The sequence below is a fragment of the Pseudophaeobacter arcticus DSM 23566 genome (genome assembly GCF_000473205.1).
GTDB lineage: Bacteria > Pseudomonadota > Alphaproteobacteria > Rhodobacterales > Rhodobacteraceae > Pseudophaeobacter > Pseudophaeobacter arcticus.
On the sequence record NZ_KI421507.1, the window covers coordinates 3351428 to 3406578 of the forward strand.

Here is a 55151-nt window from a genome sequence, read left to right on the forward strand (position 1 = left end):
TCGACCAGTCCCAACAGGGTAAAGCCGTAGACCGCAACGCAGATCTCCCCGACCAGCAGGACGCCGCGAAAGATCTGCAATCCCAACTGACTGGTGCGCGCCACGCCCCTGATACCACCCGGTGTCCGCAGCGCCAGGAACACCACAAAAGCGGCAAAGAACCAGTAGCGCACCATCACCACCATATAGGTGTTGTAGGTGCCCGCCAGATGGCGCGAAATCCCGTCCTGCAGGGCAAAGACAATAGTCGCCCCAATCATCAGCAAAATGCCCATAGGCACATTGTTGCTTTGGGGTTTATCAGCTGCCACTGCCGTGCTCATTCCAAATTCGCCTCTGCCCTGACCGCCTTGGTCATATGTCGTTTGCGTCCAAATCCCGGCACCCGTGTCACGGTAAACCCCGCCGCCTCCAGCCCCCGCCGCACAAATCCAGCAGCCGTATAGGTGGCCGCAGTGCCACCCGGCCTGGTATGATCCGCAACCGCCTGCAACAGATCCTGCTGCCACAGCTCGGGGTTTTTCGCCGGAGAAAACCCGTCCAGAAACCAGGCATCTGCCTTCCCTGTCCACTCTGGCAGCGACAGTCGCGCGTCGCCTGTGACCACCTCCAGCTGCAATGTCCCCAAATCACAGCCCCCGCTGCCCTGCCACTGCGCAAGAAACCGATCCGCCCAGGGCTGGATATCCGGGAAGGCCGCCAAAGCTTTTCTCATATCGGCAGGCGCCATCGGGTAGGCCTCAAAACTGGTGAAGCGCAGCGCAGTCTGTTGCCCGCTTTCCTCCCAGGCGCGCCAGGTGGCCAACATATTCAGCCCGGTGCCAAACCCCAGCTCTGCCACATGAAACCCCGGCGCAAACCGGGCAGGCAGATCATTGCCGCTCAGAAAAACATGGCCGGTCTCGGCCAGGCCATCCTGGACCGAGAAATAGGGATCATCAAACTGATCCGAGACCGGAATGCGGTCTTCGCGCCAGCTGAGCTGTGCCTGCTGGTCTGCCATGGCAATATCCCCTACATGAAGCCTGAAAACTGGCGCGACACTGGCGAAAGGCATGGCAAATGACAATGGCAGATATCACCGTCCGGGGCGCAGGCATCTTTGGGCTGTCCATCGCCTGGGCCTGTGCCCAGCGCGGCGCCCGGGTGCAGGTGATCGACCCTCACGGCGCCGGGGCGGGCTCCAGTGGCGGTCTGGTCGGTGCATTGGCGCCCCATGTGCCAGAAAACTGGAATCCCAAAAAGCAGTTCCAACTCGAAAGCCTGCTGATGGCGCAAGCGTTCTGGGCAGAAGTCGAGGCCGCCGGGGGCCTCTCCCCCGGCTATGGCCGCAGCGGTCGCCTGCAGCCCCTGCAGGACGCCCGCGCCGTCGAACTGGCCTACCAGCGCGAAGACACCGCCCGCAGCCTCTGGCAAGGCCAGGCGCTGTGGCAGGTCCTCCCGGCCTCTGACCTCGGCGCCTGGTGCCCGCCCAGCGCCACCGGGCTGCTGGTGCACGATACCCTGAGCGGCCGCATGCACCCCCGCCGCGCCTGCGCCGCCCTGACGGCCGCCCTCGCCAGTAAAGGCGTGACCCTCACCAAGGATGGCCCTGATGCCGGCCGGGTACTGCACGCCAAGGGCTATGCCGGCCTGCTCGAGCTCAACAACAGCTTTGCCAAACCGGTGGGCAGCGGCGTCAAAGGCCAGGCCGCGCTGCTGCGCCATGACGCCGGCGAGGTGCCACAGCTCTATGCCGATGGTCTGCATATTATTCCGCATGCCGACGGCACCGTCGCCATCGGCTCCACCAGCGAACGCACCTTTGCGCACCCCAGCAGCACAGACGCCCAGCTCGACGATGTGATCGCCCGCGCCACAGCAGCGGTTCCGGTGCTGCAACAGGCCGAAGTCATCGAACGCTGGGCCGGGGTCCGCCCCCGTGCCAAAAGCCGTGCGCCGATGCTCGGCGCCTGGCCCCGGCGCCCCGAGCATTACATTGCCAATGGCGGTTTCAAAATTGGGTTTGGCATGGCCCCCAAGGTCTCCCAGGTCATGGCTGACCTCCTGCTGGAGGGCAAAGACCACATTCCTCCGGGGTTCCGGATTGAAGACAACCTTTGAGCTAAATCCAGCCCCCTCGCCCTCGGTTCTCTTGCCCTTTGGCGGGTCAAGGGCGGCGCCAGCCGCCGCGCGCCAGCGCGGTTTACCCTTGAGGCGGCACAGGGCCCTGTAAACTGGAGCACGCGTCTTGAGAGGCAGACCTGCCGCTCAAGCGCTTCCCCAGCAGCCCTGTTGCGCCGCGCAGCGGCGCCGGGCCCAAGGCTTCTTTTGATGACCAGCCCTGCTGGTCATCAAAAAGGCGCGGGAGCTCCCCCTTGTCTGAAACTCAATCAATCGCTGCAGTCAGCGCCCTGGAAATGGCCTGGGCACGGCTTGGGCCTGCATACATTGACGCCCATCCGGCGCCCGCACCCAGAGATCCCGCCCCCTACAACACAGGATCGCCGCTTCAAAATGCATCAAAGGCGCGGTGGCACGAAAGGAAAACTCGGCCAGCGGTCCCATCAGCTCTTGCGCCAGCAGCATCAACTGCTGCGCCAAAAGCGGGCCATGCACCACCAGGCCGGTATAGCCCTCCACCTCGCGGGCATAGTCCAGATCATAGTGAATGCGATGCCCATTGAAGGTGAGCGCAGAATAGCGAAACAGCAGGGTCGAGTCGAAACGGACCTGTCGCGCCTCCTCTTCATCCTCGCGGGCCTGCGGCGGCACAGGTTTTGGCGCCTCGGGGGAAGGATCCTCGCGATAGACAAGATCGTGCCACTCGCGCAGACATCGCTGTCCCTGCTGGTGGATGTCATGGCGCAGGGTGACAAACCCCAAAGGCCCGCTTCGGCCCATCTTGGTCTCGCACCGTTCCACAACTGAGCATTTCTCCGCCTCCTGCCCGGCCTTGAGCGGCTGTTCAAACAACAACCGACCGCCGGCCCACATGCGTCGCGGCAGGCCCAGGTCTGGGATCAACCCGGCTTTGCTCAGCCCCGGGTGACCATCCCGGCCCAGCTGATCCGGCGGCACCGGCGTCCAGAAATAGAGCTGATGAAAAAACGGCGGCAGCTCTGCGCCAGCGACGATGCTTGGCGGCACGCCAAGCGCGACTTGCAGCGCCACTGATCTGGCGGGATCCATCACATCAGTGTTGCGGAACAGTTTGGCGTCAGAAGGCGGGGCGGTGTCATTGCTATGTGTCATGGCGCAACCTTACGCCCGGTCCCCGCCATGGCAACCACCCAATTGCAGGCTCAGGCCGCACCGAAAAACCAAAAGAAAAGAGGCCACATCAACATGTGGCCCCTTATTGGTGCTATTCACGCTCTTGCAATCACGTGCATCGCCGCATCAGGCGGTGGGAACGATCACGATCTCAACCCGGCGGTTCTGCGCCTTGCCCTCTGCGGTCAGGTTGCTTGCCACAGGCTGGGATTCGCCGCGCCCATAGGTCTGCAGCCGGTTATACGGCACCCCGCCCGCCTGAACCTGATCGGCAACGGTATTCGCCCGCTGCTCTGACAGAGTCTGGTTGTAGCCCGCATCACCATCACTATCGGTATGGCCAATCACCTGAACGGTGCTGTTGGGATATCTCACAAGGCTCTGCGAAACTTGCCGCAGGTCGGCTTTGACCGCTGGAGAGATTGCCGCGCTATCGGTTGCAAAGGTCAAATCATTTGGCAGAGACAGAATCAACCGGTCGCCGGTATTGACGATTGTAATGCCATTGTTGGACAGGCTCTGGCGCAGTTCAGCCTCTTGCTTATCCAACTGGTTGCCAATGACACCGCCCAACAAGGCCCCGGCGGCGGCCCCGGCAACAACTGCCGCGCCCTTGTTGCTGGAATTTGAAAGACCAGCCAGCCCAGCCCCCACAATTGCCCCGGCAATCAGGCCGTTGCGCTCTTTTTCCCCTGGCTGACGCAGGGCATCGGTATCGGTACAGGCGGTCAGCCCAAGGATCGCGGCCAAAAGGCCCGCGCTGGAGATTTTCAAAACGGTCACTGGGTCACCTCTTCTCTGCTCGCCGGTGCAAGTCTTGCACCGCGTCCCCTCTATATCGACGCTGATGAGATCCGGCTCAACCTCTTGCCTGCCCATTTCGGCGGAATACTGCGCAAAAACAACCACCAATGTATAAAAACAGTGTACACTGAGCTGTCGACTATGCCTCTTCCGCTTCTGGCCGTGGATTGTCAGCGCGGGCAGCCTCATAAGCGAGCATGGCGCGTTTCACGGGTTGCCCCCAATGATACCCCCCCAGGTCACCCGATTTCTTGAGCGCACGATGGCAGGGGATCAACCAGCTGACCGGATTGCGGCCAACAGCGGTGCCAACAGCCCTGACCGCCTTTGGGGAGCCAATCGACTTGGCGATTTCCGAATAGCTGGTCACATGCCCTTCCGGAATTGACAGCAGCGCCTCCCAGACCTTGATCTGGAGCGGTGCGCCAATCAGATGCAGTGCAGTTTCCCCTTTTTGCGCAAAGGCCGCATCCACCAGCGGCTTCAGCGCCATGGGATCTTCAACAAAATCGGCCTGCGGCCAGCGGCTGCGCATATCCGCCAGGGTTGGCTCGGCCCCTGTTTCAGCGGCAAAGCCCAAACCACAAATCCCTTTTTGCGTGCCCATCACCAGCGCCAGCCCAAAGGGACTGTCAAACCAACCCCAGAGAATTTCCAGCCCGGCGCCTTTGCGGGCATATTCGCCGGGGCTCATCGCTTCCCAGCGCACAAAGAGATCATGCAGCCTGCCGGATCCGGACAAACCAACCGCATGCGCGGTTTCCAGCGTGGAAAACCGATCCCGCAGCAGGTTTTTTGCGTGTCCAAGCCGCAGATATTGCTGATATCGCTTGGGGGAGACCCCCACCCAGGCGGAAAACAGGCGTTGGAAATGTGCCGGGCTCATGTCCATGCATTTCGCCAGCTCTTCCAGCGACAGGTTATCGCCACCCGCATCAATCAGGTCGATGGCGCGGCGCATGACGCCATAGTGGTAACTTTGCTCGCTTGCCTGCATGTTCATGTCGGGCCCTTCTCGTGTCTGTCTGGCTCGTATCTGCCTGGCCGCCGTCTGCCTGGCCGCTGTCTGCCTGATCTGACCATAGTGCCTAGAGGCCCCGGCCAGCGACCCGAAACTTGCGAAAATCTCTGCCTTCCCCCCCGGCGCAGCCCAGGCCAAGCTTTTGATGCAGCGCTGTGGCCAAAGAACAAGCCGGAAAGCCCTTGTAAACCGCGTCGGCGCTTTGGCATTGCGGGGTGTTGGGCAAAACGGCAATAAGTCGGCTTATGGCAAAGCAACTCGATTATCATACCATCCGCGAGATCTTTTCGCGATTTCAGGCAGCAGAACCAGAGCCCAAGGGCGAATTGGAGCATGTCAATGTCTACACGCTGGTGGTGGCCGTGGCCCTGTCAGCGCAGGCAACCGATGCAGGTGTAAACAAAGCCACCCGCGCGCTGTTCAAAATCGCGGATACCCCGCAAAAGATGCTGGATCTCGGCCTTGAAGGCGTCACCGAACATATCAAAACCATTGGCCTGTTTCGCCAGAAGGCCAAGAATGTGATCAAGCTCAGCCAGATCCTGGTGGATGACTATGACGGCGAAGTTCCAAACTCCCGCGCGGCGCTACAGTCCCTGCCCGGCGTTGGCCGCAAGACCGCCAATGTGGTTTTGAACATGTGGTGGCACCAGCCCGCGCAGGCCGTCGATACCCATATCTTTCGCGTCGGCAACCGCTCTGGCATAGCCCCTGGCAAGGATGTCGATGCGGTGGAGCGCGCCGTTGAGGACAATATTCCCGCTGATTTTCAGCAACATGCACATCATTGGCTGATCCTGCATGGGCGCTATCACTGCAAGGCGCGCAAGCCGCTGTGTGGCACCTGCCTGATCCGCGATCTCTGTCAATATGAGGACAAGAACCTATGAAAACCTACCAAATCGTTGGCATCGGCAATGCGGTTGTCGACGTCATCTCGCAAAGTGATGACAGTTTTCTGGCCCATATGGGCATCGAAAAAGGCATCATGCAGCTGATCGAGCGGGAACGGGGCGAAGTGCTGTATGGCGCCATGGAAAACCGGGTGCAGACCCCCGGTGGATCGGTCGCCAATACCATCGCTGGCGCCGGGGCTCTGGGCCTGGACGCGGCCTTTATTGGTCGGGTACATGACGACGCGCTGGGTCACTTTTATGCCAATGCGATGAACGAAGACGGCGTTGATTTTGTGAACCCACCCGTTGCGGGCGGCGAGCTGCCGACCTCGCGATCAATGATCTTTGTGTCGCCGGATGGCGAACGCTCAATGAACACCTATCTTGGCATTTCCTCCGAGCTGGGCAGCGCCGATGTGCCAAACGAGGTGGCGGGCAGCGCCCAGATCATGTTCCTGGAAGGCTATCTGTTTGACAAGGACAAGGGCAAATCCGCCTTTATGGAAGCCGCACGGGATTGCCGCCAGGGCGGGGGCAAATCCGGTATCGCCATATCGGATCCCTTCTGTGTTGAACGGCACCGGGCGGATTTTCTGGCGTTGATCGAGCATGATCTGGATTTTGTCATCGGCAACGAAGACGAGATCAAATCGCTGTTTGAGACCGATGACCTGGAAGTGGGCCTGGCCAAAACCGCGGCGATTTGCCCGCTGGTGGTCTGCACCCGCTCTGGCGATGGCGTCACCGTGATCAGCGGTGAGACCCGACTGGACGTCCCGGTCACCAAGATAGTTCCCCTGGATGCAACAGGGGCCGGCGATCAGTTTGCTGCCGGGTTCCTGTTTGGTCTCGCCAAGGGCCGTGACCTGGAGACCTGCGCCAAGATTGGCAATATCTGCGCTGCAGAGGTCATCAGCCATATCGGACCACGCCCCGAGAGCAATATGCTGGATCTGCTCCGCGAGGCCGGCCTGCTGTAACCACGGCACTTGGATTTTTCACCAAGCGAGCTCTCCCGCCCGTCGCCCCTCTCGCCGGAGGCGGGAGGGCTCCCGTTGGGCCCAGCGCGGGGTGGCAAAGCCACCCCGCGCCCTGGCGCTCTTTTCTTCCAAGGTCTTGTCTTCCAGGATCTTGGCCCAAATCACACAGCCGGGCGCGCCCTAGCCTCCTGATTTGTCCACCGCCGCCTGCGCCCGAGACAGCAAGATTTTGAAGGCTGAACGCTCTTCCTTGGGCATTGCGGCCAGCAGGCGCTCCTGCGTTGCGACATGTTCCTCCACAACCTGGTCAATCAAAGCCAGGCCTTCGGCGCTGAGTTCGATCAGAAAACTGCGGCTGTCTTGGGGGTTGATTTGGCGCAGCACCAGACCTTCGGCTTCGAGCCGGGAAATCCGGTTGGTCATGGTGCCAGAGGCGACCATGGTTGCCTTGAGCAAATCCCCCGGTGAAAGCCGATAGGGCGCGCCCGAGCGGCGCAGGGTGGCCAGCACGTCAAATTTGGCCGCATTCAGGCCAAACCGCGCAAAGGTTGCCTGCATCCCCTCCTGATAAGCAAGATAAAGCCGGGCAACCCGGCCAATAATCCCCATGGCGCTCACATCCAGGTCGGGCCGTTCGCGTGCCCATTGGCCGGTAATGAAATCCACATGCTCCATGCACATAGCCTGTTCAAAAATTTATCTTGATGTCAAGACAAACCCAGATATCTTGACATCAAGATAAACTCAGGAGACTTAGGATATGGCCCGTTTGGATTTGTTTCTCACTGCGCTCGCCCCCGCCATTTGGGGCAGCAGCTATATCGTGACGACCAGCCTGCTGCCGGGGCAATCACCGCTCTTGGTGGCGCTGTTACGCGCCCTGCCCGCCGGGCTGATCCTGCTGCTCATTGTTCGCCAGTTGCCGCCCCTTGCCTGGATCCCAAAGCTGCTGGTGCTGGCGGCGCTCAACTTCTCGCTGTTTTGGACCCTGCTCTTTGTCTCCGCCTATCGGCTCCCGGGGGGCGTGGCGGCAACGCTGGGTGCGGCGCAGCCATTGTTGGTGGTGTTTTTCTCGGCCTATGCCCTGCAAACGCCAATTCGGCCCACCGCCCTGCTGGCTGCAGGGCTCAGCATCGTTGGCGTCGCCCTGCTGGTGCTGACCCCGGCGGCAGCTCTTGATTTCTGGGGCGTTTTGGCTGGTCTGGGTGGCGCGATATCCATGGCCGCAGGGGTAGTTTTGACCCGCAAATGGCAGCCACCGGTGCCCCCGCTCACCTTTACCGCCTGGCAATTGACGGCCGGCGGGCTGCTCCTGATCCCCTTTGCCGCCCCAAGCCTGGAAGGCCTGCCCCTGCTGACTGGCGGCAACCTCGTCGGCCTAGCCTATATGAGCCTGATCGGTGGCGCCCTGACCTATATCCTCTGGTTTCGCGGATTGGCCCGGATCGAGCCTGCCAAGGTGTCGCTCCTGGGGGTCCTGAGCCCGCTCTCGGCCGTGCTGTTGGGGTGGAGCGTTCTGGGCGAAAGCCTTTCCCCGATGCAGATCACAGGCGCGGCCCTGGCCTTGTTTAGTCTCTGGCTGGGGCAATCAAACCTGCGCTTTCGCCGCCCCAAGGCGAGAGCAGCCTCGTAACTGGCAGGACTGGGGTCAGCTGGATTACAGGGCGGCACAGGATCGCGCAGGATCGCACAGGATTGCGCTGGCAGGCAAAATTACCTCTCGCACACCGGTGCCATGACAGGAAAAGACCCCCCAACGCCCGCAGACCTAACCCCATCCTTTGGTGTTTGAACCTCTGATGCTCAAAAATGCGCCTCAAATTCCTGAACCACGCGGGCGTAGACCTCGCGCTTGAAGGGGACGATCTTTTCCACCAGCTGATCCACCGGCTGCCAGCACCAAGCCGAAAATTCCGGGTGCTCGGTCTCGATATTGATCTGTTCGTCACGACCAAGAAAGCGCATCAGATACCATTTCTGTTCCTGGCCGCGATATTTACCGCCCCAGAACTTTGGCACCACGTCATGCGGCAGTTCATAGGGCAGCCAGCCGTCGCTTTCGGCGATGATTTCAACCAGATCCTGGGTCACTCCGGTTTCTTCCTCCAGCTCGCGCAGGGCCGCAAGGCGGGCGTCTTCGCCCCGGTCGATCCCACCTTGCGGCATTTGCCAGGCCTCCTGAAACCGGTCTTTGCGCTGCGCCACAAAGACCTCGTTTTTGGCATTGATCAGCATGATACCGACATTGGGGCGATAGGGCAGCTTTGCGATCTCTTGCGGCGTCATCTGGGGGTCCTTGGCTAGGGGCGGCGTTCAAAGGTGCCGATGCGGGAAAGTGATTTCCCCCCTTTAGACCCGGTGTCGCCGGGGCAGGCAAGGGGGTGACGCCGCGTTGAGACGTGACAAGCCCGTGCGCGCAGGGCAGTTTTGTCCATAACGACAAGGGAGAGTGTCATGACTGCGTACCCAAATCTTCTGGCGCCGCTGGATCTTGGATTTACCACACTGAAAAACCGTGTGCTGATGGGCTCTATGCACACCGGTCTGGAAGAAACCAAGGACTGGAACCGGGTGGCGGAATTCTACGCGGAACGTGCCCGCGGCGATGTTGGGCTGATGGTCACCGGCGGCATTGGCCCCAACCTTGAAGGCTCGGTCCTGCCTGGGGCCTCGATGATGACCACGGACGAGGAGGTCGCCAGCCACGCCATTGTCACCAAACGCGTGCATGAGGCCGGTGGCAAGATCGCCATGCAGATCCTGCATGCGGGCCGGTATTCCTACGGTCCCAAATGTGTCGCCCCCAGCCCGGTGAAATCGCCGATCTCTCCCTTCCCGCCCAATGAGCTGGACGAAGAAGGTATTGAGAAGCAGATCGCAGATATCGTCAATGCGGCCGTGCTTGCCCAGCAAGCGGGCTATGACGGGGTGGAGATCATGGGGTCTGAGGGTTATTTTCTCAACCAGTTCCTGGTCACCCATACCAACAAGCGCACCGACCGCTGGGGCGGATCTTATGAAAACCGCATGCGGCTGCCCATTGAGGTGGTGCGTCGCACCCGCGAGGCGGTTGGGACCAACTTCATTATCATTTATCGTCTGTCGATGATCGACCTGGTGCCCAATGGCTCGACCCATGATGAGGTGGTGCAACTGGCCCAAGAGATAGAAAAGGCCGGTGCCACCATCATCAACACCGGCATTGGCTGGCACGAAGCGCGCATTCCAACAATCGCCACATCCGTTCCGCGCGCGGCCTTTGCCTGGGTCACCAAGAAACTGATGGGCAAGGTCTCGATCCCGGTGATCACCTCGAACCGGATCAACACGCCAGAAGTGGGCGAAGAGGTGCTGGCCACCGGCTGCGCCGATATGGTGTCAATGGCGCGACCGATGTTGGCGGATGCGCATTTTGTTGCCAAGGCCAAGGCCGGCAAGGGCAATCAGATTGCTCCCTGCATAGGCTGCAATCAGGCCTGTCTCGACCATACCTTTGGCGGCAAGCTGACCTCATGCCTGGTCAACCCCATGGCCTGCCACGAGACCGAGCTGGTGCTTGGCAAGGCAGATGTCGTCAAATCCGTGGCGATTGTGGGCGCCGGTCCTGCCGGGTTGTCAACTGCACTGGCCGCAGCCGAGCGCGGTCACCGGGTTACCCTCTTTGATAGGGCGGATGAGATCGGCGGCCAGCTCAACATGGCAAAACAGGTGCCCGGCAAGGAAGAATTCTGGGGCTTTGTCGATTGGTATCGCACCATGGTGTCCGAGGCCGGGATCACCCTGGAACTGGGGCGCGACGTCTCGGTTGCGGATCTCAGCGGCTATGACGAGGTGATCATCGCCACCGGCGTCATCCCGCGCGACCCGGCCATTCCCGGCCAGGACCGGCCCGAAGTACTGAGCTACATCGACGTGCTGCGCCACAAGAAACCCGTCGGCAAGAGGGTTGCGGTGATTGGCGCTGGCGGCATTGGCTTTGATATCAGCGAATACCTGCTGCACGAGGGCAAAAGCCCAACCAAAGACCTGCCGCTTTGGATGAAAGAATGGGGTGTTGCCGACCCGGCAGAGCATCGCTCTGGCCTTGCTCCCGAGGGCCCGCAACCCGAGGCCCCTGCCCGTGAAGTCACCCTGTTGCAACGCAAGGCCCAGGCCCATGGCAAAGGCCTGGGCAAAACCACCGGCTGGATCCACCGGGCCACGCTGAAAATGAAAGGTGTGAACTTTGTTGGCGGCGTGAACTACGAACGTATCGACGACGAGGGGCTGCATGTCAGCTTTGGCGAGGCGCGCGAAAACCCTAGCGTGATTGCAGCGGATACCTTTGTGCTCTGCGCCGGACAGGTATCTGACCGAAGCCTTGCAGACGCACTAGAGGCCAAAGGGGTGCCCTGCCATGTCATCGGTGGCGCCGATGTTGCCGCAGAGCTGGATGCAAAACGCGCCATCAATCAGGGAACCCGATTGGCCGCCACTCTCTAGGCCTTTGGACCCCCTTTAGGGCCAAACCCTCCCGCGCCCGCAGATGTCCTGGCAAAGCCAGGCCACCTTCCGTGCGACCTTGGGGGTAGCGCCGCGCGCATCGCGCGCGGCGCTACCCCCAACGGGAGGCGGCTTTGCCAAAAGCCAACGACGGGCGGGAGAAGCCCCTTTTCGGGGCGTCAAATCGCTTGGTTGGCGGCTTGGCTATCCTGTGGAGCCTCATGACGGTCCCGCATGCCATAGTCGCGCAAGACCTCTGCCACCTTGAGACGGTAGTCTGCAAAAATACCACCCCGGCCTTTGGTCTGTGCGGCGCGATGCTGTGTCAATTGCCGCCAATCCTGCACCGCCTGTTCATCGCGAAAGAAGGACAGGGACAGCAGCTTGTTCGGCTGGCTGAGGCTTTGGAACCGCTCCACCGAAATAAAGCCGTCAATCTCCTCCAGCAGCGGTTTCAGTTCCGCCGCCACCTCAAGATAGCTGGGCTTTTGCCCCTCGGCGATCTGGACTTCAAAAATCACGGCTATCACTTGCTCTCTCCTAGTGTGGGGACATCTGGCGTTGAGGCCAGTTTTAGAAAACTGCGCTCCTCCCGCAAGATAAACCGCTCCCGCTGCGCAAAGGCGTAGTTCTCTTGCCCCAGCGGATCAGCCGCCAGCCGGGCCCGGTAGCGCTCATAGCTGGCAAGGTCCGCAATGTTATATATCCCGTAGGCCTGGGTTGCAGATCCTTCATGAGGGGCAAAATAGCCAATCAGATCGGCGCCATTGCGGGGAATGGCCTCCCCCCAATTTCGCGCATATTGGCGAAAGGCCTCTGTTTTTGTTGGGTCAATTTGATAGCGAATAATACATGTAAGCACGGTAGGATTCCTGTTTTTGGTATCCCGACCCTAGCCAATCACACAGCACAAAGGCTTCGCTCTGGAGCGAAGCCTTCATAGTGTCAGGTCCTTTGCCCCCTGAATAAACGGGGGAGATCAGGCCACGTCTCGCTGCGCCTCACCAGCCCCGGCAAACCTTTGCAAAAGGTTTGACAACCGCGATGCTTCGTCTTTCATCTTCTGGCTGGCGCTGCTGGTTTCTTGCACCATGGCCGCATTTTCCTGCGTGACCTTGTCCAGCTGGGCAACACCAATGTTGATCTCGCGCAGACCAGAAGCCTGTTCGGTTGCCGAAGCGGCAATCGAAGAGACCCGTTCAGAAACGCTCGTTACGCTTTCGACAATCTGCGCCAGCGTCTCGCTGGTGGCTTGCACCAGGCGCTCACCATCTTCGACCTGCTTTGAGCTATTGGTCACCAGACCTTTGATGTCATTTGCCGATTTTGCCGCCAGATGGGCAAGACCGCGCACTTCCGAGGCCACAACCGCAAAACCGCGACCTGCTTCCCCTGCACGGGCCGCTTCAACCCCGGCGTTCAGGGCCAACAGACTGGTCTGGAAGGCGATGTCATCAATCACCGTGATGATTTTACTGATGTTTTCAGAAGACTCAGCAATGGAGCTCATCGCCTGCATGGCCTCCTGCATGACAGTGCCACCCTGCTCCGCCCGCCTGCGGCCTTCGGCAGCCAGTTCATCGGCTGCCTGTGCCTGCTCTGCTGCGGATTGCACGCTTGCCGACAATTGCTCCAAGGCCGCAGCGGATTCTTCCAGCGTCGCAGCCTGGGTTTCGGCCCGATGCGACATCTCATCAGACATCGTGGAAAGCCCCTGAGCATTCTGGCCCACCGCCCCTGAGCTCATGCTGAGTTCTTGCACCAGCTCTCCCAAAGCCCCGGCGAGGTCGTTAAAGTCGATGCAGAGCATTTCGTAGCTCTCGCCCAGGTCCACCCAGTCACCAGCCGTGATCCGCTGCTGCAAATCACCCGATTTCAGACCAGCCATGGACGCACTGAGAACATGGAACAGTTCAACCCGGCGCTCGTTTTCCTGCTGGTTTTTCGCCTCGATCGATTTTGCCTGATCCAGCCGTTCCCGCAGATCCGCAAGGTTGCGGGCAATGGCCCCGACCTCATCCCGGCGATGGGTATCTTCAATCTCACTTTGATAGTCGTCTTCCACCAATCTGTTCACAGAGCGCGCAGCTGCAACAATAGGCCTGCTCAGCAACTGCCCAAATACCAGCGCCATGACCAGCGCGCCCACCATTGCCGCTATGTTGGTGCTCAGCTGCACAAGCTCGCTGCGCGCGATCAAATTGGTGATTTGATCTTCAACCACCTGCTTTCGCCCCCCCATGATGTCCTGCATGGCATCCACAGAATCACGAAGATGGGCAATGGCCGGCACAACTTGGGCATAGGCAAATTCCCGACGTGCCGCGCCGGGCTCTGTCTTTTCAAGTGCAGTAAGCGAAGTTGTGAAGCCTTCGATGGTTGGCGTCAGAGCCATGACAGATTCATAAACATCGGCCTGTACGGCATTTGCAGAGGAAACCTTCACAAAGCGGTCCTCGGCACCGGCAATCTCTGTGGCAACCTCGTCGATATTGCCGCGCAGCCCCGCTAAGCCTTCGTTGTCGCCACCAGTATAGGCCAATAGATCCGCCAGTCCCTGTTCGATATCCTCTTTCATGTCATCCAGGCTCTTTAGCTGTGCGACAACCAGGCGGGATTGATAGATGCTTTCTGTCAAACGATGGCTGACAAGCCAGGAGATCCCTGCAACCACGGCGAGCATGGCGACAAAAGCGCCCCCCAAAATGAAAACCTGCGTACGCAGAGAAAACCGATGCATGAGCGACCAACCTTTACGAATCTGATATTTCCTAGCTCTGGGTTTATGCAGAAAGAGTGTACATCTCGTTATGTTGATCTGCGGAAATCTGGGGGTGGGGTGGACGCGGCTCACGCGGCTCTTTGAATGTTTGTAAAGAAACTTGCTGGCGCGGCGCATGTTTTGATCCAGGGCTCAGGTCACGCCCCCTACTCTGTCTGGAATTTCCCCTCAATCGTCGCCGCTGGTCGCCATATCACTGCTGCTGCAAATTTCGGCTACCGGTCTGACTTCATGAACTAAACGCCCAAAATCGCCCCATTGTGCGACAGTTTCCAACGCATGAACGGTTTTGGAAAAACCCTGCAATTATCCCATCACTGCCCCGTTCTTGCCCGAATTCAGCGCCAAACACAGGTCGAGAAGATACAACGAGAGGACCTGTGAATGGATCGGCTGACCGAAATGGAGGCCTTTGCCAATGTCGTGGACCAGGGCGGGTTCACCGACGCGGCAAAGAAGATGGGGATTTCAAAATCCGCCGTATCGAAACATGTTTCCAGTCTGGAGACCCGCCTTGGCGCCCGGCTGCTGAACCGCACCACGCGCCGCGTGTCGCCGACGGAAATCGGCCTTGCCTATTACGACCGCGCCAGACGCGTGCTGAACGATGCCGGTGAAGCTGACGCGCTTGTTTCCTCTATGCAATCGGCGCCTTCGGGGTTGCTCAGGATTTCGGTGGCAACTGATTTTGGCGTCAACCATCTATCGCCGGTGCTGTCGGATTTCCTGCGGGATTTCCCCGATATCACCGTCAATATGGTCCTGAACAACCGCTATGTAGAACTGATTTCAGAAGGCTTTGACATGGCTCTGCGCATTGGCGAGCTGGAAGACAGCTCACTCAAGGCCCGCAAGCTCACCGAGACCACCAAACGGATGATCGCCTCACCGGGTTACCTGGAGCAATTTGGCCGACCGCAAAAGATCGACGATCTGAACAGCCATAAGCTTTTGCACTATTCCAACCAGTCCAGCGGCAATGTATGGAAGATCACCGCGCCCTCTGGTGAAAAGCGTCAGGTGCGCACCACCGGCTGGCTGTCGGTGAACGATGGGCAATCTCTGCTCAATGCTGCGATCTCGGGCTTGGGCATCGCCTATCTGCCCAGCTACCTCTATTCCGAAGCGATGGCCGAGGGGCTGGTCGAAGACGTTATGCCCAACCTGCCAGTCGAGACCCAAGGCATCTATGCAGTCTATCCTCCGGGCAAGTTCACCCAGCCCAAGGTCCGTGCCTTTATCGACTTTCTGGCGCATTCCTTTGCAGGCAAAGATACCGAAGAGTGGCGACAGTCCGCCTGATTGGCAGCCCAGCTTCCAAGGCTGCTTTCTTCTCAAGACTGCTCTTGCTCAGGCGGGGGCAGTTTTCGGCTGACCTCCGCGCAGAAAGGATAGCGCTCTCATTGGCGCGGCCTCTCGGGGCAAGGCCTGGCTTACCTGGAGAGCAGAACCACCTCTACCCGGCGGTTTTGCTCCCTCCCGGCAGCGGTGAGATTGCTGGCAATCGGCGCCATAAAGCCGGCTCCGGCAACTGCAATACGCGCCTCCGCGACACCATAGGTCTGCACCAAAGTCTCTTTGACCACCTGTGCCCGCCGCAGCGACAGGGACTTGTTATCCTCAAGCCCGCCAACACTGTCGGTATGACCAACAATCAGCACCTGGGCCTTAGGTGCCTCATCCAAAAAGCCTGCAAGCCTCTCCAGGCTGGCAATGGCCTCTTGGCCAAGTGCTTCCCCGCCGGTGCCAAACGCCACGCCGTCCAGCACGACATGGCCCTGTTGTTCGAGCAGATTTTCCAACCCCGAAGCGGTTTGTGTTTGACCTTGTAGCGGAAGGGCGGGAGGAGATGTTTCCGATGTCACCAGCGCCAACGGCGCCTGTTTTTCCGGCGTGACCTCGATCAATTGCATATAGGTCACCGTCCCACTCCGCGACACCAGAAGGGAAACCACCTGCGTGGCCTCGGCAGCATCAGCCGCTTCGGCCCCTGTCACAGAGGATGCCGGTTTTTGCGCCGCCAGAAAATGGTAATCCGACAGGCTGACAACCATGTCAGGCGCTGGCACAACTTCGATGCCAAAGCGAAAATCAAAGCCCCCGCATTGGCGGGTTTCGCATTGAAACAGGATCTCATACCCCTGCTCTACCAGCTGGCGGCGCAGCACATCCAACACCTGCAAAACAGTTGCATCGCTTTGCAAATGCCAGGTCCGGCGCAGGATATGGCCTTCTTTCAGGCGCAGGGGGATGCCTGCCGCGCTAAAGGGTCCAACCGGAAGCGCATAGGTGCCCATAGCTGTTTCCCGCTTCGAGCGGGCTGTCGCGCCATCAGGCAGCTGCAATGACACCGCCGCCCCCGGTTGAGCCTGCGCCGAAACCGAAGAGACGGCCAGGCTCAGACAGCCGCCAAGGGCCAAAACGGCAAGGCCAAGCCTCATCTGGTCTGCCTCACCGGAACTGTGCGTGGTATTCGTCGTTTGGCACCATGCCGGTGGCCGAAGCAACGCGATTGGACATGTTGTAAAACCCGGTGACATTGGCAATGTCCCAGATATCGCGATCGCTAAAGCCAACCTGGCGCAGGATTTCCCGGTCGGCCTCTTCGATCTCGGTGCTGGCTTTGGTGACCTTGACCGCAAAATCCAGCATGGCGCGTTGACGCGCATCCAGTGGGGCAACCCGGTAATTCATCACCAGCATTTCGCCCAGTTTTGGATCGCCCGAAAGCTGCCGAACCGCAGCGCCATGGGCCGCAAGACAGTAAAAGCAGCCGTTGACCGCCGAGACCGCCACCGCGATCATCTCGCGCTCCAGCTTGCTCAGCCCGCTGTCGCCCAGCATGAGCTCATTGTAGAGCGCGCTAAAGGTGTTGAGCTTGTTCTCATCAAACGCATGGGCGCGCAGCACGTTGGGCACCATACCCAGCTTGTCCTGACAGATGCCAAAGTATTTTTGCATGCCCGCAGGCAGCGGCTCCAGAGGGGGCAGATCCAAGGCGGTTGGCGCTGTTTGATCAGTCATGATGAATTAAGCTCCTGAAGGTAAATGTCGGTAATGGTATTGCCCGCAGTTGGTCATGCCCAATGAGGCATAAAGTCCGTTTGCTCCGGCGTTTTCCTTGGTGCAGAGCACCGCCATCTCCTGCGCACCATTTTCAGCCGCCCAAAAGGCCGCCTGACGCATCATCCAGACCCCCATGCCACGGCGGCGCTGGTGCGCCAGGATCTCCAATGCATGCACCATGGCGACGCCATCATGCACCGCCACAAAACCTGCGCCGGCTGGTTTGTCATCATAGCGCGCCAGCAAGGCCGCCTTAGGACCGACGGCCCGTTCCATGATCGCCTGGCGTTCCGGGCCAATGCCTCCGGAAATCCAGATTTCACGCTGGATTTCCAGCGGTGACCACAGGGCAAAGGTGGTGACGCGGGGAATTTCCAGGTCCGTCAACTTTTCAATCGGGCAGACCCAGAGATTGACCGGATCTTTCACCACATAGCCGCGTGCGGCAAGCTGCGCATCCAGATCGTCCTGACCGTCGCGGATCATAAAGAGGCAGTCTTGCCCCATGGCGCGCATTGCCTGTTCGGCGGTCTCGATCTCAGACACCGAGGCCGCGCCGTCAACGCTGGCGGCCGAAACGCGGCTGCCACCGCCCTGTCCTTCGCGCAGAGTGACAGGGCAAATTGTGCGCTTGGCGGCGGTGGGCCAGGTGGCCTCGACCACCTCATAATACTTTGGATCTGTCAGTGTGACACTCATGCTCATAATTCCATTTCCTGCGCCAACTCGCGCATTGCCGCATCCACCCCGGCGCCATTGTGACCACGGATAACCACATTGGCACCATAGGCGCCATTGTGCTGAAACGGGTAACAGCCGATCGACAGATCACTGTGACGCGCTGCCAGATCCGACAGGAATGCCGCGATATCGCCTTCGCCGCGCATCACCCGCAGGCTTTGCGACAGCAAGGGCTCGCCGCCGGTCAACCCCGGCAGGACGCTGGCCACCATGGCCTGAAAGACCAATGGCACTCCGGCCATCACATGCACATTGCCCAGGGTAAACCCCGGCGCCGAAGAAACCGGATTGTCGATCAATGTCGCGCCCTCGGGGATCCGCGCCATGCGCAGGCGCGCTGCGTTCAGCTCTTGCCCGGAATTGGCATAATGCGCCGCCAAAATTGCACGGGCATCCGCGCGCACATCAAGTTCGGCCCCAAAGGCCTCTGCGATGCAATCTGCCGTGATATCATCATGGGTGGGGCCAATACCGCCACTGGTAAAGACATGGTCAAACCCTTTGCTCAGCGCTTGCACGGCAGCAATAATCACCGGCGCATCATCGCTGACCACCCGCACTTCCTTTAGGTCGATGCCCTGTTTGGTCAATTCACCAGCCAGAAAATGCGTATTGGTGTCGCGGGTACGTCCGGACAGGATTTCATCACCGATGACCAACATTGCGGCACTTGGGTTGGGCATCTTCTCTCTCCTATTGCGACAGTCTGCGCGATCCTTGCTGCAAGATAGCCACTCCTGCATCGAGGGCAAGCGGGCATCCCGTCTCAGGCCTGCTCTGACGCGCGGTTTCTGGCCAAAACGGGCGCAAACACCTTCCTTGCCTTGGTTTTTCCGTGCCGCTGACAAACTTCGCCGCCGCATGCGCCCCCAAAGCCGATGGATCCAGCCCCCTGATGGTAGCTTTTACGAGGCGACCAATGGCTTTGTATGAATGACCGGTTCAATCATGGTGCCATCACAAACATGCCCGGCTGCTGCAAGGGAATGTATCGCTTTCTCTGCCTCAGATGCGGGGATCAGCACATGCTCACCGTCGTAGGTGCAGACAACAAAAACACCAATTCCGTTGGACGACAGGGGCGAGATCACCGACTGGACAATCCCTGCCGCCTCAAACGGGAAAGGACCAATTGTCCGCAGACAAGCCCAGCCAGTTTCGGTTTCGATCCCCACGGGAACCCGGTCTTCAAGGCAGATGAGGGTTGTCTCGTCGTCAGAATGAATAACGGCCCTGAAACCAGGCCCGTTCAGCCAAGCAGGGACATCCGCCTGTGCTGCCAAACGTGAAACCGCATAGCGCCCTGGGACAAAGCATATATTTAGGGTGTGATTCAAAAAGAGATCCTCCACAGCTGAACTGAAGAAGGACATTCCCGCGATGCACTGTCTGCGTCACGTCGGAGCTTCATCTTCTGATGATGATTTACCACTGCACGTTAGATCGGGTGGCCGAAAATGCCAAGCAGACATGCGGGAAAATTATTCGGTCAGACCACCATGAGAGGTGCCGCGACAGTTATCTCATGTGGGTTAATCCGGGTGGCGTAGACAAGCCGCTCAACGCCACGTTTTTGCGCGTTATCAAAAGCTTGAGCATAGGCAGGGTCGATATCAACAGCGAGCTTGAAGCGATCGCAATCGGTGCGTTGCACAAGATAGAGCATCACCGCCCGGTGTCCCTGTTCTACCATCCGTGTCAGTTCTTCGAGGTGTTTTGTCCCCCGTTTGGTCACAGTATCGGGAAACTCAGCCACTCCCGGCTGGCGCATCAGCGTGACACTCTTGACCTCGACATAACACTTCGGAAAACCGGGTTGGGTCAAAAGGAAATCAATGCGGCTGTTTTCACCATATTTCACTTCAGGTTGTACGGTTTTGTAGTCAGCCAACTCGGTGATTTTCTGGTCCTCAAGGGCACAGCGTAAAACACGGTTGGGAATCGAGGTATCAATGCCTGAGAAATGACCATTTTCATGATCCACCAATCGCCAGCCGTATTTCAGCTTTTTTCGGGGGTCATCATTGGGTTCCAACCAGACCCGCATCCCTGCCTCTGCCAGCCCGGTCATCGAACCGGGGTTCGGGCAGTGTGCGGTGATTTCCCGGCCGTCCGGCAGCAGGCAATCGGCCAAAAATCGCTTGTAGCGTCGAATCAAGGTCGCGGGGATGAGCGGCGTAGAAAATTCCATTTGATCTACCTACCGCACCCACATGGCTTGTCAAAGCAACATTCTTGGCCAACCAAATGCATCCGCATCGACGCCTCATCTGGTCCCGTCTATCTGCCCGATTTCAGGACAGGATCTGGCATGGCTTTGGCTATTTTCCACCCATTGGTTGGGGTATCTTCAATTTCCTGCCGACAGATCATGGCGGGGGGGCATCTCCGCCAGGGGCGAACTCCAGGCGGTTGCGATTGAGAAACTCACCCCCATTTTGACGTCGGCCCTTGCCTCTGGTACCTGCCCCCAAGCCTGCAGAACTGCGGGACCGAAGGCCTGATCTACGCCACATGCATTTCTGCGCATAAAACCGCTTTCGGCCAAGGCTTGCCCACAGCCTGAGCTTTCTCCCCCAATCCAGCGCTGGTTTTCCGGCGGCGGCTCTGGTTCTTTTAACCAAATCCCCTTACATAGTCCCCAAGTGACACGCCTACGGAGCCCAGCTTGATGAGATCGAAAGACGGCCGCACCACCAAAGACGGCATTCGCATTTACCAGGAGGCCGATTTTTCCGGCATGCATGTGGCCGGAAAGCTGGCCGCACAGATTCTGGATGACATCGCACAGCATGTTTTCCCAGGACAGACCACCGGAGAGATCGACCGCATCATCACCAATATGGTCGAGGAGGCCGGAGCAAAATCTGCCACCATCGGCTACAAGGGTTATCAGCACGCCAGCTGCATTTCGGTAAACCATGTGGTCTGCCACGGTATCCCCAGCGACAAAAAGCTGAAAGATGGCGATATCCTCAATATCGACGTGACCGTCATCGTTGATGGCTGGTTTGGCGATACCTCACGGATGTTTGTTGCGGGCAAATTGTCCCGCAAGGCCGAGCGCCTGATCCAGGTGACCCATGACAGCCTGATGAAGGGGATCGAGGTTGTGAAGCCCGGCAATACCTTTGGCGACATTGGTCATGCCATCCAATCCTATGCTGAAAGCCAGCGCATGAGCGTGGTGCGTGATTTCTGCGGCCATGGCTTGGGGCTGGTGTTTCATGCGCCGCCCAATGTGCTGCACTACGGCCGCCCCGGAACTGGCCCAAGGCTAGAAGAGGGCATGTTCTTTACCATCGAGCCGATGATCAATCTGGGCCGTCCCGAGACCAAGATCCTCGCCGATGAATGGACCGCTGTCACCCGTGACAAATCCCTGTCGGCGCAGTTTGAACATTCCATCGGCGTCACCTCAGACGGGTTTGACATTTTTACTCTGTCGCCCGGCGGCAAGTTCCACCCAACCTACGGCTGAGACCTCAGCCCCGGCGCCACTCTGGCTTGGTGACACGATATCAAAAGCCCCGACCAGCTCGGTTGGGGCTTTGCTTTTTCTGGGGAGCGACATTGTCTCAAAGCCCGATCAAGGCAGGGATATCGGACATAAGATGAAAGACCTCAGCCCCTGCCGCCGTCAGCCCTGCACCACCTCCCACGGGCGCAAAGCCAAGACATCGCATACCAGCCCGTGCCGCCGCTATGGCCCCGGTGGCGCTGTCTTCGACCACCAGACAGTCACGTGCCTGTATGCCAAAATGGCTGGCAGCAGCCAAAAACAGACCGGGATCCGGTTTCGCCACGCCCAGGGAATGCGCTGAAAACATCGCAGTGGGGTGAAACCGCTGCCACAGCCCATTCTGCCCCAGCGTGATGCGCATCTTGTCTTCGCTGCCATTGGAGGCCACACAGCAGGGGATCTGATGGTGATCCAGGACCGCCAAAAGCGCGGTGACACCCGGCGTCAGATCCACCCCGGTCTTGAGTGCCACATAGGTTTCCGCATAGATTTCATCAATCCAGCCATCATGCAGATCCGCCCCAAGGCTGATGGCCTTTTGCATCACGCTGGTCATGGTGCCGCCGACAAACAGCTGCATCGAGCGTTCAAGGCTCAGCTCCAGCCCATGCCCCGCCAGATTGTCGACCAGCGCCTGATTTGACACCCGTTCACTGTCGACCAGCACCCCGTCGCAATCAAAGATAACCAGCTGTGGGGTTGGAAAGGTCGTGGGCATGTCATGAGATCCTGAAGCAAGGCACCAGTATTCTGCCCCGGTCAAAACCCTGATGCAAACCCTGTGCCGGCACAAAATCGCCCGATCTGCCCCGCGCCTGTTTCAGACAGACACATCCCGCAACAGCAAAGTGATATGGCTGTCCCCATATTTGCGCGCGTCTTGCAGTGCATAGCCTTCGGGGGGGGACATCGCCGCGTTTTCTTCCCAGATGATCAGCGCATCCTCCGCAATCCAGCCGCCAGCCTCGGCGGCCTTCAGGGCTTTGTCCCCCAGGCCCTTGCCATAGGGGGGATCGAGAAACACCACATCAAAGGGCGCCTGCGGGTTCTCCCCCAGCTTCAGCGCATCGCGCCGGATCAGACGGGCGCGATCACCAGCGCGACAGATGTCGATATTCTTGGCAATCAACCCCTGGGAAATCCGGCCATCATCGACAAAAGTCACGCTCTCGGCACCGCGCGACAGGGCCTCGAGCCCCAGCGCGCCAGTGCCGGCAAAGAGATCCAGCACCCGCATTCCGTCAAAATCAACCTGATGCGCCAGCACGTTGAACAGGCTTTCACGCACCCGGTCGGTGGTGGGGCGCAGATGCGCCCCCGCATCGCCCTTGCCCAGCGCAGCCAAGGCCCGGCCGCGAAAGTCTCCGGCGATGATCCTCACGCTTTGAGCAGCGGCTTCAGGTCCGCTGTCGCATCTGCCACCACCAGCTTATCTGCCGTCTTGCCCATGTCGATCAGACGCTTACCCACCATATAGGCGCGCGGGTCATTCATCGCATCCACGGCAACCAATTGATCGCCCTTGTAGTACCAGAACGAAGTGCTCCGCCCGTCGCCAGCGCGGGTGACAACATTGTCAAACCCGGTGTTCAACCCTGCGATCTGCAATTTGACATCATATTGGTCAGACCAGAACCAGGGCGTTGCCACATAGTCCTTGCCCGCGCCCATCATGTTTTGCGCCACCACTTCGGCCTGATCAATGGCATTTGGCACGCTTTCCAGCCGGATACGGCCGCCCTTATACGGGAAGGAGGCACAATCCCCCGCGGACCAGATCGAAGGATCTGATGTACGCCCCTGGGCATCGGTCTTGATGCCATTCTCCAACTCCAGCCCGGCCAGCGCAGCCAGTTGCGTGCTGGGGGCGATGCCAACGCCCACCACGACAAAATCAACCTCGACACTGGCGCCGTCGCTCAGTACCGCGCGGGTCACCTGCCCCGCCTCGCCCTCCAGACGGTCCAGCCCGGTGCCTTCCAGGATGGTCACGCCATGATCCTGGTGCAGAGCGCGGAAATAATCAGAGGTCTCTGGCGCCGCGACCCGCTGCAGGATGCGATCGCCCATCTCCACCAGGGTGACATCAACACCGCGTTTGGCGCAGACCGCTGCCGCCTCCAGCCCGATGTAACCGCCGCCAACGATCAAGGCGCGTTTGCCTGCCACCACATGCGGCGCCATGGCGTCCACATCGCCCAGGCTGCGCACCACAAAAACCCCGTCAAGATCACCGCCGATAGCGGCAGGCAGGTGCCGGGGATCCGACCCCGTGGTCAGCGCCAGTTGGTCATAGGCGATCACCTCGTCGCCCAGGCTCAGGGTCTTGGCCCCGGCATCAATCGCCGTCACCACCGTGCCAAGACGTAGGGTAATCTTGTTGTCAGCGTAAAAACTCTCGGGGCGCAAAAACAGCCGTTCCAGCTCCATCTCCCCCAACAGATAGGCCTTTGACAGCGGAGGGCGCTGGTATGGCAGGGTGTTTTCGGCACCAATCAAGGTGATTTCGCCATCAAATCCATCTTTGCGCAGCTTCGCCACCAATGACGATCCTGCCTGCCCTGCTCCGATCACAATGATGTGACTCATTTCACCTCTTGCCTCCCACGCTGGTTCTGGTCTCCTGTTGTGATGACCCTATAGGGGCCAAGAACCTAAACGCAATCACCACAACAGAGGAAACGCGCAATGATTTCTGCTGGAGATAAACTGCCTGATGCCACGCTCACCCAAATGGGCGCTGAAGGCCCCGAACCAGTGCAGATGGCCGATAAGGTAAAGGGGCGCAAAGTAGCCATTTTTGCGGTGCCCGGTGCCTTTACCCCAACCTGTCATTCCGCCCATGTGCCCAGCTTTATCCGCACCAAGGATCAGTTTGCCGCCAAAGGCGTCGACGAGATCATCTGCATCTCGGCCAATGACCCCTTTGTGATGCAGGCCTGGGGCGAAGCCACCGGTGCCACTGCCGCTGGAATTTCCATGCTGGCCGACGCCGAAAGTGCCTTTACCGATGCCATCGGCATGCGCTTTGACGCGCCGCCCGCCGGGCTGATTGGCCGTTCGCTGCGCTATGCGATGTTGGTTGAGGACGGCGTCGTGACCCAGCTCAACATGGAAGAAAACCCCGGCCAGTGCGAACTCTCCGCCGGCGAAGGCCTACTGGCCTCGATGGGCTGAGGCAAAACGGCTGCCCGTGCACCCGCCTGGGCAGCCGCGCCTTTGACTTCGGGTCAGAATTTCAGGCCAAGTTTCAGGCCAAGTTTCAGGCCAGGCTGTCGAGTTTTCGCGCCAGCTTGGCATCCTGCGCCGAGATCCCATCCACATCATGGGTGGTGAGCACAACCGTGACCCGATTGTAGATATTGCTCCACTCTGGATGGTGATCCCATTTTTCAGCCCAGATCGCGGCACGGGTCATCCAGCCAAAGGCCTCGACAAAACTGCCAAAAGTGAACGTCTTTGTCAGGGCATCACGCCCCTCGACCATCTGCCAGCCGTTTGCAAACAGCGGATCCAGTAGCGGCCCTCGCGTGGCCTCTGATAGTTTCTCAGTCATTCCTGTTCCTCCACCTTTGCTTTGCGAAACGGCCCATAGCTGGTCAGCACCTCGACCTCTTCTGCCACCGCTGCCCGCTCGGCCTCAAGATACCGGCTGACAGCCTCGGCAAAGCCGGCATCGCCTATCCAGTGCAGGCTGTGGGTCTCCACCGGCAAATAACCACGTGCCAGTTTGTGTTCGCCCTGCGCGCCAGCCTCAATCCGTGACAGCTGATTGGCAATGGCAAAATCAATGGCCTGATAGTAGCATAATTCAAAGTGTAAACAGGGGTGGTGTTCCAGGCAGCCCCAGTAGCGCCCATATAGGGTCTCACGCCCGATAAGATTCAACGCGCCCGCAACCGGGTAGCCGTCACGTTCCGCCAGAATGAGATGCAGATCATCGGACATGGTCTCGTGGATGATCGAAAAGAACTCCCGCGTCAGATAGGGCCTGCCCCATTTGCGCGCTCCGGTATCCTGATAAAAGGCCCAGAAGGCATCCCAGTGTTCGGGGCGGATCTGGTCTCCGGTGTAGCTATGGATTGCGCCGCCAAAGCGCTGTGCCTGGGCGCGTTCCTTTCGGATGTTTTTGCGCTTGCGTGACGAAAGCGCCGTCAGAAAGCCGTCAAAATCCGCATAGCCTTCGTTGAGCCAGTGAAACTGCTGGCTCACCCGTGGCATCAGCCCCATCTCAGTGCCGATCTCCGCCTCTTGTGAGGTGCAAAAGGTCACATGCAGCGATGAGACCTGATTGTCCGCGGCAAGCTGCACCGCCCCCTGCACCAGCGCCGATTGGCCGATCCGCTCATAGCCAGGCCGCACCAGCAACCGCCGCCCCGTGGCAGGGGTAAAGGGCACTGCGATCTGTAACTTGGGATAATAGCGCCCGCCGGCCTGCTCATAGGCATGGGCCCAGTTGTGATCAAAGATATATTCACCCTGGCTGTGCGATTTGGCATAAAGCGGCGCGCAGGCAATCAGGGTCCCATCGAGATAGGCGGTCAGGTATTGCGGCTGCCAGCCTGTACCTAGCCCCACCGATCCGCTTTGTTCGAGCGCGCTGAGAAACCGATAGGTGGTAAAGGGATCCAAGGGGCGCCCGCCATCAGAGGTTTCAGGGCAGGCACAGGCATCCCAATCCGCTGCCGCAATCTGCGACAGGCTGCCAAGCACGCGAATTTCAACTGGTTTGTGATCCATGAACTCTCCCTGCTCCTGACACTATTTGTGCAGCCTGTCGTTTTGATCAAGCCGGGAGTGGTGAAAGATATTGCTCAAAAGTAACATTATCCACCCATTTGCGCGCTTCATCCTCGGCTGCGCGGCTCTTCACCGTCCAGCACAGAACAGGCACCCCAGAGGCGCGTAAATCCTGCACCCGCTGACGAGACAGATCCCCCACCTCGTGGCTGATAAAGCTGGACTGGCTGCTGACAAAATCGGGAATGTCGCGCAGCCGGTCACAGGTGGCTTTGGGAACCGGGATCCAGTCTTTGGGATCATAAGAGCTGGTCACCAATCCACGTGCGATATTGGGCGCGCACCGGGCCAGTGCAGCCGACGAATGGGGGTTGAACGACATCAGGGCGACGGCCCCCTCATAGCCTTGCAGGACCTTGGCGGTGGCTGCTTCCAGATCGCCGACATTGGGGCCCAGGTTGCCATCCTGGTCCTTAATCTCAATCAGTAACGGCACCTGCCCGGCCACCAGATCCAGCACCTCGGCCAGGGTGGGAATACACTCGCCATCCCCGCCTTTTAGTGGGATCAGTTCCAGCTCTGCCCGGCTGCGGGCCGCGACCAAACCTGTGGCCTCGGTCAGGCGGTCCAGGTCGTCGTCATGAAACACCATGGGGCAGCCATCGCTGGAGTACTGCAGATCAATTTCGATCGCATAGCCTGCAGCAATCGCCGCGCGGATGGCCGCGCGGCTGTTTTCAGGGCGTCCATCCGTCACATCGTGCAGCGCCCGATGAGCAACCGGCAGCGACAGGAATTCAGCAGGTAGTTTTGGGATCATTTGATCTGGAACACCGCATCAATTTCAACCGCAACACCCAATGGCAACGATGGCGAGCTAACAGCCGAGCGCGCATGACGGCCAGCCTCGCCCAGCGCCGTAACCAGGAAATCCGAAGCCCCGTTCACCACCTGTGCCTGCTGGGTGAAATCCGCAGTGGAATTGACAAATGCGCCCAGTTTCACCACCCGCACCAGACGTTCAAGATCGCCACCGCAAGCGGCTTTGAGCTGCGCCAGCAGGGAGATGGCACAGCGCTTGGCGGCGGCCTGACCAGCCTCCACATCCATATCCGCGCCCAGGGTGCCGGTGATCAACCCGTTTTCATCCGAAGAGATCTGCCCGGAGACATAGACCATGTCACCGGCGACGACAAAAGGCACATAGTTTGCCGCAGGTGCCGGTGCCTCTGGCAGGGTGACGCCCAGGTCTTTTAGGTTTGCTTCGATGCTCATTGTCACGCTCCTTCAACGCCCATGTTTCGCGGCGACGCTAGCGCTGATGACCCGCGCCGGAAAGAGCAAAAACGACAACGGCCAGCTGCGCCGGGGTCTCAATCCTCGCGGAAGGCTTTGACAAAATAGTCGGCCAGGGGTTTCACCAGATAGGTCAGCGGCGAACGGTCCTGAGTGCGGATGTAGCTTTCCACCGGCATGCCGGGAATAAGCACCGTGCCTTTGGGCAGGCGCTGCGCCTCCTCTGGATTCAGCTCGATTTCAGCCCGGTAAAAAGACGCCCCGGTGTTCTGGTCCTCAAACGCATCCGCCGATACCTGCATGACCTTGCCATACAGATCGGGAGTGCTGCGCTTATCCAGAGCCGCGAATTTCAGCGTCACATCCTGCCCGACATAGATCTGTTCGATATCCGTGGGCGATACCTGCGCCACGATCACCAGCGGGCGGTCCTGCGGCACCAGGTATAACACCGGGTCTGCCGCCCGAATAACCGACCGGGGGGTGTGGACCTGCAGGTCATAGACAATGCCCGAAACCGGTGCGGTGATATCCAGACGGTCCAGGCGCTCCAGCAGGGTGCGGCGATTTTCTCCGAGCTCCAATTCCTGAAAGCGCAGATCGCGCAGCTGGGTGATCGCCTCTTCCCGCCGGGTCGACCCCAGTTTCAGGATCTCGATCTCGGTCTCGGTAATCCGCCCCAAGGCCTGGGCCTCGGTGGCGATCAGCTCTCCCAGACGGCCACTCAGATCGGCCTCGGTGCGGCGCAGGTTGAGCACAGTCCCCGCCTGGGCCAGCCCCCGGTCCAGCAGGGTTGTCTGGTTCTTCAGCTCTTCGGCGATCAACTCCAGCTGCAGCTCCATCGAGGCCTGCTGCGCCTTGATCCCGGTGATCTGATCGCGGGTTTGCGAACTGCGTTTGTTCAGCTGCTCAATTTCGCGCGCAATGGATTCCTCACGGGCCACAAACAGACGGTGCTGCCCCTCGACCAGATCCAGCACCGCCGGGCGGCTCGCGGTCAGGGCAAGCAGCTCTGCATCAAAGGTAACCTCTTTGGCGCTGTCGCGTTCCGCTTCCAGCCGCCCTCGCCGCGCCATCATCTCAAACAATTGGCCCTCGGTGATAGCCAGTTGCGAGCGCAGCTCCTTGGCGTCCAGACGCAGCAACATCTCCCCGCGCGCCACGCTGTCGCCCTCTTCCACCAGGATCTCGGCGACAATGCCGCCATCAAGATGCTGTACAACCTGCCGGTTGCGATCCACTTCGATACGACCCGAGGCAACAATTGCCCCGGCGATCGAAGACATCACCGCCCAGGTTCCAAATCCCCCCAGCAGGACCAGTAGGGTCAGGGCCCCAATTAGCAGCGGGCTGCGGGCGGACCACTCGGATTCCTGGCTCATTGCACACCTCCCGCTCCGGCGGTCTTGCGGATGGATTGATGATTTGCCACCATTTCCTGCAGCACCTTATCCTTGGGTCCAAAGGCGGTTTGCACGCCTTTGTCGATCACCAAGAGCATCTCACATTCCTGAATAGCTGCCGGGCGATGCGCCATGATGAGCACCGACTGACCAGCGGCTTTGAGCGCCTTGATCGCCTGATTCAGAGCCACCGAACCCTCGTTATCGAGGTTCGAGTTGGGCTCATCCAGGATCACAATCACCGGCATATCATAAAGCGCACGGGCCAGGGCCACCCGCTGCATCTGTCCGCCTGACAACCGCCCGCCCCCGGCAGAGACGCGGGTGTCATAGCCATCCGGCAGGTTGACGATCATCTCATGGGCTGCGGCCTTCTTGGCTGCGGCCACCACTTTTTCGGCATCCGGCTCTTCAGCCAGACGCGCGATATTCTGCGCAATGGTGCCATCAAACAACTGCACGCGCTGCGGCAGATAGCCAAAATGTCGCCCTAAGACATCCGGGTCGTATTGGTCCAGTGCCGCACCATCCAGGCGCACGGTGCCTGCAGCCGGTTTCCAGGCCCCGGTCAGCGCCTTGGCCAGCGTCGATTTGCCAGACCCCGAGGGGCCAATCACCCCAATCGCCTGACCTGGCTCGACCCGGAAACTTACATTGCGCAGCTGCGCGCGGCTTTCTCCCGGCGGCACCACCGCGAGCGCCTGAACCTCCAGCCGCGCTGCGGGCTGTGGCAGCGCCATACGCTCGACCTCGGGCGGAACCTTGGTCAGCAACTCCGCCAGGGAGTGCCAGCCCTTGATGGCACGCTGCACCATGGCCCATTGCCCCAGCCCCAGCTCGATCGGAGCCAAGGCACGTCCCATCAACACGGATCCCGCAATCATTGCCCCCGGCGAGACCGCCCCCCGGAGCGCCAGATAGGCTCCCAAGCCAAGCATTGCGGATTGTAAAAACAACCGGAGTGTCTTGGTCAGGGTCGTGAAGCCGCCGCCGGTATCATTGGCGCGCAGGGTGTCTTTCAGGGCAACTTTGCGGATTTTCTGCCAGCGCTGAAACGCAGCCCCGCGCATCCCCATGGATTGGATCATCTCTGCCTCACCGCGAATTTCTTCGGAGGAGAGATTGGCGCGATGCGAGGAAGCCGCCGCCTTTTGCAACGGTGCACGGCTGAACATCTGGTTGAGCAGCGCCACTGCCACAAGAACCGCGCCACCGCCCAGGGCCAGCAACCCCAACCAGGGGTGGAACAGGGCTATCCCCGCGAGAAAGAACGGAGTCCAGGGCAGATCAAAAGCCGCGCCCAAAACCGGAGAGGACATTAATCGCTGGATTGCCTCCAGATCAGCAGTCCCGGTCTGGGCAACGGGATCCTGCGCCACCGCAGAGCGGCGGACCATGGCGTCAAACACCCGTTTGTCCAATTGCGCCTGAAACCGGGCACCGATCCTTGCCAGGACCCGGCCACGCACATAGTCCAAAAGGCCCATCATGCCATAGAGAAACAGCACCAGTAGCGACAGGGCAACCAGGGTCGCCTCGGACCCACTGCCTAGCACGCGATCATAAACCTGCATCATATAAAGCGGGCCCGTCAGCATCAGCATATTTACAAAGACGCTAAAAAGACCAACGGCCCAGTAGAGACCACGACTCTGGCGGCGGCAGGCCGTAAGCGCATCATAACCAGGCTTAAATGTTTTATTTGTCATATTGACTATGCTCTACCTGTTCAAACCGCCCGCGACATATTAGACCCTGCGCCATCTACAATTCTGGGGAAACCTGTTCCGAATCTGCCACAAACGTGCAAACAAATTGCTGTAGAAAGTGGGAATCTTCCGGATTGTCTTTAGATAGAACGCTCGTGTTTCTCAAATAGCGAATTAACTGGATTACAAACCGAATGCGACTTTTCACCAAACCTCGTTTTGTCTTTGCTGCGCTGGCCCTGGTTTTATCACAGGCAGGCTGTGCCACGCAAAGCCCTGATGCCAAGGCTGCTGGTGAGGTATTTGACCCCTATGAGAACACCAACCGGTCCGTGCACAGCTTTAACCTGGCGGTAGATCGCTACGCCTTTCGCCCCGCCTCAAAGAGCTATGTGGCAATAGTCCCCGAGCCGATGGTTACGAGCTTTTCTTCTTTTGCCCGGAACCTGTCGATGCCGGGGCAAGCCGTCAATGCCCTGCTGCAAGGCAACCCCAAGCTGGCCGGACAGGCTCTGGCCCGGTTTGCCATGAACACAACCATTGGCTTCCTTGGCCTTGCGGACCCTGCCACCGAATTCAACCTCCCGCAGGTAGATACCGATTTTGGCAAAACGCTGGCCGTCTGGGGTGTTGGCGAAGGCGCCTATGTTGAACTGCCGATCTATGGTCCCTCTACCGCGCGGGATGCTACAGGTATTTTTGTCGATTTCTTCACCAATCCCATTGGCTACGCTCGGAATAATCCTGCCGATAACATCAGCATTTACGCTGAGGTAGTGCGCCGCATGGGCGATCGTGGCAGATATTCAGATACCGTGGATTCGATTCTCTATGAAAGTGCCGACAGCTATGCGCAGGCCCGCCTGCTGTATCTGCAGAACCGGCGCTTTGAGCTGGGTGAAACAGCCGAGATCAGTGAAATTGATCCCTTTGAACTAAATACTGAAGGATTCTAAATGATGCATCGCCGCAGCTTTTTGACCGGTCTCACTGCCAGCGCGGCGCTTGTCCCTGCAGCGCCTCTTTGGGCTTTGAACGAAGCCGGCGCCAGCAAATTGATCAGCAGCCTTGTCGCCGACATCAACAAGGTCATTGCATCGGGCAAAGCTGAAAATGCCATGTTCCGCGAGTTTGAGCGGATCTTCAAACGCTACAGCGACACCTCTTACATTGCCGCCTATGCGCTTGGCGTTGATGCCCGCCGGGCCTCTGCCGCCCAAAAACAGAATTTCTCCAAGACCTTCCAGGGCTATATCTCCCGGAAATACGGCAAACGCTTCCGCGAATTCATCGGTGGCAGTCTGGAAGTGCGAAGCGTCAAGCGGGTCAAAAAATGGTACGAAGTCAGCACCACGGCCTATCTGCAGGGCCAAGCGCCCTTTGAGGTCACCTTCCTGGTCTCTGACCGTTCTGGCAAGGATCTCTTCTTTAATATGTATATCGAAGGGGTGAACCTGCTGCTGACCGAGCGCACCGAGATTGGCGCGATCCTGGACAGCAACAAAGGCGATATCGACGCGATGATAGCCGAGCTGAAACGCCAAAGCTAACTCCGGCCACGCAAGACCTGTACATCACAGACAAAAGGCTCCCGCTTGGGAGCCTTTTCTTTTTGCTAGGCCACAGGCAACGGGGCTAGTTGCGGCCAAAGATGTCGCGCAATAGCCCGTCCACGGCCCGGCCTATCTCGCGGCCCGGCTGGATCCTGTCGCGCCGCCGTTGCGGAACCGGCTGTACGGGAGGCGCAATTGGCTTAGGCGCCAGCATCGGCAGCGGTTTTGGTGTCAGCCCCTCGTGAACCCGTACCATGGCCTCGTGCCAGATCTCAGCAGGCAGACCGCCGCCGGTTACCCCGCTCAAGGGGGTGTTGTCATCATAGCCCATCCAGACCCCGGCCACATAATCCGCGGTAAAGCCGATGAACCAGGCATCGCGCGCGGCCTGGGTGGTACCGGATTTCCCGGCCGCCTGCCAACCGGGGATTTGCGCCCGACGCCCGGTGCCCTCGGCGATGACCTTCTCCATCATCCAAACCAGCTGCTGCGCCGCCTCGGTGCGGATCACCCGCTCTCCCATGCCACCGCTGCGCCCCATCAGAGGTTCTGTATCGGTTGCCAGGCGCAGCTCGCTTACCCCGTAGGGCGTCACCGATGAGCCGCCATTGAGGATCCCGGCATAGGCGCCTGTCATTTCCAGCAGCGTGCTTTCCGAGGCCCCAAGCGCCAGCGCCGGCCCTTCGGCCATGTCGTTATCAATGCCAAAATCGCTGGCAACACGACGCACAAGATCCCGGCCCACGGCCTCAGAGAGTTTCACGGCGGGGACATTCAGCGAATCCCTAAGCGCCCGGGCCAAGGTCACCTCGCCGTAGTATTTGCGGGTATAGTTCTTGGGACACCATTCGCCAGAGCCAGGCAGATCCAGGCAGTATTCCGTATCCAACAGGATATCGAGCGGCGAATAGCCAAGCTCCAGCGCCGTTGCATAGACAAAGGGTTTGAACGCCGAACCGGTTTGCCGCTTTGCCTGGGTGGCGCGGTTGAACACGCCAGAAACGCGGGTCTTGCGCCCGCCAACCATGGCCCGCACGGCGCCATCGGCGCTCATCACCACAATTGCCGCCTGCGCCTTGGACCCCGGGCGGACTTTGTTTTCAAACACATAGGTCATCGCCTCTTCGACGGCGGTTTGCAGCCGTTGATCCATGGTGGTGCGGATCACCACGTCTTCGGCGGTTTGGGCACCAAAATAGCTGGGAACACTGTCCATGATCCAATCGGCGAAATAGCCGCCTGCCCGTGCCTCAGCCGCCGAGCTGAGCCGCGCCGGTTGGTCCTGCCCCGCTTTGGCCTCGGCCTCGCTAATGTAGCCCTGCTCCTGCATCAGACGTAGCACGGTGGCGGCGCGATCCTGCGACCGCTTTAGATTGTTCGTTGGCGCCAGCGAGGACGGCGCGGTCAGCAATCCTGCAAGCATGGCTCCTTCAGCGGCGCTCAGCTGGTTGGCGGATTTGCCAAAATAGCGCTGCGCGGCGGCCTCGGCCCCGTAGGCACCGCCCCCCATATAGGCGCGGTTCATATAGATCGAGAGGATCTCGTCCTTGGTATATTTGACCTCCATGGCCAGCGCATAGACCGCCTCGGTCCCCTTGCGCCACAGCGATCCCTGACGACAGTCATTCTCATAGGCGGCCTCGCTCTCCCATTCAGTGGGATCATAGATCCGCCCAAGGCAGAGCAATTTAGCCGTCTGTTGGGTAATGGTAGAGCCACCATGCCCCGACAGCGGGCCACGTCCTTCGCTCAGATTGATCCGCACCGCCGAGGCCACACCGCGGGGCGAAATCCCAAAGTGGCGGTAAAACCGTTTGTCCTCGGTGGCGACGATCGCGTTTTTCAGATAGGGCGAAACGGTCTCGGCGGTTACCACTCCGCCAAACTGATCCCCCCGCCAGGCAAAAACGTCCCCCTTATGGTCCAGCAGGGTGACAGAACCGCGCGCGCGGCCATCCAATAGCGTTGTGACCTCCGGCAGGTTCAGGACCTGATAGCCCACCGCCATGCCCACCAGGGTGAAAACAATGACGCCAACCCGCCAGGAAAAGCCCCAGACCAGCCGCAATAGCCAGCGGAATGGCATCAACAGAGTACCAATCAGCCCACGTGGCTTGCGGGCGCGGGTTGCTTTTTGCCGCGCCGCAGCCGGTCGCTGGGGCTGAGACCGGGGTTGAGGCCGGGGTTTGGCTTTGGGCCTAGGTTTTGCCTTTGGCCTGCCAAAAAGCAGTCCCCAAATTCCACCACGTCGTTTGGCGGGACGTTTGCCCCCCGCCTTTGCATAGCGTTTTTCCGCCACCAGTGGCTTTCGCCCTGAACCCTGCGCCATCTTCACAATCCTGCCCGGTTTGCCCGTTTTTACCACTCTAACCTCTCTGATCAGCTTTGTAGAGAGGCGGTTTAAGGGGAATTTCGCTTCTGACACCGCCCAGTTTTCGGGCATGTTTACGATTCTTCGCTTCTTTTTTAACCGCCACCTCTGTGCTGCACCTGTAAAACCACCGCTCCGGTTCCCCCGACTCGGCGCCTTGGTTTTTCTGCAATTGCAAATACGCGGGTGCTGCAGCCAGATCCCTTGGTGACAGGCACCCTCCAAGACGAGGATGTCGAAATGAAAATGATCATCGCAGCCATCAAACCCTTCAAACTGGAGGACGTCCGCGAAGCACTGACAGGTATCGGCGTTTCCGGATTGATGGTTTCCGAAGTCAAAGGCTTTGGCGCCCAGGCTGGCCATACCGAAATCTACCGCGGTGCCGAGTACGAAGTGAACTTTGTCCCCAAGCTGAAGCTGGAAATCGTGGTTTCCGCCGGCCTGGCGGATCAAGTGGTCGAAACCATCGCCAAAACCGCCCGCACCGGCAAGATCGGTGACGGCAAGATCTTTGTAATCGACGTGGAGCAAGCCCTGCGGGTGCGCACCGGCGAAACCAATCAAGACGCGCTGTAAGCGCCGCATTTGGAGGAAAACTGATGCGTAAACTCTCTCTCTCTTTGTCGGCCCTGGCGCTGACCATCCTGCCGGGCCTGGCCCTGGCGGATGAGGCCGCAGCCGCAGCCCCCGCGGATATCACACCCTATATCTTTACCACTCTGCTGTTCCTGGTTGGCGGCTTTATGGTGTTCTGGATGGCAGCTGGTTTTGCCATGCTCGAAGCCGGTCTGGTGCGCTCGAAAAACGTCACCATGCAGCTGACCAAGAACATCGCGCTGTTCTCGATTGCCGCCATTATGTATTGGCTGGTTGGTTTTAACCTGATGTACCCCGGCGATGCCTGGTCCATTCCCGGCCTGCTTGGCGCCTTCGCGCCGACCTCGCTGGAACCTGTCGGCCTGGCCGCAGCGGATGCTTCGCTGGACTATGCCTCGGTTGGCTCTGACTTTTTCTTCCAGTTGATGTTCTGCGCCACCACTGCATCGATCGTTTCGGGCACCCTGGCTGAGCGTATCAAACTCTGGCCCTTCCTGATTTTTGTCGCCGTGCTGACCGGCGTGATCTACCCAATCGAGGCCTCCTGGCAGTGGGGCGGCGGCTTCCTCTCCGAGATGGGCTTCTCTGACTTTGCCGGCTCGACCCTGGTGCACGCGGCTGGTGGCTTTGCAGCCCTGGCAGGCGCTCTGATCCTGGGCCCACGTATCGGTAAATATAAAGGCGACAAGACCATCCCAATGCCTGGCTCCAACCTGGCGCTGGCAACTCTGGGTACCTTTATCCTGTGGCTCGGTTGGTTTGGTTTCAATGGTGGCTCGCAGCTGGCGATGGGCACCGTGGGCGATATCACTGACATCTCCCGTATCTTTGCCAACACCAATATGGCGGCTGCCTCCGGTGCGGTCACCGCGCTGATCCTGACCCAGGTCATGTTCAAAAAGCCTGACCTTACCATGACCCTGAACGGCGCCCTGGCTGGTCTGGTCTCCATCACTGCCGGCCCGCTTGACCCAACCCTGTTTGGCGCTCTGTGGATTGGTGCTGTTGGTGGTGTGATCGTGGTCTTTGTTGTCCCGCTGCTGGACAAGCTGAAAATCGACGACGTTGTTGGCGCCATCCCGGTGCACCTGGTTGCCGGTCTCTGGGGTACCTTTGCGGTTCCCTTCTACACCGCCGACACCTCCTTTGTGACCCAGATCACCGGCTTTGTTGCCATCGGTGCCTTCACCTTCATCGTCTCCGGCATTGTCTGGCTGATCCTGAAGTCCACCATGGGCATCCGCGTCAGCGAAGAAGACGAGATCAACGGTCTCGACATGGCAGAGCTGGGCATGGAAGCCTACCCCGAGTTCACAGCAGGCTAAACGGCACAAGACCTTCGAGCAAAGCAAAGAAAACGCGGCCCCCCTTGGGTCGCGTTTTTACGTTTTGCCCCTTTCGTTGGGGGCATTCCTATTTTCTACAAACAAAAACGCGCCCCTTGGGGCGCGTTCGGTGAGTGCTAAATCAGTGGTTGGTCTGCGGCTCAGACGCCTGCGTCGATGATCGCCTTGGCCAGCACCGGAATGGTGGCCGAGTTCAGACCCGCGATGTTCATGCGGCTGTCGCTGACCATGTATATACCGTTGTCGAGGCGCATCTTCTCAACCAGTTCCGGAGTGGTTCCCAGCAACGAAAACATGCCCCGGTGTTGCGCCAGAAAGCCAAAGCGGTCAGAGCCAGACAGGCGTTGCAGCTCATTGGCCAGATCGGTGCGCAGATCCAGCATGCCCAGACGCACCTCTTCCAACTCGGCGGTCCAGTCAGCGCGCAGCGCATCATCGTTGAGGATCATGGTCACCAGACGGGCGCCGTGGTCCGGCGGGAAGGAATAGTTCTGCCGGTTGAGAAAGGCCAGGGTGCCCTGATTGACCACTTGCAGGCCCTTGTCCTGCGACACGGCCATCAACAGGCCGGTGCGTTCGCGGTAGATGCCAAAGTTCTTGGAACAGCTGGCGGCGATCAGCACCTCTGGGCAGCCAGCAGCCACCAGACGCACGCCCAGCGCGTCCTCTTCCAGACCATCGCCAAAGCCCTGATAGGCAATGTCGATCATCGGGATCAGGCCGCGTTCATTCATCAGCGCGATGACCTCTTGCCACTGCACCTCATTGAGGTTGGCGCCGGTGGGGTTGTGGCAGCAGCCGTGCAGCAGCACCACATCGCCCTTGGCAGCCAGTTTCAGATCCTCGATCATTCCGTCAAAGTTCACGCCACGGGTTTCGCGGTCAAAATATCGGTAGGTGGCAGCTTCAATGCCAACATACTGCAGAATCGACACATGGTTCGGCCAGGTCGGATCCGAGACATGCACCTTGGCCGATGGGTTGGCCATCTTGATCATCTCAAAGGCCTGACGCACCGCGCCAGTACCGCCGGGGGTCGCGGCGGCTGCAATATTTTCCCGCGCCACGGCATCGCCGAGGATCAATTTGATCATCGCATCGCCATAGGCCGGATCACCGGCCAGACCAACGTAGGATTTGCTGGTCTGCTCTTCCCAGAGCTTGTGCTCGGCAGCTTTGATGGCGCGCATCACCGGCGTCAGACCTTCGGCGTTCTTGTAAACCCCAACGCCCAGGTCAATTTTATTGTCGCGCGGATCTTCGCGGTACATTTGCATCAGAGCCAGGATCTTGTCAGCTGGCTGCGGCTTCAGAGTTTCAAACATCAGGTCTCTCCGGTTGCAACGGGAAGGGTCGGGAAGGCACCCCATTCCGACCAGGATCCGTCATAAAGCGCATGATCGGTCTTGCCGATTCGCTCCAGGCCCAGGCTCAGGACGGCGGCGGTAACGCCCGATCCACAGGTGGTAATAGCGGGTTTGTTCAGATCAACGCCAGCGGCCATAAAGACGGCGCGCAGCTCTTCCGGCTCTTTGAGGGTGCCGTCAGCCTGGAGCAAATCCGTGTAGGGCGTGTTCTTCGAACCCGGGATATGGCCGCTCCGTAGACCTTCGCGGGGTTCCGGCACCTCACCGCGAAAACGGGCGGCAGAGCGCGCGTCAAGGATCTCGTGGTCGCCAAGCTTGGCCGCCGAGGATACCTGGGTCACGTCACGCACCAAGTGGTTTTGCACCCGCACCGTCATGTGGCGATCCCGGATCACCGGCGGCAGGTCCTCGGTCTCGCGCCCCTCGGCCAGCCATTTGGGCAAGCCACCGTCCAGAACTGCGATATTGCTCTGCCCCATCAGGCGAAACAGCCACCAGACTCGGGCTGCCGATTTCAGACCGGCGCCGTCGTAGACAACAACCTGATGGCCGTCGCCCACGCCCATGCTGCGCAGACGAGACATGAATTTCTCAACCGGGGGCACCATATGTGGCAGTTCCGAGCGATGGTCCGAGATGTCATCAATATCAAAGAACCGTGCATTGGGGATATGTCCGGCGTCATATTCCGCCTTTGCATCGCGCTCTTCCTGCGGCAGGTACCAAGATCCGTCCAGCACCCGCAGGTCCGGATCTTTCAGGTGAGCGGCCAGCCACTCGGTGGATACAAGAGTTTTTGGATCGTCGCGCATCAAAGCCTCCCTGCAGATGTGTCAATGCCTACTATCGGCATGACAGAGGTGCAAGGGAAGGCTGCAATAATGCGCCCCGCGGCTCAAAGTTGTCAGTGTCGAGAAAAGAGCAGCCCCGCTCACCGGAGAGGTGGCCCATCTCCGCATGAACATAATCCGAAAAAACTGCCCAGCCCCCCTGTGCGCAGCTCCAGAAACCTATCCAACCACCCGCAGATGCGACCTGAGGCCCGCCCTGTTACGCCCCCTCTTGCACTGCGCAGGCATTGCGGGAAAATGATCGGCAAAGGACAAACCGGCACGGATGACATCTGGGTCCATGGTACAGCCAGTCACATTGGCCACAGCCTCGCGCGCGCGCGGGGTTTCATCGCGGCGCATGTGATGCAGCATCTGCAATAAGGCCTGCTCATCGCGGGTGACAAAGTCACGTTGTTCCAGCGCCAAGGGGTCGATGGCATCAAACCCGGTGCGCCGTGCTTTGACTGTAAACTGCACCAGCTTGAACAGCGCATGGGCAAGCGGCAACCCCCGAGCTTCCCCCCAGCGTTCCGCCGCAATTTTATAGGCAAACTGCCAAGTTTGACGCTCAGGCTGGGCCAAACACAGGAAAAAATGGCGCAGAACTGGCAATAACCCCTCTTCGAATTCATCCAGATCACACAGAGCCAGCGGAATTCTGTCGGGCTTGGTGGCGCGTTTGGCCCCCTGCGCCTGCTCTGTTTGCGACGGGTTTGGAATGATCAGGGGAGACGTCATTGAGCTATCCTTTGGCCGGCGCGGTTGGTTTGAAAGTACACTGAGGGGCGCCGGGCGGGATCACACAGGATCAATCTGACTGGGCTGCCGATTTGAATTTTGCCATACCTGACAAAAATAATAAGATTAATCAAGCGCTCTTTTTAGAGGATCTGCGCCACGGTCACGCGCAGCCGCTCCGCCCCTGCAAAACAGGCACCAGACGCCGCAAAACGCCTGCCCCCTTCACGGGAGCAGGCGTTTCAAAGATCTTGTTGGAAAGGTGTGGTATCCAGACCGGCAGCGCCGCTACAGGCTGGCTCAGCCGTGATCCTTCATCAGGCGGCTTTTCTGGCGCGACCAGTCACGCTTGGCCTCTGCCTCACGCTTGTCGTGGGCCTTCTTGCCCTTGGCGATGCCGATCTTCAGCTTGGCGCGCCCCTTGTGATTGAAATACATCACGATAGGCACCAGGGTCATTCCCTTGCGCTGTGTCGCATTCCACATATCCGACAGCTGCTTGCGCGACACCAAAAGCTTGCGACGGCGCCGTTCTTCATGTTTGAACATCTTGGCCTGGGAATAGGGCGGGATATAGGAGTTCACCAGCCACAGCTCGCCATCCTCCACCGCCGCATAGCTTTCGGCGATATTTGTCCCGCCTTCGCGCAGGGCCTTCACTTCGGAGCCTTCCAGCATGACGCCGCATTCCACGTCATCCTCGATGGCGTAGTCATACCGCGCGCGGCGGTTTTCGGCGATCACTTTGTAATTCGGGTCTGATTTCGTCTGAGCCATGACTGGCAGATGTAAGCGCCCAAAGGGGCGGGCGCAAGATGACTCTCTCTTCTGGAGCCGCGGATCAGCGTGAAGATCCCGCTTGCCACAATCACCGCACTCCCCAGCAAGGTCCAGCTGTCCGGGCGCTCGCCAAAGACCAGAACGCCCAGCGCCATCGCAAACACCAGCCGGGTATAGCGAAACGGCGCCACAACCGAGATCTCACCATGGCGCATCGCTGCGGTCAGCGCGTTGTAGGCAAGGGTGCCAATGCCGGTGGTGAGCCCCAGGTACAGCCAGGCCCGGGTACTGGGCCAACTGCCGCCCCCGGTCCAGGCCAGCGCCAAGGCTCCGGCGATGACCAGCATGGCAAAGCCAAACAGTCCCAGTTGCAGGTTGGTCATGGAGATTGGGGCCGCGCGCGTGGCCAGGTCCCGGCCGGCAAAGCCCAGCATGCCAAGCACCGCAAAAAGCGAATAGGCCTCAAACCCAGCAGAGCCTGGACGCAGGATCATCAACACACCAACAAAGCCAATCGCCATGGCCAGCCAGCGCCGCCAGCTCACCTTTTCGCCAAAAAACACCACCGCCCCCCCTGCGACCACCAGCGGTGTGGCCTGCAAGATCGCCGAAGCCGAGGACAGCGGCGTCAGAGCAATGGCCAGGGTAAAACAGAGCCGACCAGCCACCTCCGCAAGCGACCGCAACACCAAAGGGCGCGTGCAAAACCCCGGATGCCACAGGGGCTGACCCTGCGCACGCGCCACCGCAGCAAAGATCACCATACCGCCCAGTCCAAAGAGCATAAGGATCTGCCCAACCGGCAGTTCCTGTGCCACTCTTTTGATAAACATGTCTTCCAAAGCAAAGGCCGCCATGGCCAGGACCATCAGAAAACTGCCGCGCAGAGTCTCCATGTTCTTTCCCTTCCCAGGCCATATGCCTGCCCCGTAACAGGCCGATAGCAGGCCGACATCAGGCCAGTTCCGCATTTCCAACGTGACGCGGATAATGATGCATATTCAAAAACACCGCCCCCTCTGCGCCGCCACGATAGCCATGCGGCTGATCCGCCCTGAACCGAACCCCCTCTCCGACCCCAAGTGCCTGCCAAACATCGTCGCGCAACACCTCCATTTTGCCCTCAAGCACAAAGACCTCTTCCGTCACGCCGCTCTCATGCGGCTGCGAGACATGGGCCTGGCCTGGCGTCAGACTGATTTGGAAGGTCTCTGCCCCAAGATCCGGGTCAAAGGGAAAGATCATTTTCACCGCAATGCTTCCGGGAAACTGCACAGTTCTGAACGCAACAGCCGGATCTGGCCGCGCCGCTTCGGGGGCGCCGATCAGCGCCGACAAAGGCAGGTGAAACCCCTTGGCGATTTTCCACAGCGTGGCAATTGTCGGGCTGGATTCGCCGCGCTCAATCTGCCCCAGCATGGCCTTGCTCACCCCCGTCAGATCTGCGGCCCTGGACAGGCTGATCCCAGCCGTATTGCGCAGGTTTCGCAGATTCGCGCCGATAACATCCTCTGTCATGATCTGTGCTCCAAAGAGCCTAAAGCAGGCGATTCAAAAAAAGGGGCTTGTGCGTTATAGCGCACAAGGGCAACATGGGCGTTATAACGCACGCCACCCTAGCGCAGCCCCGCGAGAAGGAAAACCCAAATGCTCTCTCACCTGAAACTCTCGCATCTGGCGGCCGGAGCTATTGCGGTGCTGGTTGGCTATACCAGTTCGGTTGCCATCATTTTCCAGGCAATCGAGGCCGTGGGGGCCACCCAGGCACAGGCAAACAGCTGGCTGATGGCCCTGGGGCTGGGCATGGGCCTGACCTCCTTGATGCTGTCTCTCTGGTTTCGCATGCCGGTCCTGACGGCCTGGTCAACACCCGGTGCCGCCCTGCTGGCAGTGGGGTTGAAAGACGTGCCGCTGGACCAGGCCGTCGGCGCCTTTTTGTTCTGCGGCCTGCTGCTCACCTTGACCGGGCTGACCGGCTGGTTTGAGCGTCTGTCGCGACTGATCCCCGACAGTCTGGCCAATGCGCTTTTGGCTGGGATCTTGTTCAAATTTGGCCTCTCCGCCTTTGCCGCTCTGAATGATGACACTGCTTTGGTGGCCGCAATGGGCGTGACCTTCCTTGCCGGGCGGCTCTGGTTTGCCCGCTACACTATTCTGGGCGTTCTGCTGGTCGGCGGGATTTGGGCGTGGGGTGCAGGCAGCTTTGGCGATTTTGCCCTGTTGAATACCAGTCTCAACCTCCCCGAGGCCGTCTTGCCCAGCTTTTCGCTGCCGGTGCTGATCGGGGTTGGACTGCTGCTCTATGTGGTGACCATGTGCTCCCAGAACATGCCCGGCACCGTGACGCTGCGCGCGGCAGGCTACACGCCACCTGTCTCGGCCACCCTGACCGTGACCGGCGCCGCGACGCTGATACTTGCTCCCTTTGGTGGCTTTGCCTTCAACTTTGCGGCCATCACCGCCGCCATCTGCGCCGGTCCCGAAGCCGATGATGACCCCAAAACCCGCTATCTCGCCAGTGCTGCCGCCGGAGTATTTTACTGCCTGGTTGGCCTGGGCGGCGCCACGGTCATCAGCCTGTTTCTAATCGCACCGCCCGCGCTGGTCGCCGGTGTTGCCGGACTGGCGCTGCTGGCGACCATCGGCAACAGCCTGTCCCAAGCCTTGCACCAGGAGACCGGGCGTGAAGCGGCGCTGATCACCTTCATGACCGCCGTTTCCGGCATCAGCTTTTTTGGCATCGGCGCAGCATTCTGGGCCCTGGTCTTTGGCCTGCTGGTGAATCACCTCTTCACCCGCAACACGGCCCGGTCTGCCACCGCAGCAGCCAAACCCTCCTGAGGACAGCGGCCCAAGCGCCATTGAACCATAAAACCCGCCCGAAGGGCGCACTCTTGAGATCAAAAGAACCAAAACCCGCCTCCGGATATTGCGTTTGTTGCGCAAATGATGTGTCTGAGGGCAAAGACAAGGGAAACAGCTCAGATGCCAATGTACCGATCCAGAACTTCCACCCATGGCCGCAACATGGCAGGCGCCCGCGGCTTGTGGCGCGCCACCGGCATGCAGGACGATGATTTCGGCAAACCGATCATCGCCATCGTCAATTCTTTCACCCAGTTTGTGCCCGGCCACGTGCACCTCAAGGATCTGGGCCAGATGGTCGCCCGCGAAGTCGAAGCCGCCGGGGGCGTTGCCAAGGAATTCAACACCATTGCGGTGGATGACGGTATCGCCATGGGGCATGATGGCATGCTCTATTCGCTGCCTTCGCGCGAAGTGATCGCCGATAGCGTCGAATATATGGTCAACGCTCATTGCGCCGACGCCATGGTCTGCATCTCCAACTGCGACAAGATCACTCCGGGAATGATGATGGCCGCCATGCGCCTGAACATCCCGGTGATCTTTGTCTCTGGCGGCCCGATGGAGGCCGGCAAGATCGATATCGAATCGCTGGATGCAAAAAAGGTCGATCTGGTCGATGCCATGGTTGCCGCCGCCAGCGATACGCTGACCGACGCCGAAGTACAGCATATCGAAGAAAACGCCTGCCCCACCTGCGGGTCGTGTTCTGGCATGTTCACCGCCAACTCGATGAACTGCCTGGCCGAGGCCTTGGGCCTGGCGCTGCCCGGCAATGGCTCCACCCTGGCCACGCACGCAGACCGCAAACACCTGTTCCTCGAGGCCGGCCGCAAGATCGTCGAGATCACCAAGCGTCACTATGAAGGCAACGAGCCTGGCCTGCTGCCCCGCGAGATCGCCACGTTTGAGGCGTTCGAGAACGCCATGAGCCTGGATATCGCCATGGGCGGCTCGACCAATACGGTTTTGCACCTGTTGGCGATCGCCCATGAGGGTGAGATCAAGTTCACCATGGATGACATAGACCGGCTTAGCCGCCAGGTGCCCTGCCTGTGCAAAGTCGCGCCCAATATCGAGAACGTGCATATGGAAGATGTGCACCGCGCCGGTGGCATTTTCTCTATCCTGGGGGAGCTTTCCCGCGCCGGTCTGCTGCATAATGACTGCAGCACCGTGCATTCGGCCTCGATGGGCGAAGCCATTGCCAAATGGGACATCAAGGTTGCCAACAATCCCGAGGCCGAGCAGCTGTTCAAGGCCGCCCCCGGCGGGGTGCGCACCACTCAGGCGTTTTCCACCGAGAACCGCTACAAAGAGGTCGACGTAGACCGCGAAGGCGGCGTGATCCGCTCCAAGGAACATGCCTTTAGCCAGGATGGCGGCCTTGCGGTGCTGTTTGGCAATATCGCCCTGGATGGCTGCATCGTAAAAACCGCTGGTGTTGACGCCTCGATCCTGAAATTCACCGGCTCCGCCTATGTCTGCGAAAGCCAGGATCAGGCCGTGAGTGATATCCTCACCGGCAAGGTCAAGGCCGGCGATGTCGTGGTGATCCGCTATGAAGGTCCACGGGGTGGCCCGGGGATGCAAGAAATGCTCTACCCAACCTCCTACCTGAAATCCAAGGGCCTGGGCAAAGACTGCGCCCTGCTGACCGATGGTCGTTTCTCCGGCGGCACCTCCGGGTTGTCGATTGGCCATGCCTCGCCTGAAGCCGCTGAAGGTGGCGCCATTGGTCTGGTTGAGATGGGCGACAAGATCGAGATCGATATCCCCAACCGCACCATCCATCTGGCGATCTCGGATGAGGTTCTGGCGACACGCCGCGCAGCGCAGGACGCCGCTGGCTGGAAACCCGCCAAACCGCGCAAGCGTAAGGTCTCCAAGGCGCTGAAGGCCTATGCAATGCTGGCAACCTCCGCCGCCAAAGGCGCCGTGCGCGAGCTGCCGGAAGACTACGACGGCTGATAGCTGTCATCTTTGCCATACCATTGACCCTCTGCATCCTGGATGCGGAGGGTTTTCTTTTGGCTGACCTCCGGACCGAATGCCCGCTGGTGCTCCCGCCCCCTCTGCAGGCTTTCTGCCTTACGGCATAACCCCTTTGAAGCGTTGGGCATGGCGCCGGGCTCCGCCCGGCGCGGGCATAGCCGCCAAGGGGACCTCGCCATCGAAACATCTGGGACAAGGCGACAGAAACAAAAATCAGCTGAGAAGCGGTTCAGGGGCAGGTCTGCCCCTGAACGCGCCCTACTCATTTTGGATAGAAACCCGCCTCAAGGGTAAACCGCGCAGATGCGCGGCGGCTTTGCCGCCCTTGACCCGGGAGGAGAGGTCCACAGCGCGATATCTCAAGCACTGCCGCGCCGCGCGACAGCGCGGCGCCACCCCCAACGGGGGAGGATCAATCTTTGATTGTTCCGAGACGGGCGGGAGCCCCCCCTTTTTGTGCGGTATTATTCGCCGAGTTTGGCGTGTACCTCGTCCAGATCAATTTCCCCAATGGGCATCTTGTTGGACGGGTCTTCAAAATCGTATTTGAACAGTTCAAAATCACGTTTGTAGATCTCGTAGATCAGATGCATCGACAGATCGTCAAAATAGTCCTCAACCGGATGTGCCCGTTTGGGGCCATGGCCTTCGCTCTCATTAAAGCGCGGAATATTGGCCAGATCGACGGCATGGGGCGTCTCGATGGCGTCCAGCACCTCCTGCATGCCACCGTTGAAATCCTCGGTCCAGAAGATCTTATTGTAGCGACCGCCATTCCAAATGAAGGTCGAGACATGGCCGGACATCGCTGACCAGTGGATATCGGGATCCATCGGGCGGCGGAACCGAATGCTGTCGCGCACAAACAGCAAAAACCGGCGGAAGCTCTGGATCTGGTCGAACTCCTGCTTGCCGTCATCGCCCCCGACTTCGATGCCATATTCATTTATCAGTTTGGGCACCAGATTGCCGCGATAGCGTTTTCCATTGCGCTGGATACCGCAGATCTTGTCAAAAAACGAGCTGAGCACCCGGGTATAGGGGTTGCGCACACAGGTGAAGGCATAGGTGCGCTGACCACGCACATTGCGCGTGATCGGCCCCTGGCTGTGGTCCAGCGCCCATTTGTGCAGCCCCGCCTGCGCATCATGGATATCGCCATCAAAAAATGCGCCATGATCCGAATAGTAGAGAATTTGGCCAATGGTCGAGCAGGCGCATTTGGGCACCACGCGATAAATGACGCTCTCGGTTTCGGTCATCCAAGTGCCCGGAAATCCCATGTAAGCCTTCCTCCAGTCGTGCCGCTTTGGCGGTACAATCCACATCTAAGCATAAAATTCAAATAATCTGGTTTATTCAATGCGCTCGCGCCTTTATCAAGGAGACAATCAAGCCGAAGCAAGGTGTATCGTCTCCAAAATGGCAAAAATTGCGTATATACTGCTCTGCCACAAGGATCCAGAAGCGATCATCCAGCAGGCTGAACAGCTGACTGCGGTTGGCGACTACATGTCCATCCACTTTGACCGCCGCGCCAATCCGGAAGATTACGCCAGCATTCAAAAGGCATTGGCAGACAATCCAAACGTCTGCTTTGCCAAGACACGCATCAAATGTGGCTGGGGGGAATGGTCCCTGGTGCAGGCCACGCTGCACGCGCTGCGCAGCGCCGTCGAAGAATTCCCGCGTGCCACTCATTTTTACATGCTGTCCGGCGACTGCATGGCGATCAAGACCGCTGAATACGCCCATGACTTCCTGGATCGTCACGACTGTGATTTTGTCGAAAGCTTTGATTTTTTTGACAGCGACTGGATCAAGACCGGCATGAAAGAAGAACGGCTGACCTATCGCCATTTCTTTAATGAACGCACCAATAAGACCCTGTTCTATGCCAGCGTGAACCTACAAAAGAAGTTGGGGTTAAAGCGGGAAATTCCCAGCGATGTCCAGGTGCAGATTGGCAGCCAATGGTGGTGCCTGCGCCGCCGTACGGTCGAAGCGCTCTTTGACCTACTCGCGCAGCGCAAAGACATCATCCGCTTTTTCCAGACCACCTGGATCCCAGATGAGACCTTTTTTCAAACCCTGGTGCGCCACCTGGTTCCCGGCTCCGAGATTGACAGCCGCACCCTGACCTTCTTGATGTTCACGGACTATGGCATGCCGGTGAATTTCTACAATGATCACTATGATCTTCTGCTTAGCCAGGACTTTCTCTTTGCCCGTAAAATCAGCCCGGATGCCAAAGAGCTAAAACTGCGCCTGGGGCGCCTTTATGCAGCCCAGGGCGTGAGCTTCCAAATCTCAAACGAAGGGCGCAGCCTTTATAAATTCCTGGTGAAACGCGGTCGTATTGGTCGGCGCTTTGCCACCCGGTTCTGGGAGAAGGAAAGCACGCTTGGGCGCGAACGTGAACTGATGATCGTGGTCTGCAAAAAATGGCACGTTGCCAAGCGCCTGATCGAACAGCTGCGCAAAAGCACCAATATCCCCGCCATTGAATATCTGTTCCACGAAGAAGGCACACCGCTGCCAGATCTCGGCGGCATTCAGGCCTCGCTGAATAAGCGCACCCGTCACCGACGGGCGCTGATGCGGATGCTGTTTGAATATTTTGACACCGACCGGCTGGTCATCTGCATGGACCCTTCCGCCTTGGAGTTGATGAATGACTTCAACTCGGACCGCTCAACCACCCGCACGTTGCAGATCGAATGCGATTTCACAGATGACTATCTGATTGGCCATGCTCACCGGGTCGGACTTGCCGGGGAGCGCACGCCGCAGCAGACGCTGGAACGACTGCTGCCAACCATCCGCAATGATATTGTCTACGAATCTGACCGCATTCGTGATTCCGGCCATTCCAACTACACGATCATCCGCGAATCCGACAGCGCCGAAGAAAATGCCGACCGGCTGGCCCAATTCTTCAGCCTGCCCTTTGAAACGGCCAAGGAACTGGCCGAAACACCACATCTCTTTGCCGATTAGGCCCTTTGCACGTACCCTGTACCGCCGTCTGGCCGCCCCGCCAAGATGGCAGGCCGACCTGAACCTCATCCCTTGAGGTTGGAAAACCACCGCCGCAGCCGCCCGCGCCGTTCTGAAATGGCGTCTCCCGCCGCATAGAACCCGTCTTCGACATCCTCTAGCACCGGATCAATCCGGTCGCGGCGAAACCGGCGCCAGCGCACATAGATGGCCCAGAACAGCGCCGCCAGCACGGTCAGGAAGATGATATTGAACCAGTTGACCGGCTTGTCATCAGGACCGGAAACCGGCGTGATTGAGATCGCATTGGGAAAGGTGGACAAAAACACGCTGCGCCAGCCGTAATGCAACACCACAACCCATTCCGGGTCATCCTTGGTCGAGATCGCGTCATTGGCTTCGGTATAAAGATTGGCGGTATCAAACTTAAAATAGGGGGGCCAATGCCAGCCGGTGTCCTCGTTGCGGTAAACAATCGCATCGCCATTGGGGCGGAAGGACTGAATGAACTGCACATCCCGCGTGATCGCGGCCTGTGACGGATTGTCCGGGGTTGACCAGAAGATCCGCTTCCAGTTGTCCAGCTCCTGACGTTCCTCATAGGTGCTGACGATCCGCACCACATCATATTGTGGCAGGGTATAGTGCAGGAAGGCCGCAAAAGCGGACCAGACCGTGACCAAAAATCCCCATTTGATATAGGCCATTACAGATGCCCCTCAGCTAAAGTTTACCACATAGATGACCAGCGCGATTGCGCTCAGCGGCAGGATATAGACCAAGAGGATCAGCCGCCGCCGCAAAGAATGGTCATATTGTTTCAGCCCCCGCTGGATGAAGCTCTGCCGGTCTCCGGTCAACCCCTTGTCTGCCCAACGCCGTTTCAGCTTAGCGCGTCGCCGCTCACGCGAGTAGAGCGAGACGCCGCCGTAGATCAGGGTCAGAACGATCAGAAGCAGCAGAACAAGACGAAGAAAGGCAAACATTTTCCGCTCCTTTTCTGGCGCCGGGCGCGCCAGACACTGCCCGTTCCGGGTCATATGACACCAAAAGACCCCGGCAGAGATCCTCTACCGGGGTCTTGTCTGTCTTGCCTGTACTATGCCCCAGCCCAAACGGCATGGCCAGTCCTCTGCGGCAGAACCAGGGCGGAATTGTCAGACCAGAATCAGCGGCTTGGGTCTGTCGCCACCCTTGCTGCCATCGTGGCAACAAGGGCAATTGGCGACACTGGTGCCCCCGCAGGGCTGCCTGTCAGTAGGCGGCGGTAAAAACCTGACGCGGGTGTTTTGGCGTCTCGACCTCATCCATAAATGCCACGGCGTAGTCCTCGGCGCTGATCCGACTGTTGCCCTCATCATCCGTCAGAAACTCACGTTGCCCCAGCCGGAACACACCAGTCCGCTCACCCGGTTCAATCACCCCGGCCGGCGCCATGAAGGTAAAATCGGCTGTGCTCTGTGCCAGCATTTCAAACATGGCACGCATAGCTTTGGCCTCATCCCGGTACGGCTCCGGCACAACATCTGCGACCGGCGTGCCGTCTGGCAGGTTCAGGGTTCCGGCGCCCCCAACAACCATCAAGCGCTTGCCAATCTGTGAGGCCGCCTCGATCAGCGCGCCACCATACCCAAGGGCATCGTCCATCGCGTTGCCGCTGCTACGCGGACTCACTGCGGTGATCACCAGATCCACAGTCTGGGCGGCGGCAACCACGGCCTCCACATCGGTCACCTCCAATGACAGGGGCTGGGCATTGCCCACAGCGCTCCCCTTGCGCGAAGCTGCCACAACTGTGTGACCCCGCGATTCTGCCTCTGCAACCAGGCGGCTGCCAATCATGCCCGTGGCCCCAATGATCAGGAGTTTCATATCAGTTCTCTTTTCGCTATAAGTTACTATTAGTAACTTGATACGCAGCAGTAGAGGCCAGCGGAATACGCATCTTTACGTCTCATAGTTACCTTGAGGGAACCATCCCTCATGCGGATGACGGCCTGGTCTGAAACTTGGCCAGCAACATAGAAACAAGGGAGGGATCCAATGGGAGCAAAGCGCAAACTCGACTACGACTGCCCAATCCGCGATGTGCTGGACCGGGTTGGCGATGCCTGGACGGTTCTGACCATTCTGGAGCTTTCCAAAGGTCCCTGCCGTTTTAATGCTCTGAAGCGCGTGATCGACGGTATTTCACAACGTATGCTGGCGGTGACCCTGCGAAATCTGGAGCGCGACGGGCTGGTCAACCGCAGGGTTCTGCCCACCGCCCCACCGCAGGTGGAATATACACTCACCGCGCGCGGGCTGTCTTTGCATCAGGCGATAGGTGCGCTGAATGACTGGGCTGTGGATCATCAACCCGGCATACGCGCCGACCGGCTCCGCTATGACCAGCGCCCCACCCTTGTGTAAACAACGCCAGCACAGCACGGGTCCGGTGACAACGTATGAACCAAGGCAACAGCAGACCGCTTTTGGGGCATTGTCCAGCCTTGGCTGTCAGGGCTATGCCGGCGAGGATCGTTTCAGCAATCCCCAGATCACCAGCACAACATAGCTGAGACAGAGAACAACCATTGTCGTCCAAGCATAGGTCAAAACCGCAGCACCGGCAAAGGCGCAGGCGACCAGAAAATACTTCACATTTTCGCGTGAGATGCGCACCATCTTGGGCGACCAGGTTGGAATGCGGCTGATCATCAGCAAACCAATCACCACCATATGTAAACAGATCAGAAGCTTGGGGAATCCTGTGCCGGCATCAAAGGCAAAGGAAATGAACATCGGCAACATCGCCAGAAGCGCTCCGGCAGGCGAGGGAATACCAACAAAATATCCACTGGCCACGTCGCTGACCTCTTCGGATTTGGTGGCCACATTGAACCTGGCCAGCCGCACCACGCAGCAGACGGAAAACACCAGCACCGAGATCCAGCCAGCGTTGCTCATGTCCTGAAGCGCCCAGAAATAGATCACCAGCGGCGCGGCAACACCAAAGTTGAGGAAATCCGCCAGTGAATCCAGCTCGGCCCCCATCTTGCTGTCGCTGCCCAGAGCCCGGGCCAGGCGCCCGTCCAGCCCGTCCAGAAGGGCCGCCAGGAGTATCAGCTGTACCGCCAGCACATAGTTGCCCTGCACCCCAAAACGAATAGCCGAAAGCCCGGCGCAGATTGCGCCAACCGTCATGATATTGGGCAAGAGCTGGATCAGCGCAAACTCGGTCAGTCTTTTGTCGTGGGGTTCATCCATGGCGCGGCCTGGTCACTTATATGAGACAGATATCAATGTTGGAAACATTTCTCCACCCGCCGTCAAAACAGGATCTACACTGACGTGCAAGTACCCGTCCAACACCAAGGTGAGGCCGCTACTCATAAGAGGTTTGGCCTTGAAAGCAAGGGCAAGCCCCCCAGAAAGCACGCGCGCGGCGCCTGCGGGGCAACAAAATGGCCCCCATGGCCTTATAAATCCCACTCAGGCGACCCGACCACAGACCTGACCACAGGCCTGGCCGTATCACGGGAAAGCACCGCGCCAAAGGTGCGGTGCCATGCCCAACGGGCATTTGATCCCGACAGGGATCAAATCCGGGCGGGAGCATTCGGCTGGCCTGTCACGGCATGGCCCCCCCCCGACAGTCACCCATCACCCAACAACGTTGAATGCAGGCCCATAGGGATATTTGGTGATATTCTCATTGCCCTCCTCGTGGATGATCAAAATATCATGCTCACGATAGCCACCGGCGCCGGGCTGCCCTTCGGCCAGGGTCAGCATCGGCTCCATCGAGATGACCATCCCGGGCTCCAACACCGTGTCGTTGTCTTCACGCAGTTCCAGACCTGCTTCGCGCCCATAATAATGCGACAGCACCCCAAAGGAGTGGCCATAGCCAAAGGTGCGATATTGCAGCAAATCGCGCTCTGCAAAGAAGGCGTTGATCTTATGGGTGATCTCCGCACAGCTGGCGCCGGGTTTCAGCAATGAGATACCATATTCATGGGCCGCCACATTGGCCTCCCAGATCTTCAGGCTTTCGGCGTCCACATCGCCCACAAACATGGTGCGTTCCAGCGCCGTGTAGTAGCCGGAAATCATCGGAAAGGTATTCAGCGACAGGATATCACCGCGCTGCAGACGGCGCGCTGTCACCGGGTTATGGGCCCCGTCGGTATTGATCCCCGATTGGAACCAGACCCAGCTGTCACGGTATTCCGCATCCGGAAACCGCTTGGCAATCTCCAGCTCCATCGCATCGCGCCCGGCCATCGCCACATCAATCTCGCGCGCGCCTTCCTTCACCGCATCACGAATGGCAAAGCCGCCGACATCGGCCACGGCAGCCCCAGCGCGGATCATCTCCAGCTCGGCATCGGATTTACCCATGCGCTGCACCATGGTGGGTTCATACAGATCCACCAGCTTCGACGGGTTCAGAAAGCCTTCCAGCTTGCCCTTTTGCAGCAGGGTCAGGTGGTCGCTCTCATAGCCAACAACACCCCCATCTCCCGAGACCGATTTGATCGCCCGCCAGAAATTGTCGCGCTGCCAGTCGGTATAGGTGATGTTATCGCAGAACGACCGACGCCAGGGCTGGCCCGCGTCAATACCGGCCGAGATGGTCACGGCTTCGGTTGCAGTCACAACCAGCCCATAGGGGCGACCAAAGGCGCAGTAGGTAAACCCGGAATAGTAGGAAATGTTATGCATCGAGGTGAAAACGGCAGCGCTCACCCCTTTGTCGATCATGATTTTGCGCAGGCCTGCGATGCGGGCCTCATATTCAGACACCGCAAATTGCAGCGGGGCTTTTTCACCATTGTGAAAACGATACATGTCAGGACGTGCAGTCATGCTGGATCCTTCCTTTGCTCAAGAAAGGTCCTGGCGTACAGGACAAAAAGTTGAAAGTGACCCATGTCGCGCCAAAGGACCAAACCAGCGGTTTGCATCCCAAGTCAGCGCGTTCATGTGGCGACGCCATCGCCCGGTCTGATTGGAAAATGCGCGCGAATCACGCAGGAGGCAAGCGTTATTTCTCCGCCGCCTCCCTACGCCTCTTTTCCCTGGCCCGATCCCTCAGAACGGCCTAACTCGTCAGCAACCGAACCAGATCGCTCTCGGGGTCTGCCAGGGGGTCCACGACATTAAAATGGTGTTTGCCAAAGGCAATCACGTGATCCGCGTGCCAGGCATCTGCCAGCCACTGCGCCTGATCAAGAAAAGCTGGCCGCTCCTCTGCTCCGACCCAAACCGTTACCTCGGTCTGGTAGCGGTCCTGCATTTCCACCGGGCTTTCGGCCTTGGCCATATCGCAGTCCATCTGGAACTTTTCGTTCATCGAGGTGCGCAGCAGCGGCAGCAGATCCGCCAGAGGCGAAATCGGCACCACAACCTTCAAACGCGCACCAACCGCAAGCGGGATCACCTTTGGATCCAGCATCCGGGCCACCAGATGGCCTCCCGCTGAATGCCCCGCAAGCGAGATTGGCACCTCTGGCACCTCCTCAGCGATCCGCACCACCGCCCTGGCCACCTGCTGTGTGATATCCGCGATCCGCACCTCTGGGCACAGATCGTAAGAGGGCATCGCCACCGCCCAGCCCTGCGCCAATGCGCCCACTGCCAGATGCGACCAGGAGTTTTTGTCAAAGGCCAGCCAATAGCCGCCATGCACAAAGATCAGCACCCCCTTTGGCGCCGCTTTGGGCATGAAGAGATCAAAGCGATGCCGCGCTCCGTCACCATAGGGCAGATTCAGACGCGCCCGCTCATGCAGGCTGTTGCGGAAATCCTCAGCCGAGGCTGCCCAGCGCGGCGGAAATTTATCGGCGCCCGCAATGTGAGCCCCATTTGCATAGGCATCATCCAGTTCCATGAGTTCGCTCCCCTACTTTAGGCAACAAGTGACAATCTGGCTTTGCCATTGTCAAATGTTCTTCTGTCAAATAAATTAACTTAACAAGTAAACCAACTTATGATCAAATTCTGGACTTATGGATCTTTCTGGACATATCTATCCAGAACCGTTTTCCATGTCGGCACAAACACCCCCGGGAGGCCCCTATGCTACAAACAACCACCGCGCTGAAATCTCTGTTGAGCGACCCAACCCTGTTGGAAACCCGCGCCTATATCGGCGGGAAGTTTGTCGATGGGGAGGGCACTTTTGATGTAACCAACCCGGCGCGTGGCGATGTGATTGCCCAGGTTGCCGATGTCAGCCGCGCGCAGGTGGCCGGTGCCATCGCCCAGGCCGATGTTGCCCAAAAGGAATGGGCCAAATGGACCGGCAAAGAGCGCGCAGCTGTGCTGCGCCGATGGTTTGATCTGATGATGGCCAATCAAGAAGATCTGGCCGTGATCCTGACCGCGGAAATGGGCAAACCCCTGGCCGAAGCCCGGGGTGAGATCGCCTATGGCGCCTCCTTCATCGAATTTTTTGCCGAAGAAGCCAAACGCATCTATGGCGAAACTATTCCCGGCCACCAGCGTGACAAGCGCATCACCGTGCTGAAACAGCCTATCGGTGTCGCCGCCTCCATTACGCCCTGGAACTTTCCCAATGCAATGATCACCCGCAAGGCCGGCCCGGCGCTGGCGGCAGGCTGCGCCTTTGTCGCCCGCCCGGCAGAGCTCACACCGCTCTCGGCCACTGCGCTGGCTGTTTTGGCAGATCGCGCGGGCATTCCTGCCGGGGTGTTCAGCGTTGTGCCCTCCTCCAATGCCTCGGAAATCGGCAAGGAGTTCTGCGACAACAACACGGTGCGCAAACTGACCTTTACTGGTTCCACCCAGGTGGGGCGCATCCTGATGCGCCAAGCTGCTGACACGGTGACAAAATGCTCGATGGAGCTGGGCGGCAACGCGCCTTTCATCGTCTTTGACGACGCCGATCTGGATGCCGCCGTAGAAGGCGCAATCCTGTGCAAGTTCCGCAACAATGGTCAGACCTGTGTCTGCGCCAACCGGATCTATGTGCAGGCCGGGGTCTATGACGCATTT

Annotated in this window: 57 protein-coding genes (2 of these 57 running past the window's edge); 18 read left to right on the plus strand and 39 right to left on the minus strand. The window is 59.2% G+C overall.

Annotated elements, in window-relative coordinates:
• Positions 1 to 323, minus strand: the beginning of a protein-coding gene (locus tag ARCT_RS0120645; protein WP_027241773.1) for a DMT family transporter. 577 nt of this gene lie to the left of the window's left edge; 323 of the gene's 900 nt are visible here — the first part of the coding sequence; it begins with the start codon at positions 321 to 323; its stop codon lies beyond the left edge, outside the window.
• Positions 320 to 1003, minus strand: coding sequence for a tRNA (5-methylaminomethyl-2-thiouridine)(34)-methyltransferase MnmD (mnmD, locus tag ARCT_RS0120650; protein WP_027241774.1), 684 nt, complete (start codon positions 1001 to 1003; stop codon positions 320 to 322). Before mnmD ends, ARCT_RS0120645 begins: the two co-directional genes overlap by 4 nt.
• Positions 1004 to 1062: 59 nt before the next feature.
• On the opposite strand from mnmD, the gene ARCT_RS0120655 reads away from it, so the two are divergent.
• Positions 1063 to 2103, plus strand: a complete 1041-nt coding sequence (locus ARCT_RS0120655; RefSeq protein WP_027241775.1) for an NAD(P)/FAD-dependent oxidoreductase — start codon at positions 1063 to 1065, stop codon at positions 2101 to 2103.
• A 282-nt stretch (positions 2104 to 2385) separates the two neighbouring features.
• On the opposite strand, the gene ARCT_RS0120660 is transcribed toward ARCT_RS0120655, so the two are convergent.
• From ARCT_RS0120660 to ARCT_RS0120670, 3 genes are all read right to left on the minus strand, one after another.
• Positions 2386 to 3234: an acyl dehydratase gene (locus tag ARCT_RS0120660; RefSeq protein ID WP_051360917.1), complete on the minus strand. Its 849-nt coding sequence runs from the start codon at positions 3232 to 3234 to the stop codon at positions 2386 to 2388.
• Between the two features lie 147 nt (positions 3235 to 3381).
• Positions 3382 to 4038: an OmpA family protein gene (locus tag ARCT_RS0120665; protein ID WP_027241777.1), complete on the minus strand. Its 657-nt coding sequence runs from the start codon at positions 4036 to 4038 to the stop codon at positions 3382 to 3384.
• A 160-nt stretch (positions 4039 to 4198) separates the two neighbouring features.
• Positions 4199 to 5062: a methylated-DNA--[protein]-cysteine S-methyltransferase gene (locus tag ARCT_RS0120670; RefSeq protein ID WP_027241778.1), complete on the minus strand. Its 864-nt coding sequence runs from the start codon at positions 5060 to 5062 to the stop codon at positions 4199 to 4201.
• Between the two features lie 263 nt (positions 5063 to 5325).
• Between ARCT_RS0120670 and nth the strand changes: the two genes are divergently transcribed.
• Both nth and ARCT_RS0120680 read left to right on the plus strand, forming a co-directional pair.
• Positions 5326 to 5970, plus strand: a complete 645-nt coding sequence (gene nth, locus ARCT_RS0120675) for an endonuclease III (protein WP_027241779.1) — start codon at positions 5326 to 5328, stop codon at positions 5968 to 5970.
• On the plus strand, positions 5967 to 6956 hold the full coding sequence (locus ARCT_RS0120680; RefSeq protein WP_027241780.1) for an adenosine kinase: 990 nt from the start codon (positions 5967 to 5969) through the stop codon (positions 6954 to 6956). The genes nth and ARCT_RS0120680 overlap by 4 nt, the downstream gene beginning before the upstream one ends.
• A gap of 180 nt (positions 6957 to 7136) precedes the next feature.
• Here ARCT_RS0120680 and ARCT_RS0120685 read toward each other — a convergent pair whose 3' ends face one another.
• Positions 7137 to 7631, minus strand: a complete 495-nt coding sequence (locus tag ARCT_RS0120685; protein WP_027241781.1) for a MarR family winged helix-turn-helix transcriptional regulator — start codon at positions 7629 to 7631, stop codon at positions 7137 to 7139.
• Positions 7632 to 7716: 85 nt separating this feature from the next.
• On the opposite strand from ARCT_RS0120685, the gene ARCT_RS0120690 reads away from it, so the two are divergent.
• Positions 7717 to 8589, plus strand: coding sequence for an EamA family transporter (locus ARCT_RS0120690; RefSeq protein ID WP_027241782.1), 873 nt, complete (start codon positions 7717 to 7719; stop codon positions 8587 to 8589).
• Positions 8590 to 8759: 170 nt separating this feature from the next.
• Here the strand turns inward: ARCT_RS0120690 and ARCT_RS0120695 are convergent, their stop codons facing one another.
• On the minus strand, positions 8760 to 9242 hold the full coding sequence (locus ARCT_RS0120695; protein ID WP_027241783.1) for an RNA pyrophosphohydrolase: 483 nt from the start codon (positions 9240 to 9242) through the stop codon (positions 8760 to 8762).
• A 168-nt stretch (positions 9243 to 9410) separates the two neighbouring features.
• On the opposite strand from ARCT_RS0120695, the gene ARCT_RS0120700 reads away from it, so the two are divergent.
• Positions 9411 to 11438 (plus strand): NADPH-dependent 2,4-dienoyl-CoA reductase, encoded by a 2028-nt coding sequence (locus ARCT_RS0120700; protein WP_027241784.1) that lies wholly within the window; start codon positions 9411 to 9413, stop codon positions 11436 to 11438.
• 179 nt (positions 11439 to 11617) lie between these two features.
• Here ARCT_RS0120700 and ARCT_RS0120705 read toward each other — a convergent pair whose 3' ends face one another.
• From ARCT_RS0120705 to ARCT_RS0120715, 3 genes are all read right to left on the minus strand, one after another.
• Positions 11618 to 11968, minus strand: a complete 351-nt coding sequence (locus tag ARCT_RS0120705) for an antibiotic biosynthesis monooxygenase family protein (RefSeq protein WP_027241785.1) — start codon at positions 11966 to 11968, stop codon at positions 11618 to 11620.
• The gene (locus ARCT_RS0120710) at positions 11965 to 12300 is read right to left on the minus strand and encodes an NIPSNAP family protein (protein WP_027241786.1); all 336 of its coding nucleotides are present in this window, start codon (positions 12298 to 12300) and stop codon (positions 11965 to 11967) included. Before ARCT_RS0120710 ends, ARCT_RS0120705 begins: the two co-directional genes overlap by 4 nt.
• Positions 12301 to 12417: 117 nt before the next feature.
• Positions 12418 to 14178 carry a methyl-accepting chemotaxis protein gene (locus ARCT_RS0120715; RefSeq protein WP_027241787.1) on the minus strand — a complete coding sequence of 587 codons (1761 nt, stop codon included), beginning with the start codon at positions 14176 to 14178 and terminating at the stop codon, positions 12418 to 12420.
• A 126-nt stretch (positions 14179 to 14304) separates the two neighbouring features.
• Between ARCT_RS0120715 and ARCT_RS28135 the strand changes: the two genes are divergently transcribed.
• Both ARCT_RS28135 and ARCT_RS0120720 read left to right on the plus strand, forming a co-directional pair.
• On the plus strand, positions 14305 to 14460 hold the full coding sequence (locus ARCT_RS28135; RefSeq protein ID WP_154665410.1) for a hypothetical protein: 156 nt from the start codon (positions 14305 to 14307) through the stop codon (positions 14458 to 14460).
• 144 nt (positions 14461 to 14604) lie between these two features.
• Positions 14605 to 15522, plus strand: coding sequence for a LysR family transcriptional regulator (locus ARCT_RS0120720; protein WP_027241788.1), 918 nt, complete (start codon positions 14605 to 14607; stop codon positions 15520 to 15522).
• Between the two features lie 131 nt (positions 15523 to 15653).
• On the opposite strand, the gene ARCT_RS0120725 is transcribed toward ARCT_RS0120720, so the two are convergent.
• The 6 genes from ARCT_RS0120725 to sfsA form a co-directional block, all read right to left on the minus strand.
• Positions 15654 to 16661, minus strand: coding sequence for an OmpA family protein (locus ARCT_RS0120725; RefSeq protein ID WP_051360918.1), 1008 nt, complete (start codon positions 16659 to 16661; stop codon positions 15654 to 15656).
• 10 nt (positions 16662 to 16671) lie between these two features.
• The gene (locus ARCT_RS0120730) at positions 16672 to 17244 is read right to left on the minus strand and encodes a peroxidase-related enzyme (RefSeq protein WP_027241790.1); all 573 of its coding nucleotides are present in this window, start codon (positions 17242 to 17244) and stop codon (positions 16672 to 16674) included.
• Between the two features lie 6 nt (positions 17245 to 17250).
• Positions 17251 to 17985 (minus strand): GNAT family N-acetyltransferase, encoded by a 735-nt coding sequence (locus ARCT_RS0120735; RefSeq protein WP_027241791.1) that lies wholly within the window; start codon positions 17983 to 17985, stop codon positions 17251 to 17253.
• A gap of 2 nt (positions 17986 to 17987) precedes the next feature.
• Entirely contained in the window at positions 17988 to 18710 is a 723-nt protein-coding gene (locus ARCT_RS0120740; RefSeq protein WP_027241792.1) for a competence/damage-inducible protein A, read from the minus strand.
• Between the two features lie 222 nt (positions 18711 to 18932).
• Positions 18933 to 19400 carry an ACT domain-containing protein gene (locus ARCT_RS26640; protein WP_051360919.1) on the minus strand — a complete coding sequence of 156 codons (468 nt, stop codon included), beginning with the start codon at positions 19398 to 19400 and terminating at the stop codon, positions 18933 to 18935.
• A 116-nt stretch (positions 19401 to 19516) separates the two neighbouring features.
• The gene (gene sfsA / locus ARCT_RS0120750; RefSeq protein WP_027241793.1) at positions 19517 to 20218 is read right to left on the minus strand and encodes a DNA/RNA nuclease SfsA; all 702 of its coding nucleotides are present in this window, start codon (positions 20216 to 20218) and stop codon (positions 19517 to 19519) included.
• Positions 20219 to 20698: 480 nt separating this feature from the next.
• Between sfsA and map the strand changes: the two genes are divergently transcribed.
• Positions 20699 to 21508 carry a type I methionyl aminopeptidase gene (map, locus tag ARCT_RS0120755; RefSeq protein WP_027241794.1) on the plus strand — a complete coding sequence of 270 codons (810 nt, stop codon included), beginning with the start codon at positions 20699 to 20701 and terminating at the stop codon, positions 21506 to 21508.
• A gap of 97 nt (positions 21509 to 21605) precedes the next feature.
• On the opposite strand, the gene ARCT_RS0120760 is transcribed toward map, so the two are convergent.
• The 3 genes from ARCT_RS0120760 to ARCT_RS0120770 form a co-directional block, all read right to left on the minus strand.
• A complete protein-coding gene (locus tag ARCT_RS0120760) occupies positions 21606 to 22268 on the minus strand; it encodes an HAD family hydrolase (RefSeq protein ID WP_027241795.1) in 663 nt (220 codons plus the stop codon).
• Between the two features lie 102 nt (positions 22269 to 22370).
• On the minus strand, positions 22371 to 22931 hold the full coding sequence (rsmD, locus tag ARCT_RS0120765; protein WP_027241796.1) for a 16S rRNA (guanine(966)-N(2))-methyltransferase RsmD: 561 nt from the start codon (positions 22929 to 22931) through the stop codon (positions 22371 to 22373).
• Positions 22928 to 24139 carry an NAD(P)/FAD-dependent oxidoreductase gene (locus tag ARCT_RS0120770; protein ID WP_027241797.1) on the minus strand — a complete coding sequence of 404 codons (1212 nt, stop codon included), beginning with the start codon at positions 24137 to 24139 and terminating at the stop codon, positions 22928 to 22930. The genes rsmD and ARCT_RS0120770 overlap by 4 nt, the downstream gene beginning before the upstream one ends.
• 99 nt (positions 24140 to 24238) lie before the next feature.
• On the opposite strand from ARCT_RS0120770, the gene ARCT_RS0120775 reads away from it, so the two are divergent.
• A complete protein-coding gene (locus ARCT_RS0120775) occupies positions 24239 to 24727 on the plus strand; it encodes a peroxiredoxin (RefSeq protein ID WP_027241798.1) in 489 nt (162 codons plus the stop codon).
• A gap of 85 nt (positions 24728 to 24812) precedes the next feature.
• On the opposite strand, the gene ARCT_RS0120780 is transcribed toward ARCT_RS0120775, so the two are convergent.
• From ARCT_RS0120780 to ARCT_RS0120805, 6 genes are all read right to left on the minus strand, one after another.
• Positions 24813 to 25106 carry a 4a-hydroxytetrahydrobiopterin dehydratase gene (locus ARCT_RS0120780; protein WP_027241799.1) on the minus strand — a complete coding sequence of 98 codons (294 nt, stop codon included), beginning with the start codon at positions 25104 to 25106 and terminating at the stop codon, positions 24813 to 24815.
• Positions 25103 to 26290 carry a GNAT family N-acetyltransferase gene (locus ARCT_RS0120785; protein ID WP_027241800.1) on the minus strand — a complete coding sequence of 396 codons (1188 nt, stop codon included), beginning with the start codon at positions 26288 to 26290 and terminating at the stop codon, positions 25103 to 25105. Before ARCT_RS0120785 ends, ARCT_RS0120780 begins: the two co-directional genes overlap by 4 nt.
• A 46-nt stretch (positions 26291 to 26336) precedes the next feature.
• Positions 26337 to 27110, minus strand: a complete 774-nt coding sequence (locus ARCT_RS0120790; RefSeq protein WP_027241801.1) for a glycerophosphodiester phosphodiesterase family protein — start codon at positions 27108 to 27110, stop codon at positions 26337 to 26339.
• Positions 27107 to 27565, minus strand: coding sequence for a RidA family protein (locus ARCT_RS0120795; protein ID WP_036785240.1), 459 nt, complete (start codon positions 27563 to 27565; stop codon positions 27107 to 27109). The genes ARCT_RS0120790 and ARCT_RS0120795 overlap by 4 nt, the downstream gene beginning before the upstream one ends.
• 98 nt (positions 27566 to 27663) lie before the next feature.
• Complete coding sequence (locus tag ARCT_RS0120800) at positions 27664 to 28968, minus strand: HlyD family type I secretion periplasmic adaptor subunit (RefSeq protein ID WP_027241803.1); 1305 nt, start codon at positions 28966 to 28968, stop codon at positions 27664 to 27666.
• Positions 28965 to 30698: a type I secretion system permease/ATPase gene (locus ARCT_RS0120805; protein ID WP_027241804.1), complete on the minus strand. Its 1734-nt coding sequence runs from the start codon at positions 30696 to 30698 to the stop codon at positions 28965 to 28967. The genes ARCT_RS0120800 and ARCT_RS0120805 overlap by 4 nt, the downstream gene beginning before the upstream one ends.
• A gap of 194 nt (positions 30699 to 30892) precedes the next feature.
• On the opposite strand from ARCT_RS0120805, the gene ARCT_RS0120810 reads away from it, so the two are divergent.
• A complete protein-coding gene (locus ARCT_RS0120810) occupies positions 30893 to 31654 on the plus strand; it encodes an MlaA family lipoprotein (protein WP_027241805.1) in 762 nt (253 codons plus the stop codon).
• Between the two features lie 3 nt (positions 31655 to 31657).
• Entirely contained in the window at positions 31658 to 32248 is a 591-nt protein-coding gene (locus ARCT_RS0120815; protein ID WP_027241806.1) for an MlaC/ttg2D family ABC transporter substrate-binding protein, read from the plus strand.
• Between the two features lie 85 nt (positions 32249 to 32333).
• On the opposite strand, the gene ARCT_RS0120820 is transcribed toward ARCT_RS0120815, so the two are convergent.
• Entirely contained in the window at positions 32334 to 34580 is a 2247-nt protein-coding gene (locus ARCT_RS0120820) for a transglycosylase domain-containing protein (protein ID WP_027241807.1), read from the minus strand.
• 282 nt (positions 34581 to 34862) lie between these two features.
• On the opposite strand from ARCT_RS0120820, the gene ARCT_RS0120825 reads away from it, so the two are divergent.
• On the plus strand, positions 34863 to 35201 hold the full coding sequence (locus ARCT_RS0120825; protein WP_027241808.1) for a P-II family nitrogen regulator: 339 nt from the start codon (positions 34863 to 34865) through the stop codon (positions 35199 to 35201).
• A gap of 23 nt (positions 35202 to 35224) precedes the next feature.
• Complete coding sequence (locus tag ARCT_RS0120830) at positions 35225 to 36547, plus strand: ammonium transporter (RefSeq protein ID WP_027241809.1); 1323 nt, start codon at positions 35225 to 35227, stop codon at positions 36545 to 36547.
• Between the two features lie 161 nt (positions 36548 to 36708).
• Here ARCT_RS0120830 and ARCT_RS0120835 read toward each other — a convergent pair whose 3' ends face one another.
• From ARCT_RS0120835 to ARCT_RS0120860, 6 genes are all read right to left on the minus strand, one after another.
• Positions 36709 to 37893, minus strand: coding sequence for an amino acid aminotransferase (locus ARCT_RS0120835; protein WP_027241810.1), 1185 nt, complete (start codon positions 37891 to 37893; stop codon positions 36709 to 36711).
• Positions 37893 to 38747 carry a 3-mercaptopyruvate sulfurtransferase gene (gene sseA, locus ARCT_RS0120840; RefSeq protein WP_027241811.1) on the minus strand — a complete coding sequence of 285 codons (855 nt, stop codon included), beginning with the start codon at positions 38745 to 38747 and terminating at the stop codon, positions 37893 to 37895. Before sseA ends, ARCT_RS0120835 begins: the two co-directional genes overlap by 1 nt.
• Positions 38748 to 38945: 198 nt before the next feature.
• On the minus strand, positions 38946 to 39506 hold the full coding sequence (locus ARCT_RS26645; protein ID WP_205855539.1) for a hypothetical protein: 561 nt from the start codon (positions 39504 to 39506) through the stop codon (positions 38946 to 38948).
• A 300-nt stretch (positions 39507 to 39806) separates the two neighbouring features.
• The gene (gene smpB, locus ARCT_RS0120850; RefSeq protein ID WP_027241812.1) at positions 39807 to 40283 is read right to left on the minus strand and encodes an SsrA-binding protein SmpB; all 477 of its coding nucleotides are present in this window, start codon (positions 40281 to 40283) and stop codon (positions 39807 to 39809) included.
• Entirely contained in the window at positions 40247 to 41182 is a 936-nt protein-coding gene (locus ARCT_RS26650) for a DMT family transporter (RefSeq protein WP_084300912.1), read from the minus strand. The genes smpB and ARCT_RS26650 overlap by 37 nt, the downstream gene beginning before the upstream one ends.
• A 58-nt stretch (positions 41183 to 41240) precedes the next feature.
• Positions 41241 to 41804 (minus strand): helix-turn-helix domain-containing protein, encoded by a 564-nt coding sequence (locus tag ARCT_RS0120860; protein WP_027241813.1) that lies wholly within the window; start codon positions 41802 to 41804, stop codon positions 41241 to 41243.
• A 129-nt stretch (positions 41805 to 41933) separates the two neighbouring features.
• Between ARCT_RS0120860 and ARCT_RS0120865 the strand changes: the two genes are divergently transcribed.
• A complete protein-coding gene (locus ARCT_RS0120865; RefSeq protein WP_027241814.1) occupies positions 41934 to 43127 on the plus strand; it encodes a benzoate/H(+) symporter BenE family transporter in 1194 nt (397 codons plus the stop codon).
• Positions 43128 to 43271: 144 nt separating this feature from the next.
• Positions 43272 to 45122 (plus strand): dihydroxy-acid dehydratase, encoded by a 1851-nt coding sequence (ilvD, locus tag ARCT_RS0120870; RefSeq protein ID WP_027241815.1) that lies wholly within the window; start codon positions 43272 to 43274, stop codon positions 45120 to 45122.
• Between the two features lie 488 nt (positions 45123 to 45610).
• Here ilvD and ARCT_RS0120880 read toward each other — a convergent pair whose 3' ends face one another.
• Positions 45611 to 46429, minus strand: coding sequence for a sulfotransferase family protein (locus tag ARCT_RS0120880; RefSeq protein WP_027241816.1), 819 nt, complete (start codon positions 46427 to 46429; stop codon positions 45611 to 45613).
• Positions 46430 to 46568: 139 nt separating this feature from the next.
• Here ARCT_RS0120880 and ARCT_RS0120885 point away from each other — a divergent pair, with 139 nt between their 5' ends.
• Positions 46569 to 48146, plus strand: coding sequence for a DUF5928 domain-containing protein (locus tag ARCT_RS0120885; RefSeq protein ID WP_027241817.1), 1578 nt, complete (start codon positions 46569 to 46571; stop codon positions 48144 to 48146).
• A 65-nt stretch (positions 48147 to 48211) separates the two neighbouring features.
• On the opposite strand, the gene ARCT_RS0120890 is transcribed toward ARCT_RS0120885, so the two are convergent.
• The 3 genes from ARCT_RS0120890 to ARCT_RS0120900 form a co-directional block, all read right to left on the minus strand.
• Entirely contained in the window at positions 48212 to 48853 is a 642-nt protein-coding gene (locus tag ARCT_RS0120890; RefSeq protein ID WP_027241818.1) for a DUF1523 family protein, read from the minus strand.
• 12 nt (positions 48854 to 48865) lie between these two features.
• Positions 48866 to 49132, minus strand: a complete 267-nt coding sequence (locus tag ARCT_RS0120895; protein WP_027241819.1) for a hypothetical protein — start codon at positions 49130 to 49132, stop codon at positions 48866 to 48868.
• A 268-nt stretch (positions 49133 to 49400) separates the two neighbouring features.
• Positions 49401 to 50018: an NAD(P)-dependent oxidoreductase gene (locus tag ARCT_RS0120900; RefSeq protein ID WP_027241820.1), complete on the minus strand. Its 618-nt coding sequence runs from the start codon at positions 50016 to 50018 to the stop codon at positions 49401 to 49403.
• 171 nt (positions 50019 to 50189) lie between these two features.
• Between ARCT_RS0120900 and ARCT_RS0120905 the strand changes: the two genes are divergently transcribed.
• On the plus strand, positions 50190 to 50558 hold the full coding sequence (locus ARCT_RS0120905; protein WP_027241821.1) for a winged helix-turn-helix transcriptional regulator: 369 nt from the start codon (positions 50190 to 50192) through the stop codon (positions 50556 to 50558).
• A gap of 93 nt (positions 50559 to 50651) precedes the next feature.
• Here ARCT_RS0120905 and pssA read toward each other — a convergent pair whose 3' ends face one another.
• The 3 genes from pssA to ARCT_RS0120925 form a co-directional block, all read right to left on the minus strand.
• Positions 50652 to 51395, minus strand: coding sequence for a CDP-diacylglycerol--serine O-phosphatidyltransferase (gene pssA / locus ARCT_RS0120910; RefSeq protein WP_027241822.1), 744 nt, complete (start codon positions 51393 to 51395; stop codon positions 50652 to 50654).
• Between the two features lie 396 nt (positions 51396 to 51791).
• Positions 51792 to 53000 (minus strand): aminopeptidase P family protein, encoded by a 1209-nt coding sequence (locus ARCT_RS0120915; protein ID WP_027241823.1) that lies wholly within the window; start codon positions 52998 to 53000, stop codon positions 51792 to 51794.
• A 235-nt stretch (positions 53001 to 53235) separates the two neighbouring features.
• Positions 53236 to 54024, minus strand: a complete 789-nt coding sequence (locus ARCT_RS0120925; protein WP_027241824.1) for an alpha/beta hydrolase — start codon at positions 54022 to 54024, stop codon at positions 53236 to 53238.
• A 188-nt stretch (positions 54025 to 54212) separates the two neighbouring features.
• On the opposite strand from ARCT_RS0120925, the gene ARCT_RS0120930 reads away from it, so the two are divergent.
• Positions 54213 to 55151 carry the 5' portion of an NAD-dependent succinate-semialdehyde dehydrogenase gene (locus ARCT_RS0120930; protein ID WP_027241825.1) on the plus strand. It continues 534 nt past the right edge of the window, so the window shows 939 of its 1473 coding nt (coding positions 1-939); it begins with the start codon at positions 54213 to 54215; its stop codon lies off the right edge, out of view.

Bases quoted from the DNA above. Each gene is read 5' to 3' on its own strand.
- mnmD (WP_027241774.1), bottom strand. From the start codon at position 1,003: ATGGCAGACCAGCAGGCACAGCTCAGCTGGCGCGAAGACCGCATTCCG.
- ARCT_RS0120655 (WP_027241775.1), top strand. From the start codon at position 1,063: ATGACAATGGCAGATATCACCGTCCGGGGCGCAGGCATCTTTGGGCTG.
- ARCT_RS0120660 (WP_051360917.1), bottom strand. From the start codon at position 3,234: ATGACACATAGCAATGACACCGCCCCGCCTTCTGACGCCAAACTGTTC.
- ARCT_RS0120670 (WP_027241778.1), bottom strand. From the start codon at position 5,062: ATGAACATGCAGGCAAGCGAGCAAAGTTACCACTATGGCGTCATGCGC.
- nth (WP_027241779.1), top strand. From the start codon at position 5,326: ATGGCAAAGCAACTCGATTATCATACCATCCGCGAGATCTTTTCGCGA.
- ARCT_RS0120680 (WP_027241780.1), top strand. From the start codon at position 5,967: ATGAAAACCTACCAAATCGTTGGCATCGGCAATGCGGTTGTCGACGTC.
- ARCT_RS0120685 (WP_027241781.1), bottom strand. From the start codon at position 7,631: ATGGAGCATGTGGATTTCATTACCGGCCAATGGGCACGCGAACGGCCC.
- ARCT_RS0120690 (WP_027241782.1), top strand. From the start codon at position 7,717: ATGGCCCGTTTGGATTTGTTTCTCACTGCGCTCGCCCCCGCCATTTGG.
- ARCT_RS0120695 (WP_027241783.1), bottom strand. From the start codon at position 9,242: ATGACGCCGCAAGAGATCGCAAAGCTGCCCTATCGCCCCAATGTCGGT.
- ARCT_RS0120700 (WP_027241784.1), top strand. From the start codon at position 9,411: ATGACTGCGTACCCAAATCTTCTGGCGCCGCTGGATCTTGGATTTACC.
- ARCT_RS0120715 (WP_027241787.1), bottom strand. From the start codon at position 14,178: ATGCATCGGTTTTCTCTGCGTACGCAGGTTTTCATTTTGGGGGGCGCT.
- ARCT_RS28135 (WP_154665410.1), top strand. From the start codon at position 14,305: ATGTTTGTAAAGAAACTTGCTGGCGCGGCGCATGTTTTGATCCAGGGC.
- ARCT_RS0120720 (WP_027241788.1), top strand. From the start codon at position 14,605: ATGGATCGGCTGACCGAAATGGAGGCCTTTGCCAATGTCGTGGACCAG.
- ARCT_RS0120725 (WP_051360918.1), bottom strand. From the start codon at position 16,661: ATGAGGCTTGGCCTTGCCGTTTTGGCCCTTGGCGGCTGTCTGAGCCTG.
- ARCT_RS0120730 (WP_027241790.1), bottom strand. From the start codon at position 17,244: ATGACTGATCAAACAGCGCCAACCGCCTTGGATCTGCCCCCTCTGGAG.
- ARCT_RS0120735 (WP_027241791.1), bottom strand. From the start codon at position 17,985: ATGAGTGTCACACTGACAGATCCAAAGTATTATGAGGTGGTCGAGGCC.
- ARCT_RS0120740 (WP_027241792.1), bottom strand. From the start codon at position 18,710: ATGCCCAACCCAAGTGCCGCAATGTTGGTCATCGGTGATGAAATCCTG.
- ARCT_RS26640 (WP_051360919.1), bottom strand. From the start codon at position 19,400: ATGTCCTTCTTCAGTTCAGCTGTGGAGGATCTCTTTTTGAATCACACC.
- sfsA (WP_027241793.1), bottom strand. From the start codon at position 20,218: ATGGAATTTTCTACGCCGCTCATCCCCGCGACCTTGATTCGACGCTAC.
- map (WP_027241794.1), top strand. From the start codon at position 20,699: ATGAGATCGAAAGACGGCCGCACCACCAAAGACGGCATTCGCATTTAC.
- ARCT_RS0120760 (WP_027241795.1), bottom strand. From the start codon at position 22,268: ATGCCCACGACCTTTCCAACCCCACAGCTGGTTATCTTTGATTGCGAC.
- ARCT_RS0120770 (WP_027241797.1), bottom strand. From the start codon at position 24,139: ATGAGTCACATCATTGTGATCGGAGCAGGGCAGGCAGGATCGTCATTG.
- ARCT_RS0120775 (WP_027241798.1), top strand. From the start codon at position 24,239: ATGATTTCTGCTGGAGATAAACTGCCTGATGCCACGCTCACCCAAATG.
- ARCT_RS0120780 (WP_027241799.1), bottom strand. From the start codon at position 25,106: ATGACTGAGAAACTATCAGAGGCCACGCGAGGGCCGCTACTGGATCCG.
- ARCT_RS0120785 (WP_027241800.1), bottom strand. From the start codon at position 26,290: ATGGATCACAAACCAGTTGAAATTCGCGTGCTTGGCAGCCTGTCGCAG.
- ARCT_RS0120790 (WP_027241801.1), bottom strand. From the start codon at position 27,110: ATGATCCCAAAACTACCTGCTGAATTCCTGTCGCTGCCGGTTGCTCAT.
- ARCT_RS0120795 (WP_036785240.1), bottom strand. From the start codon at position 27,565: ATGAGCATCGAAGCAAACCTAAAAGACCTGGGCGTCACCCTGCCAGAG.
- ARCT_RS0120800 (WP_027241803.1), bottom strand. From the start codon at position 28,968: ATGAGCCAGGAATCCGAGTGGTCCGCCCGCAGCCCGCTGCTAATTGGG.
- ARCT_RS0120805 (WP_027241804.1), bottom strand. From the start codon at position 30,698: ATGACAAATAAAACATTTAAGCCTGGTTATGATGCGCTTACGGCCTGC.
- ARCT_RS0120810 (WP_027241805.1), top strand. From the start codon at position 30,893: ATGCGACTTTTCACCAAACCTCGTTTTGTCTTTGCTGCGCTGGCCCTG.
- ARCT_RS0120815 (WP_027241806.1), top strand. From the start codon at position 31,658: ATGCATCGCCGCAGCTTTTTGACCGGTCTCACTGCCAGCGCGGCGCTT.
- ARCT_RS0120820 (WP_027241807.1), bottom strand. From the start codon at position 34,580: ATGGCGCAGGGTTCAGGGCGAAAGCCACTGGTGGCGGAAAAACGCTAT.
- ARCT_RS0120825 (WP_027241808.1), top strand. From the start codon at position 34,863: ATGAAAATGATCATCGCAGCCATCAAACCCTTCAAACTGGAGGACGTC.
- ARCT_RS0120830 (WP_027241809.1), top strand. From the start codon at position 35,225: ATGCGTAAACTCTCTCTCTCTTTGTCGGCCCTGGCGCTGACCATCCTG.
- ARCT_RS0120835 (WP_027241810.1), bottom strand. From the start codon at position 37,893: ATGTTTGAAACTCTGAAGCCGCAGCCAGCTGACAAGATCCTGGCTCTG.
- sseA (WP_027241811.1), bottom strand. From the start codon at position 38,747: ATGCGCGACGATCCAAAAACTCTTGTATCCACCGAGTGGCTGGCCGCT.
- ARCT_RS26645 (WP_205855539.1), bottom strand. From the start codon at position 39,506: ATGACGTCTCCCCTGATCATTCCAAACCCGTCGCAAACAGAGCAGGCG.
- smpB (WP_027241812.1), bottom strand. From the start codon at position 40,283: ATGGCTCAGACGAAATCAGACCCGAATTACAAAGTGATCGCCGAAAAC.
- ARCT_RS26650 (WP_084300912.1), bottom strand. From the start codon at position 41,182: ATGGAGACTCTGCGCGGCAGTTTTCTGATGGTCCTGGCCATGGCGGCC.
- ARCT_RS0120860 (WP_027241813.1), bottom strand. From the start codon at position 41,804: ATGACAGAGGATGTTATCGGCGCGAATCTGCGAAACCTGCGCAATACG.
- ARCT_RS0120865 (WP_027241814.1), top strand. From the start codon at position 41,934: ATGCTCTCTCACCTGAAACTCTCGCATCTGGCGGCCGGAGCTATTGCG.
- ilvD (WP_027241815.1), top strand. From the start codon at position 43,272: ATGCCAATGTACCGATCCAGAACTTCCACCCATGGCCGCAACATGGCA.
- ARCT_RS0120880 (WP_027241816.1), bottom strand. From the start codon at position 46,429: ATGGGATTTCCGGGCACTTGGATGACCGAAACCGAGAGCGTCATTTAT.
- ARCT_RS0120885 (WP_027241817.1), top strand. From the start codon at position 46,569: ATGGCAAAAATTGCGTATATACTGCTCTGCCACAAGGATCCAGAAGCG.
- ARCT_RS0120890 (WP_027241818.1), bottom strand. From the start codon at position 48,853: ATGGCCTATATCAAATGGGGATTTTTGGTCACGGTCTGGTCCGCTTTT.
- ARCT_RS0120895 (WP_027241819.1), bottom strand. From the start codon at position 49,132: ATGTTTGCCTTTCTTCGTCTTGTTCTGCTGCTTCTGATCGTTCTGACC.
- ARCT_RS0120900 (WP_027241820.1), bottom strand. From the start codon at position 50,018: ATGAAACTCCTGATCATTGGGGCCACGGGCATGATTGGCAGCCGCCTG.
- ARCT_RS0120905 (WP_027241821.1), top strand. From the start codon at position 50,190: ATGGGAGCAAAGCGCAAACTCGACTACGACTGCCCAATCCGCGATGTG.
- pssA (WP_027241822.1), bottom strand. From the start codon at position 51,395: ATGGATGAACCCCACGACAAAAGACTGACCGAGTTTGCGCTGATCCAG.
- ARCT_RS0120915 (WP_027241823.1), bottom strand. From the start codon at position 53,000: ATGACTGCACGTCCTGACATGTATCGTTTTCACAATGGTGAAAAAGCC.
- ARCT_RS0120925 (WP_027241824.1), bottom strand. From the start codon at position 54,024: ATGGAACTGGATGATGCCTATGCAAATGGGGCTCACATTGCGGGCGCC.